The organism is uncultured Maricaulis sp. (genome assembly GCF_905480005.1).
In the GTDB taxonomy this organism is placed as follows: Bacteria; Pseudomonadota; Alphaproteobacteria; order Caulobacterales; family Maricaulaceae; genus Maricaulis.
In genome coordinates, this window is sequence record NZ_CAJQOO010000026.1 from 1 (window position 1) to 40,601 (window position 40,601).

General features: G+C 61.1%; 42 protein-coding genes and 1 pseudogene. 21 read left to right on the forward strand and 22 right to left on the reverse strand.

From position 1 onward, the window contains the following. Positions 1 to 128 precede the first annotated feature (128 nt). Positions 129 to 815 (reverse strand): response regulator transcription factor, encoded by a 687-nt coding sequence (locus QZ266_RS03640; protein ID WP_295691733.1) that lies wholly within the window; start codon positions 813 to 815, stop codon positions 129 to 131. Positions 816 to 1,066: 251 nt separating this feature from the next. Here QZ266_RS03640 and QZ266_RS03645 point away from each other — a divergent pair, with 251 nt between their 5' ends. After that, on the forward strand, positions 1,067 to 1,567 hold the full coding sequence (locus tag QZ266_RS03645) for a L,D-transpeptidase family protein (protein WP_295691735.1): 501 nt from the start codon (positions 1,067 to 1,069) through the stop codon (positions 1,565 to 1,567). 12 nt (positions 1,568 to 1,579) lie between these two features. Here QZ266_RS03645 and QZ266_RS03650 read toward each other — a convergent pair whose 3' ends face one another. Next, positions 1,580 to 2,257, reverse strand: a complete 678-nt coding sequence (locus tag QZ266_RS03650; RefSeq protein WP_295691736.1) for a YggS family pyridoxal phosphate-dependent enzyme — start codon at positions 2,255 to 2,257, stop codon at positions 1,580 to 1,582. Between QZ266_RS03650 and QZ266_RS03655 the strand changes: the two genes are divergently transcribed. Continuing rightward, positions 2,256 to 2,891, forward strand: a complete 636-nt coding sequence (locus QZ266_RS03655) for a thiamine phosphate synthase (RefSeq protein ID WP_295691737.1) — start codon at positions 2,256 to 2,258, stop codon at positions 2,889 to 2,891. The genes QZ266_RS03650 and QZ266_RS03655 overlap by 2 nt on opposite strands. Here QZ266_RS03655 and QZ266_RS03660 read toward each other — a convergent pair. Beyond that, a complete protein-coding gene (locus QZ266_RS03660) occupies positions 2,863 to 3,294 on the reverse strand; it encodes an NtrZ family periplasmic regulatory protein (protein WP_295691739.1) in 432 nt (143 codons plus the stop codon). The genes QZ266_RS03655 and QZ266_RS03660 overlap by 29 nt on opposite strands. A gap of 104 nt (positions 3,295 to 3,398) precedes the next feature. Continuing rightward, positions 3,399 to 4,679, reverse strand: coding sequence for a hypothetical protein (locus tag QZ266_RS03665; RefSeq protein WP_295691741.1), 1,281 nt, complete (start codon positions 4,677 to 4,679; stop codon positions 3,399 to 3,401). 264 nt (positions 4,680 to 4,943) lie between these two features. Here QZ266_RS03665 and QZ266_RS03670 point away from each other — a divergent pair, with 264 nt between their 5' ends. The 4 genes from QZ266_RS03670 to holA are packed head-to-tail and all read left to right on the forward strand — an operon-like array spanning position 4,944 to position 9,648. Further along, positions 4,944 to 5,438 (forward strand): DUF3576 domain-containing protein, encoded by a 495-nt coding sequence (locus tag QZ266_RS03670; protein WP_295691743.1) that lies wholly within the window; start codon positions 4,944 to 4,946, stop codon positions 5,436 to 5,438. A 55-nt stretch (positions 5,439 to 5,493) separates the two neighbouring features. Next, a complete protein-coding gene (leuS, locus tag QZ266_RS03675) occupies positions 5,494 to 8,091 on the forward strand; it encodes a leucine--tRNA ligase (RefSeq protein ID WP_295691745.1) in 2,598 nt (865 codons plus the stop codon). 4 nt (positions 8,092 to 8,095) lie between these two features. Continuing rightward, the gene (gene lptE / locus QZ266_RS03680) at positions 8,096 to 8,599 is read left to right on the forward strand and encodes an LPS assembly lipoprotein LptE (RefSeq protein WP_295691747.1); all 504 of its coding nucleotides are present in this window, start codon (positions 8,096 to 8,098) and stop codon (positions 8,597 to 8,599) included. Next, positions 8,596 to 9,648, forward strand: coding sequence for a DNA polymerase III subunit delta (gene holA / locus QZ266_RS03685; RefSeq protein WP_295691748.1), 1,053 nt, complete (start codon positions 8,596 to 8,598; stop codon positions 9,646 to 9,648). The genes lptE and holA overlap by 4 nt, the downstream gene beginning before the upstream one ends. Here the strand turns inward: holA and QZ266_RS03690 are convergent, their stop codons facing one another. The 6 genes from QZ266_RS03690 to QZ266_RS03715 all read right to left on the reverse strand — a co-directional run bounded on the left by QZ266_RS03690 (position 9,649) and on the right by QZ266_RS03715 (position 15,615). After that, positions 9,649 to 10,572 carry a ParB/RepB/Spo0J family partition protein gene (locus tag QZ266_RS03690; protein ID WP_295691750.1) on the reverse strand — a complete coding sequence of 308 codons (924 nt, stop codon included), beginning with the start codon at positions 10,570 to 10,572 and terminating at the stop codon, positions 9,649 to 9,651. Beyond that, positions 10,569 to 11,426, reverse strand: a complete 858-nt coding sequence (locus QZ266_RS03695; protein WP_295691751.1) for a ParA family protein — start codon at positions 11,424 to 11,426, stop codon at positions 10,569 to 10,571. The genes QZ266_RS03690 and QZ266_RS03695 overlap by 4 nt, the downstream gene beginning before the upstream one ends. After that, positions 11,404 to 12,027 (reverse strand): 16S rRNA (guanine(527)-N(7))-methyltransferase RsmG, encoded by a 624-nt coding sequence (gene rsmG, locus QZ266_RS03700; protein WP_295691753.1) that lies wholly within the window; start codon positions 12,025 to 12,027, stop codon positions 11,404 to 11,406. The genes QZ266_RS03695 and rsmG overlap by 23 nt, the downstream gene beginning before the upstream one ends. Then, a complete protein-coding gene (gene mnmG / locus QZ266_RS03705; protein ID WP_295691755.1) occupies positions 12,028 to 13,887 on the reverse strand; it encodes a tRNA uridine-5-carboxymethylaminomethyl(34) synthesis enzyme MnmG in 1,860 nt (619 codons plus the stop codon). 122 nt (positions 13,888 to 14,009) lie between these two features. Next, entirely contained in the window at positions 14,010 to 15,326 is a 1,317-nt protein-coding gene (mnmE, locus tag QZ266_RS03710; RefSeq protein WP_366523916.1) for a tRNA uridine-5-carboxymethylaminomethyl(34) synthesis GTPase MnmE, read from the reverse strand. Positions 15,327 to 15,330: 4 nt separating this feature from the next. Beyond that, a complete protein-coding gene (locus tag QZ266_RS03715; RefSeq protein ID WP_295691759.1) occupies positions 15,331 to 15,615 on the reverse strand; it encodes a DUF6489 family protein in 285 nt (94 codons plus the stop codon). Positions 15,616 to 15,627: 12 nt separating this feature from the next. On the opposite strand from QZ266_RS03715, the gene QZ266_RS03720 reads away from it, so the two are divergent. After that, positions 15,628 to 16,326 carry a dienelactone hydrolase family protein gene (locus QZ266_RS03720; protein WP_295691761.1) on the forward strand — a complete coding sequence of 233 codons (699 nt, stop codon included), beginning with the start codon at positions 15,628 to 15,630 and terminating at the stop codon, positions 16,324 to 16,326. A 113-nt stretch (positions 16,327 to 16,439) separates the two neighbouring features. Then, a complete protein-coding gene (locus QZ266_RS03725) occupies positions 16,440 to 17,264 on the forward strand; it encodes a LytTR family DNA-binding domain-containing protein (RefSeq protein WP_295691763.1) in 825 nt (274 codons plus the stop codon). 209 nt (positions 17,265 to 17,473) lie between these two features. Here the strand turns inward: QZ266_RS03725 and QZ266_RS03730 are convergent, their stop codons facing one another. Further along, the gene (locus QZ266_RS03730) at positions 17,474 to 18,160 is read right to left on the reverse strand and encodes a glutathione S-transferase family protein (RefSeq protein ID WP_295691765.1); all 687 of its coding nucleotides are present in this window, start codon (positions 18,158 to 18,160) and stop codon (positions 17,474 to 17,476) included. 93 nt (positions 18,161 to 18,253) lie between these two features. Between QZ266_RS03730 and QZ266_RS03735 the strand changes: the two genes are divergently transcribed. Beyond that, on the forward strand, positions 18,254 to 19,123 hold the full coding sequence (locus QZ266_RS03735) for a glycerophosphodiester phosphodiesterase family protein (RefSeq protein WP_295691767.1): 870 nt from the start codon (positions 18,254 to 18,256) through the stop codon (positions 19,121 to 19,123). Between the two features lie 59 nt (positions 19,124 to 19,182). Further along, complete coding sequence (locus QZ266_RS03740) at positions 19,183 to 20,157, forward strand: quinone oxidoreductase (protein ID WP_295691768.1); 975 nt, start codon at positions 19,183 to 19,185, stop codon at positions 20,155 to 20,157. 15 nt (positions 20,158 to 20,172) lie between these two features. Here QZ266_RS03740 and rho read toward each other — a convergent pair whose 3' ends face one another. The 4 genes from rho to hemE all read right to left on the reverse strand — a co-directional run bounded on the left by rho (position 20,173) and on the right by hemE (position 24,311). Then, positions 20,173 to 21,483 (reverse strand): transcription termination factor Rho, encoded by a 1,311-nt coding sequence (gene rho, locus QZ266_RS03745; RefSeq protein ID WP_366523915.1) that lies wholly within the window; start codon positions 21,481 to 21,483, stop codon positions 20,173 to 20,175. Positions 21,484 to 21,719: 236 nt separating this feature from the next. Then, positions 21,720 to 22,175, reverse strand: a complete 456-nt coding sequence (locus QZ266_RS03750; RefSeq protein ID WP_295691770.1) for a CopD family protein — start codon at positions 22,173 to 22,175, stop codon at positions 21,720 to 21,722. A 32-nt stretch (positions 22,176 to 22,207) separates the two neighbouring features. Further along, positions 22,208 to 23,248 carry a ferrochelatase gene (gene hemH, locus QZ266_RS03755; protein ID WP_295691772.1) on the reverse strand — a complete coding sequence of 347 codons (1,041 nt, stop codon included), beginning with the start codon at positions 23,246 to 23,248 and terminating at the stop codon, positions 22,208 to 22,210. A gap of 25 nt (positions 23,249 to 23,273) precedes the next feature. Further along, the gene (gene hemE / locus QZ266_RS03760; RefSeq protein WP_295691774.1) at positions 23,274 to 24,311 is read right to left on the reverse strand and encodes a uroporphyrinogen decarboxylase; all 1,038 of its coding nucleotides are present in this window, start codon (positions 24,309 to 24,311) and stop codon (positions 23,274 to 23,276) included. A gap of 445 nt (positions 24,312 to 24,756) precedes the next feature. Between hemE and QZ266_RS03765 the strand changes: the two genes are divergently transcribed. The 5 genes from QZ266_RS03765 to dnaQ are packed head-to-tail and all read left to right on the forward strand — an operon-like array spanning position 24,757 to position 28,352. After that, complete coding sequence (locus QZ266_RS03765; RefSeq protein WP_295691776.1) at positions 24,757 to 25,596, forward strand: pyruvate, water dikinase regulatory protein; 840 nt, start codon at positions 24,757 to 24,759, stop codon at positions 25,594 to 25,596. Next, on the forward strand, positions 25,593 to 26,183 hold the full coding sequence (locus QZ266_RS03770; protein WP_295691777.1) for a nucleoside triphosphate pyrophosphatase: 591 nt from the start codon (positions 25,593 to 25,595) through the stop codon (positions 26,181 to 26,183). The genes QZ266_RS03765 and QZ266_RS03770 overlap by 4 nt, the downstream gene beginning before the upstream one ends. After that, the gene (aroE, locus tag QZ266_RS03775; protein ID WP_295691778.1) at positions 26,180 to 27,022 is read left to right on the forward strand and encodes a shikimate dehydrogenase; all 843 of its coding nucleotides are present in this window, start codon (positions 26,180 to 26,182) and stop codon (positions 27,020 to 27,022) included. The genes QZ266_RS03770 and aroE overlap by 4 nt, the downstream gene beginning before the upstream one ends. Further along, positions 27,022 to 27,630, forward strand: a complete 609-nt coding sequence (coaE, locus tag QZ266_RS03780) for a dephospho-CoA kinase (RefSeq protein WP_295691780.1) — start codon at positions 27,022 to 27,024, stop codon at positions 27,628 to 27,630. The genes aroE and coaE overlap by 1 nt, the downstream gene beginning before the upstream one ends. A 29-nt stretch (positions 27,631 to 27,659) precedes the next feature. Next, positions 27,660 to 28,352, forward strand: coding sequence for a DNA polymerase III subunit epsilon (dnaQ, locus tag QZ266_RS03785; protein ID WP_295691781.1), 693 nt, complete (start codon positions 27,660 to 27,662; stop codon positions 28,350 to 28,352). Positions 28,353 to 28,391: 39 nt separating this feature from the next. Here dnaQ and secB read toward each other — a convergent pair whose 3' ends face one another. Next, complete coding sequence (gene secB / locus QZ266_RS03790; protein WP_295691782.1) at positions 28,392 to 28,916, reverse strand: protein-export chaperone SecB; 525 nt, start codon at positions 28,914 to 28,916, stop codon at positions 28,392 to 28,394. Positions 28,917 to 29,129: 213 nt separating this feature from the next. Between secB and QZ266_RS03795 the strand changes: the two genes are divergently transcribed. Genes QZ266_RS03795 through QZ266_RS03805 form a run of 3 tightly spaced genes read left to right on the forward strand, consistent with a single transcriptional unit; the run spans position 29,130 to position 31,569 of the window. Continuing rightward, complete coding sequence (locus QZ266_RS03795; RefSeq protein WP_295691783.1) at positions 29,130 to 29,750, forward strand: Tim44/TimA family putative adaptor protein; 621 nt, start codon at positions 29,130 to 29,132, stop codon at positions 29,748 to 29,750. Then, positions 29,734 to 30,975: a murein transglycosylase A gene (locus QZ266_RS03800; protein WP_295691785.1), complete on the forward strand. Its 1,242-nt coding sequence runs from the start codon at positions 29,734 to 29,736 to the stop codon at positions 30,973 to 30,975. Before QZ266_RS03795 ends, QZ266_RS03800 begins: the two co-directional genes overlap by 17 nt. Before the next feature lie 3 nt (positions 30,976 to 30,978). Then, a complete protein-coding gene (locus QZ266_RS03805; RefSeq protein WP_295691788.1) occupies positions 30,979 to 31,569 on the forward strand; it encodes a Smr/MutS family protein in 591 nt (196 codons plus the stop codon). Between the two features lie 10 nt (positions 31,570 to 31,579). Here the strand turns inward: QZ266_RS03805 and hslU are convergent, their stop codons facing one another. Further along, positions 31,580 to 32,887 (reverse strand): ATP-dependent protease ATPase subunit HslU, encoded by a 1,308-nt coding sequence (gene hslU, locus QZ266_RS03810; protein ID WP_295691789.1) that lies wholly within the window; start codon positions 32,885 to 32,887, stop codon positions 31,580 to 31,582. An 80-nt stretch (positions 32,888 to 32,967) separates the two neighbouring features. Here hslU and QZ266_RS03815 point away from each other — a divergent pair, with 80 nt between their 5' ends. Both QZ266_RS03815 and QZ266_RS03820 read left to right on the forward strand, forming a co-directional pair. Beyond that, positions 32,968 to 33,387 carry a VOC family protein gene (locus tag QZ266_RS03815; protein WP_295691790.1) on the forward strand — a complete coding sequence of 140 codons (420 nt, stop codon included), beginning with the start codon at positions 32,968 to 32,970 and terminating at the stop codon, positions 33,385 to 33,387. Between the two features lie 354 nt (positions 33,388 to 33,741). Next, entirely contained in the window at positions 33,742 to 34,170 is a 429-nt protein-coding gene (locus tag QZ266_RS03820) for a hypothetical protein (RefSeq protein ID WP_295691792.1), read from the forward strand. Positions 34,171 to 34,242: 72 nt separating this feature from the next. Here the strand turns inward: QZ266_RS03820 and QZ266_RS03825 are convergent, their stop codons facing one another. The 5 genes from QZ266_RS03825 to QZ266_RS03845 all read right to left on the reverse strand — a co-directional run bounded on the left by QZ266_RS03825 (position 34,243) and on the right by QZ266_RS03845 (position 40,252). Beyond that, a complete protein-coding gene (locus tag QZ266_RS03825; protein ID WP_295691793.1) occupies positions 34,243 to 35,097 on the reverse strand; it encodes an alpha/beta hydrolase in 855 nt (284 codons plus the stop codon). Between the two features lie 59 nt (positions 35,098 to 35,156). Continuing rightward, a complete protein-coding gene (locus QZ266_RS03830) occupies positions 35,157 to 36,239 on the reverse strand; it encodes an AraC family transcriptional regulator (protein WP_295691794.1) in 1,083 nt (360 codons plus the stop codon). Positions 36,240 to 36,319: 80 nt separating this feature from the next. Next, complete coding sequence (hslV, locus tag QZ266_RS03835; RefSeq protein ID WP_295691795.1) at positions 36,320 to 36,886, reverse strand: ATP-dependent protease subunit HslV; 567 nt, start codon at positions 36,884 to 36,886, stop codon at positions 36,320 to 36,322. A 97-nt stretch (positions 36,887 to 36,983) separates the two neighbouring features. Next, positions 36,984 to 39,077, reverse strand: a complete 2,094-nt coding sequence (locus QZ266_RS03840; protein ID WP_295691796.1) for an EAL domain-containing protein — start codon at positions 39,075 to 39,077, stop codon at positions 36,984 to 36,986. A gap of 167 nt (positions 39,078 to 39,244) precedes the next feature. Further along, positions 39,245 to 40,252 (reverse strand): adenosine kinase, encoded by a 1,008-nt coding sequence (locus QZ266_RS03845; protein WP_295691798.1) that lies wholly within the window; start codon positions 40,250 to 40,252, stop codon positions 39,245 to 39,247. Between the two features lie 101 nt (positions 40,253 to 40,353). Here QZ266_RS03845 and QZ266_RS03850 point away from each other — a divergent pair. After that, a pseudogene (locus QZ266_RS03850) lies at positions 40,354 to 40,601 on the forward strand (hypothetical protein); the annotation flags it as partial.

Genomic DNA, 40,601 nt, shown 5'->3' on the forward strand with positions numbered 1-40,601 from the left:
CGCGACCGGGCCCTGTCTGGCGGCCGAGAGGCTTTCCGTATCTGGGAAGACGAGCGGAGTCGGGAAAAGCCGTCTGATCATGCACCGGTGGTCCTGACCTTCGGCGACTGATCCCGGGCAGGTCGACTTCAGTTCTGTAGCCGGTAGCCGCCGCTTTCCGTAACCAGAAGCCTTGCGTGCGCGGGATCGGGTTCGATTTTCTGGCGCAGGCGATAGATATGGGTTTCCAGCGTGTGCGTGGTCACCGCGGGATTATAGCCCCAGACCTCGTGCAGAAGCTCGTCCCGCGGCACCGGTTTGCCGCCAGACCGATAGAGATATTTGAGAATATTCGTTTCTTTCTCGGTCAGGCGGATTTTCTTCTCATCCGACGTCAGCAAGAGCTTCATGGCCGGCCGGAATTCATAGGGTCCGACCTGGAAAACGGCATCCTCGCTCTGCTCATGACTGCGCAAATGAGCCCGCACGCGCGCGAGCAGAACCGAAAATTTGAACGGCTTGGTGACATAGTCATTGGCACCGGATTCAAGGCCAAGGATCTGATCGGCGTCCGTATCCTGACCTGTCAGCATGACGATCGGCGCGGTAATCCCGTTCTTGCGCATGAGGCGGCAGGCCTCGCGCCCGTCCATGTCCGGCAATTCGACATCCAGCAGAATGAGGTCAGCGCGCTCATTGCGGGCGACGCCCATACCGCCACCAGCCGTGTCTGCCGACAGGGTCCGGAATTCCTCATGCAGGGCGAATTGCTCGACGAGCGCTTCGCGAAGGTCTTCATCGTCATCGACGATCAGAATGGTTTTTTGCGCGTTCATGCGTTGATCATGCCCATTTCGTTTCACAAGGCAATTCCTGCCGGGCGGCAGAATGTGCCCGGCAGTTTTTGCTGGTACGGCCAAAATTGCCCAGTTTTGTGTGTGCCTGGTCTGGCCTTGAACTTGCTTGGTTAATGACAGGTCCGGTTGCCCGGACAAACCTCCGTGGTGGGGGAGGCGAAGTGGACAGCCGCACTTTCCAGTGCCGTTCGTCCCTCGCCGACCACCGCGTTACCCGCTACGATTCCCGAATGGATTGGCAAGTCAGCCGAAATGGCCACCTCACGCTGGAAAACCGCAAGGTACGCGCAGCCCTTGGTCGCGCGGGAGTCACGAAGGCGTCAGACAAGTGTGAAGGCGATGGTGCAACCCCGCTCGGTACCTATGCGGTGCGACGCGTCCTCTATCGTGCGGATCGCCTAAGTCGGCCGCAAACAGTGCTTCCATGCCGCCCCCTGCAAGCCAATGATGGCTGGTGTGATGCCCCGGAGGACCCGGCCTATAACCGGCCCGTCCGTCGGCCCTATCCGGCCTCCCACGAGGCCATGTGGCGAGAGGACGGGCTTTACGACATCATCCTGGTGCTCGGCCATAATGATGATCCGCCCATAGCGGGTTCCGGTTCGGCGATTTTCCTGCACTGCAAGCGGGACGACTACAAACCGACCGAGGGCTGTATTGCGCTCGACCCGGACGATGTCCGGGCCTTGCTCAAGGCGCTCCAGCCGGGCGACACGCTGACAATCGCCTAGCCGTCCCGGCGGCTAGCTGTCCCTGGGACCGAAAAACCCTGTTCCGACCCGCACCGAAGTCGCGCCCAGGCGTATGGCGGTCGGATAGTCCGAACTCATGCCCATCGACAATTCCGGCACGCCCAGATCGGCCGCGAGCTTGGCGAGCAGCGCAAAATGCAGACCGGGCGGCTCCTCGACCGGAGGGATGCACATCAGCCCATCGATCGTGAAACCGTATTGCGTGCGCATTCGGCCCACGAAATCGGGCAGTTCGGCGGGTGGGACCCCGGCCTTTTGCGGCTCCTCACCGGTATTTACCTGAACGAGGAGGCGCGGCGCACGCTTCTGGGCATCCATTTCCTTGCGCAGGGCCCTGGCCAGTTTTTCCCGATCGAGCGTCTCGATGACATCGAACAGGGCAACAGCGTCCGCCGCCTTGTTGGACTGCAGGGGCCCGATCAGGCGCAATTCGAGATCAGGCCAGCCGGCGCGCCGTCCGGCCCAATGCGCCTGAGCTTCCTGGACCCGATTCTCGCCGAAGACACGCTGGCCGGCTGCCAGGGCTGCCTCCAACCGCGCTTCGGGCTGGCGTTTGGAGACCGCGACCAGTTTGATGGTATTCGGTTGACGGTTCGCATCCTGTGCGGTCGCGAAAATATCGTTGAGGAGGGCCTGACGGCGTGCCTGTATATCCGGAGCATCAGTCATGACGTCGCCCTACGATGCAGCGCGACAGATGGCAAGCGCGGCCGCGCGTGTCCGCGGCGAAAATCGTGCCATGACGCCAGCCCTGCTTGCCCTCACCGACCCGCAACGCCAACCTGACCCCCTCGCCCTCGCTCGAAACCTGCCGGCGGGCAGCGCCCTGATCTTTCGGCATTTTGGCGCGCCCGATCGCGTCGCCCTGGCGCGTGAAACCGTGCGCCTGGCGCGGGCCCGTGGCGTGCGGGTCCTGGTTTCCGGCGACGCTGTGCTCGCCCGGGATTGCGATGCCGACGGGGTTCACTGGCCGGAACGCATGCTGGCCCGCGCCCATCATGAACGCGCTTGCGGGAATACCGGGCTATTTACAGGGTCGGCGCACTCACCGCTGGCGCTTTCGCGCGCGCAGGCGAGCGGGCTGGACGCGGTATTGATCTCCACCGTCTTTTCCAGTGCAAGCTCAAGCGCCGGACATCCGATGGGCCCTTTGTCGCTGGCAGCGTGGGCGAAGCGCTCGCGCATACCGGTCTATGCACTTGGCGGCGTCAATTTGCGCACTGTCAGACGCTTGGCAGGCTTTGGAATTTCAGGAGTTGCTGTGGTCGGCGCGATCAGAAGCGCAGGGCCGACTCAAACTTGATTTCCGGCTGACGCTCTTCCTCGTCGTTATTGCGAACGAAGAAGCTGTCATCGGGAGAGGCGAAGCGAACCTGGCCACCCAGACGAATGCGATCACCAAAGGTCACGAAGGCGCCGGCCGTCAGATCATCATCAAAGCGCGGGTCCGACCGTTCCAGTGTGCCCAGCGTCACGCCCCAGCGCTCGCCGAACTCAAGATCATAGGTCGTCACTTCATCCATTTCCGGGGTCGGGGCCTCGGCCATGGACAGCGTGAAAGCTTCATACCACGGGGCAACCGCATCGGTTTCCGCCGTACTGTCCTGTGCCAAAGCACCTGGCGCGCACAGGATAACCGCCGCAGCCGCACCGGCTACGGTCGATTTTTTACCAATGATTTCAAACGGATTGATCCGCCAGATCATTGCACTTCTCCCTCACGCCCGATCTTTGTAGCGCAGCGAACTTGACCAACCCAAACAGAATCTGCCGCAAGGGTAAAAGAAGTCAGAGTCCTGTGGCGGATTTGTCAGTATCGCCAACCCAGTTCGACAAAGGCCGTCACATCGTCGGTCTCGACCTGGCGGCGCCCCGCACTGGTCAGCACCGGGCTGGCCGCCTCTGCAGACTGCAGACCAAAAGCGACCAGACCATGGTCACCAACCAGACGCGACGTGGCCGCCTGCCAGATCCCGGTGTCCTGGTGGATGAAATCGTCGCTCATGGCCGCGTATTCGAGCGTGGAGAGCCAATCGCCCTGTTCCCACCCGGCCGACACCGACCAGGCCTCCAGCGCACCGGTCCCGGCCACGCCATTATTGCTGCGCCGCCAACGCCCGCCAGCACGCCAGGCCTGCCAGCGCCAGGCCAGGCCCGCATCGACACTATTGACGGGGTCGAAGCCAGCCGGACCCTGCACGCCGCCAGCCTGGCTGGTGGCGAGGCTCGCCGCCCATTCATGATCGCCGCGCCGGATCTGATATGTCAGGGCGAGCTCCGAGACTGCCTCGCTGATTGACCCGGTCTGACCTCCCGGACCGGTTCGCCGCGGGCAGGTATCAACGCCGCACTGGCTGACTTCAGGCGTGAAGGAGACAGAGGCGCGAAGCGTCCCGACGCTGCTTTCCTGGCCCAGGGCAATGGAGCGGAAAACCAGCTTGGGGTCATGGCCGGACGCATGGCTCTCCGTGCGGATCGCCCCGGGAGCCGCCGCTACCAGATGGCCACCATCCGCCCGCACAAGGCGCGCAGTCGCCGGGCCGCCGACTGGATCAAGCCTGGCTGCGCCCGGTCCATAGCCGAGACGCAACTCGCCCCACCCGGTATCAGTGAAAAGGTAAGCTTCGGAAATCATGCCGCGAACGCGACTTCCGCCTTCAGCTCCATCGCTGAAAAATTCACTGTCTCCGGCAATCGGGGTCGAGGTTGTTGAGGCCAGCGTCGCGCAATCGCCGCGACCCGCCGGGCATGCGCCGGTACGCCCACCATGGGAAGAAATGTGTTGATCACGCTCGGCATGACCGGCGAGGACCCAACCCCAGCGGCGGCCACCTTGGGTGAAGCCCTCGAATTCGACGCCCAGCTCGATATCGCCGAGCCAGGCAGGGCGCGCAGTCGGGGTATCCCCGGCCAGCAGAACCAGGCCGAGATCGGCTCGCCAGTCGAGACTGTACTCGGCGCCCAGATCAAATGGATCCGACGCTGACGAGACTGAATTGTCTGGAATAACTGGGCTTTGAGGGAATGCCGGCGGGCCCGCAAGTGTTCCGGACAGAGCGGCGAAGAAAATCGCGCTGGTTGTCCTTCTCATCGCTCGCGGTCCCGCCGATCGGCCCCGTCCCCCCGGACGTCGCGCCTTACAGGAGGTGAGCGCGCGCCTCCGGTCAAGCGCCGGGAAAGAGTTGAACGCGTGTTCACCAGAATATGTTGCAGGTTTGCCACGCCCGGCCGGGTGCCTTTCGCCGCTGGCGCGCGCGAATTCGCGTGTTATACAAGTCGTTCAAAACCTGAGGCGCATTCGCGTCCTGCAGTTTCTCGCGCGTTTTCGCCGTTTGTTTCGAAGGAGTCACGGCACATGTCGGACCGTCGGATTCTTGGATTGATCCTTTCTGCCGCCATTCTCACACTTCCGGCTTGCGCCTCGCGCAATGCCGACACGGCGGAATCGTCGTCGGAGTCATCCGGATTGCGTCTGCCATCACTGCCAAACCCGCTGGCTGGCAATCGCGTCGCCGAGCCGGAAGGCATCGGGGTGAACGGCTTTCTCTGGCGTGCCAGCCTGGACACGATCAGCTTTATGCCACTGGCTGAAGTCGATCCGTTCGGCGGCGTCATCGTGACCGATTGGTATGCCAATCCGCAGATGGCGAGCGAGCGCTTCAAGCTCACAGTCTACATTCTCGATACGCGCCTTCGTGCTGATGCACTGGCCGTCAGTGTCTTCCGTCAGGTTCGCAGCGAGAGCGGCGAGTGGATTGACGCCGAAACCGGTGGCCAGACGGCTTATGATATCGAGAACGCTATTCTGACCCGCGCGCGTCAGCTGCGAATCTCGCAACTGGAAAACTAGTCAGGCTAATCAGCCTGATCGATTACCGGGGGCGCGGCGCGGCCGCGGGCCAGACATGACACGATACAATCCTCGCGAGGCCGAGCCCAAATGGCAGGCGGCCTGGGATGCCTGTGATGCGTTCAAGGCCCTCGGCCCCCACGCTTCCGGCGGCAAGCCGAAATACTATGTGCTCGAGATGTTTCCCTACCCGTCCGGGCGGATTCATGTCGGCCATTCCAGAAACTACGCCATGGGCGATGTTGTCGCGCGCTACAAGCGGGCGCGGGGCTTCGACGTCTTGCATCCCATGGGCTGGGACGCCTTCGGTCTTCCCGCCGAGAATGCGGCGCGAGACCGCAATGTGCACCCCGGCGCCTGGACCTATGACAATATCGACGCCATGCGCGGTCAGTTGCAGCGGCTCGGCCTGGCGATCGACTGGAGCCGTGAGTTCGCGACCTGTGACCCGGCCTATTACCGCCACCAGCAGGCGATCTTTACGCGCCTGATGGACCGCGGTCTGGTCTATCGCAAGACCGCCAAGGTGAACTGGGATCCGGTCGACCAGACCGTGCTGGCGAATGAACAGGTCATCGATGGACGGGGATGGCGCTCGGGCGCCCTTGTTGTCCAGCGCGAGCTGGACCAGTGGTTCTTCAAGATCACCGAATATGCCGACGAGCTGACCGACGCGCTCGATGAGCTGGATCGCTGGCCGGACAAAGTCCGCACCATGCAATCAAACTGGATTGGTCGCTCGCGTGGTGCAGTAGTGCGTTTCCCGCTGAGCCAGGCGGATCTGGCGTCTCAGTTCGGCGACACGATCGACGTCTTCACAACGCGGCCCGACACGCTGTTTGGAGCCAGCTTCCTGGCCCTCGCGCCGGATCATCCCATCGTCAAGGCGCTGGCCGCGGACGATCCGGAGATTGATCGCTTCATGCATGAATGCGCCCGCATGGGTACGACGGCAGAAGAGATCGAAAAGGCCCCCAAACGGGGTGTAGACCTTGGCATCACTGTTAAGCATCCCTTTGATGATAGTTGGGAATTGCCGGTATGGTCGGCCAATTTCGTACTCTCGGGCTATGGGACTGGCGCCATCTTTGGCTCGCCTGCCGGTGATCAGCGCGACCTCGATTTCGCCCGTAAATACAAGCTCGCCGTCAATCCGGTCGTGCTGCCGCCGAATGCCTCTGCCGAGGAGCATGTAATCGAGGATGAGGCCTATACGGGGCCGGGCACGATCTATAATTCCCGCTTCCTCGACGGCCTTTCAACGGATGAGGCAATCGAACGAGCCATTGCCGAGCTCGAGACATTGAAGCTAGGCGAGGGCGCGACCAGCTATCGTCTGCGCGACTGGCTGGTCTCCCGTCAGCGCTATTGGGGCTGCCCGATTCCGGTCGTCCATTGCGATGATTGTGGTGTTGTTGCTGTTCCTGATGATCAATTGCCGGTCAAACTGCCGGAAGACGTCACTTTTGATCATCCCAGCAATCCTCTGGAACGTCATCCGACCTGGAAAGACACCGAATGCCCGACCTGCGGCAAGCCGGCCCGGCGGGAAACCGACACGCTGGACACATTTGTCTGCTCGTCCTGGTATTTCCTCCGCTTCACCTCGCCCTGGGATGAGGACACGCCCTTCCTGGCAAGCGATGCCGAACATTGGATGCCGGTTGACCAGTATGTCGGCGGGGTCGAACACGCGATCCTTCACCTGCTCTATGCTCGCTTCTTCACCCGGGCGCTGAACGATGCCGGCCTGATGAACATGACGTCGGGCGAGCCCTTTGCGGGCCTTTTCACCCAAGGCATGGTGACCCACGAGACCTACAAGTCAGCCGATGGCAAGTGGCTTTTGCCCGATGATGTCGACCAGGGTCCGGAGGGTCCGGTCGAGATCGCCACGGGCAAGCCGGTGACGGTTGGCGCCATCGAAAAAATGTCGAAGTCGAAGAAGAATGTTGTCGACCTCGATGCCTTTATCGAGAATTACGGAGCCGATGCGGCGCGCTGGTTCGTCCTCTCCGACTCCCCGCCCGAGCGGGACGTCGAGTATACGGATAGCGGTGTCGAGGGTGTCTGGCGCTTTATCCAACGCCTCTGGACGACCGTGAATTCGCTGCCCGATGGCGCGCCTGGGCCACTTACGGTAGCCGGTGACGCCAGCGGCGAGGCGCTCGATGTACGCCGCGCTGCCCACAAGGCGCTGCAGACAGTCACTGATGCCATTGAGGGCTTCCGGTTCAACTCGGCCGTTGCCCAGGTCCATGACCTCGTCAATGTCCTGCGCAAGTATGAGCCGGTCGATACGTCCGGTATCGCTGCCAAGGCTGAAGCGCTTGGCATACTCGTGCGCATGATCGCGCCCTTCATCCCGCACCTTGCGGAAGAATGCTGGGAAAATCTTGGCGGCGAAGGTCTCGTCATCAATGCGGCCTGGCCAGAAGCGGAGTCCGCCCTGCTCGTGGACGACAGCGTCGTCATGCCGATCCAGGTGAATGGCAAGCGTCGAACCGAGATCGAAGTACCCAAAGGGTCTACACAGGACGCTGTCCAGTCTCAGGCCATGGCGGATGAAACCGTCCAGCGGGCTCTTGAAGGGCTTACCGTTCGCAAGGTTATCGTGGTACCTGATCGTATCGTGAATATCGTCGCAGGATAAGAATATGCGTTCCAGCCGCCGCGCTCTCCTCGCCAGCCTTGCCCTGTCGGCCGGGTTGTTCGTCTCAGGCTGCGGCTTTTCGCCAATGTATGGCAGCCAGGGCGTCAGTCAGGGCCTGTCAGACATTCTTGTCGAAACCGGTCGCGAGCAAGTGGATTTCCATCTTCAGGAAGCCCTGCTCGACCGGATGGGCGCACGTCATGCCAGCGGTCCTTACACATTGCGTACCGAAAGTGATGTGACCCGCTCAGCCCTCGGCGTCGGCGCCGATGCGGCTGTTTCGCGCTATGCGATCAGCCTGGAGGTCCAGTACGGCCTGTTCCGTGATGGCGATACAGATCCGGTCATGACCGGTACCGTGCGCTCGGAAGCGTCCTATAATGTGCCGCGTTCGGTCTACGCTTCCGTCGCCGCCGAACGGGATGCAACAGAGCGTGCCGCTCAGCTGGCTGCAGAGCGCATTGCCAATCAGCTCGTCCGGGCGCTGCAGGACGCCAACTCTCAGTGAAGGCGACGGCCCGCGATGCCGACGCCCGGGTTCGCAAGCCCGACCAGTCGATCAGGGCCTATCTGATCTATGGTCCGGATCGTGGTCTCACGCATGAGCGCGCCCAAACCCTGGTCAAGGCCGTGCTCGAAGATCCCGACGACCCGTTCGCGCTCACCCAGCTGACCGAGGAGGACCTCAAATCAGACCCAGCCGGCCTTGCCGATGCGATGGCGGCCATGTCCCTGACCGGCGGCAAGCGCCTGGTTCGCGTCCGCCTCAATGGCGAGACCGGGAGTGGGCCGATCATCGAGTTGATCAAGGCGCTGGAAGACGGCTCTCTCGCGGCGGAAGCCGTGCTGTTGGTCGAGTCAGGCGATTTAACGCCGCGAGGGAAGCTCCGAAAAACCTTTGAACCCGCTAAAAACGCAATAACGATAGCATGTTACGCAGATACCACCCATTCACTCGAATCGCTATGCGAAGACATGCTCAAGGTTGAGAATTTGAATCTTGCTCGCGATGCGCGTGACGCGTGGTTGCCGAGACTGGAAGGAGACCGGGCTCTTGCTCGCGGCGAGATCGAAAAGCTGATCCTCTACAAAGGGCTCGCCGGTCAGCGGGGAGAAGGAGAGGACACCGTCACGCGCGCCGATATTGAAGCGGTCGCGGCTGATCAGGGAGAGGCCCAGCTCGACTCGGTCCTTGCCCCCGCCCTGCTCGGTCAGCTGACGAAAGCAGACAGTGCCTATCACCGCTCGATTACCGCGGGCGGATCTGCTGTCGGCATTCTTCGGGCCCTGCAGCGGCGGCTCGACCAGCTCAGTGCCGTCCACGCAGCCGGCGGGAATGACGGGGCTCTGGCGCGCAGCGGTGCGCCGCGCTTCGGGCCCCAGGCCGACATGTTCAAGCGGCAGCTATCACTTTGGCGTGGCCGGCGACTGGACCATGCGCGCCAACTCGCCTTCGATGCTGAGCGCTCTGTGAAGCGGTCAGGCGCCCCGACCGAAGCGCTGGTTGGTGATCTCTTGCTTCGACTGGCTCGGGGTGCGGCCCAGATTGGTCGCTGATTATCCGCGCGTGGCGTCAGCGCTCAGACGCCGGCAAACATCGTCCAATTGCTCGAGCGTCTTGTACTGAACCCGCAATTCGCCGCCTTTTGCGCCGTGCCGGATATCGACGGTCAAACCCAGTCGGGCCGTGATATCGGCTTCCAATGCCCGTGTGTCAGCATCCTTGTCAGCACCCGATTTCGTGGCAGACTTGGTCTCCGGTGCGCTGGGATTCTGGGCCGTTCTAGCAAGCTTCTCCGCTTCACGAACCGACAGGCCACCATCGATGATTTGCTCTGCCAGGACAGTCGGATCGGGCGCGCTGGCAATCGCTCGCGCATGACCTGCGGACAGCTTTCCTTCGGCCAGATAGGTCAGCACGGAGTCAGGGAGTGACAGGAGGCGCATCATGTTCGCGACATGGCTGCGGCTCTTCGAAACAGCCTGCGCGACGTCTTCCTGTGTATGACCAAAGCGGTCGATCAGCTGGCGATACGCCTGCGCCTCTTCAACCGGGTTCAGATCCGCACGCTGGACGTTCTCGACTATTCCGATCTCGAGCGTTTCGCGATCGGTGAGATCGCGAACCAGGGCAGGAACTTCATGCAGGCGTGCCCGCTGCGCCGCCCGCCAGCGGCGTTCGCCGGCGACGATCTGGAACTTCCCGCCACCATCGATCGGGCGAACGAGGATGGGTTGAACAATGCCCTTGTCGGCAATGGAGTCGGCCAATGCATTGAGCTCTGGCTCGGTGATCGTCTTGCGCGGCTGATCCGGATTGGGGGCGATCAGCTCGATCGGAATCATGCGAACGCCATCACGGGACGGCCGGCGGGATTCCGTGGTCTCCGCTTCCGGTGCGCTATAGCCCTCTGTATCGGTTTCGCCGAGCAGGGCCGACAATCCGCGCCCGAGACGCTTGTTCTTTTCGCTGGCGCTCATGCCACTTCACCTTGTTCTTCGCGTCGCCGCTTGCGTTCCTGCTGAACGATTTCCTTGGCCAGACTGATATAGGCTTGGGATCCGGAGCATTGCAGATCGTAGAGCAGAACCGGCTTTCCCACAGACGGCGCCTCGGAGACACGCACATTGCGCGGGATCACCGTCTTGTAGACCTTGTCCCCGAAATGCTCCCGGACATCGGCAGCCACTTCTGCGGAGAGGTTGTTGCGGCTGTCATACATTGTCAGGACGACACCCTGGATATCCAGACGGGAATTGAGATGCCCCCGAACCCGATCAATCGTCTTGAGGAGTTGGGACAGGCCTTCAAGAGCGAAAAACTCACACTGAAGGGGCACCAGAATCGCGTCGGCGGCGGTCAGGGAATTGACCGTGAGCACGTTCAGAGAAGGCGGGCAGTCGATCAGTATATAGTCGAGACCGGCCGCATCCGTGCCCAAGGCCTGCATACTCTGGTCGATTGCGCGTTTGAGCCGGTAGGATCGCCGCTGATCATCTGCCAGTTCGAGTTCGGCTCCTGACAAAAGCTCATCTGACGGGACGATGGAAAGCCCCGGCACGACCGTCGGCACCATGGCAGACTTGAGGGAATCCCCGCCCACGAGCACGTCATAGGATGTCAGGGTCCGCTTGGCAGGCGGGACGCCCAACCCCGTCGAGGCATTGCCCTGCGGGTCAAGGTCGATAATCGCGACCTTTTGCTTGATCGCCGCCAGAGCGGTTCCGAGATTGATGGCGGTCGTGGTCTTGCCCACGCCCCCCTTCTGATTGGCAACAGCAATGACTCGGGGCGCCTTGGCGCGCTGGACGTCAGTTAGCACGTTCCACCTCATGAATACGCAGGATCACACCGTCACTGGTCTGACTGGGTATGACTTCATGATCGAATGTCCAGTTTTTACGGGCCTCGGTCAATTCATCCCGATAGTTTTGCCCTTTGAAGAAAAGGCCTTGAGCCTTGTTTTTCAACAAAGGCGCGACATAGCCCAATAATTTATTCAAAGGGGCGAAGGCCCGCGCTGTCACCAGGTCGAAGTTTTCCGCCGGATCGAGTGTTTCCACGCGCACCGAACGCGCCTCCGCATTGAGCTCCAGCGCCGCGATCGTCTTGCGCAGAAAGGCCACTTTCTTGCCAACGGAATCCACCATGACTACCGAGGCTGATTGTCCGCGATCACGGAAACCGAGGGCCAGGGCTATTCCGGGAAAGCCTGCTCCGGCGCCCAGGTCCGCCACCCTGCTCACATCCGTCGATATATGCTCAAGAAGCTGGAAACTATCGAGCGCATGACGATGCCAGAACTGGTCGAGCGTCGACCGGCCGACCAGATTGGTATGGGCATTGGTCTCCATCAGGAGCGTCCGCCACTGATCAAAAGCGGCCAGTGTTTCACGTGAAACACCGGTCTGACGGCCGAAGGCCTCGCGATCCATCTAGCTCGCCTCCCGATCACGGCGTTTCACGTGGGCCAGAACCGCCGTCAAAGCGCCAGGCGTGACACCTTCAATCCGCGCAGCCTGCCCCAGCGTCTCGGGTCTGGCGGTCTCCAACTTCTCTCGGGCCTCATTGGAGAGACCACCAATGCCGCGATAGTCCAGATCCCGCGGGAGACGAACCGCCTCGTCCTTCCGAAAGGCCAGAATGTCCGCCTGCTGTCGATCGATATAACCTGCATAGAGCGCATCGATCTCGATCTGCTCGGCGACAGCCGGCGAGGCGCCTGCCAATTCCGGCCATATCTCACAAATCCTGGCCCAGTCCACATCCGGATAGGCCAGCAGGTCAGACACGCTCCGGCGCTTTCCATCCGCATTTACAGCCACACCGTGAGCGGCGGCTTCATTGGGCGTAAGCGACAATCCAGAGACGAGTGAGCGCAGTCCTTCGAGCTCTGCCAATTTGGCAGCGAAGGCCGCATTCCGTGTCGCTCCGCTGAGCCCCAATGTCTCTGCCATTCCCGTCAAGCGTTGATCGGCATTATCCGCCCGCAGCGTCAGGCGATACTCGGCGCGAGATGTGAACATGCGATAGGGCTCGCTGACCCCACGCGTCACCAGGTCATCGATCATCACGCCGATATAGGCTTCCGACCGGCTCAACACGAAGGGTGCCCGCCCCGTGGCCGCCAGAGCCGCATTGGCGCCCGCCATCAAGCCCTGTGCAGCGGCCTCTTCATAACCCGTCGTTCCATTGATCTGACCCGCCAACCAAAGCCCGGCCCGTTTGCGCAATTGCAGGGTCGCATCCAGTTCGCGCGGGTCGACATAATCATACTCGATCGCATAGCCATACCGCTTCACTTCAACCTGTTCGAGGCCGGGAATGGTTTCCAGAAAGGCCTGCTGAACATCATCCGGAAGCGATGTGGAAATCCCGTTCGGATAGACCGTGTCATCTGCAAGACCTTCCGGCTCCAGGAAGACCTGGTGCTGGGACCGGTCCGCGAACCGAACGACCTTGTCCTCGATCGAGGGACAATAGCGCGGGCCGCGCCCCGCAATCGCTCCGGAATACACGGCAGACTGACCCAGATTATCCGCGATGATCTGGTGCGTCGCTTCCGTCGTCCGGGTAATCGCACAGGTGATCTGGGGGACAGCTATCGCCTCGGTCAGAAAGGAGAACGGCACAGGTGCCTCGTCGGCAGATTGCTGTTCCAGAGACTCCCAGTCGATGGACGATTTCCGCAAACGCGCCGGCGTACCGGTCTTCAGCCGACCCATCCGCAAATCGAGGCCGTAAAGCGTGTCCGACAAGCCGATCGATGGCGCTTCGCCGGCCCGGCCCGCCGGAATACGTTCCCGACCTTTGTGGATGAGACCGCGCAGGAAGGTGCCGGTCGTCAGAACCACCGCCCTGGCGTTATAGACCACGCCCTCCGCATCAACCGCGCCAGTACAGACATCCCCATCAAAGACGAGATCCTCAACGGCGGCTGCGACAATCTCGAGATTATCCGTCGCCGACAACTCGCCCTGCATGGCTGACTTGTAGAGCGCGCGGTCAGACTGGGTCCGGGGGCCTCGGACGGCCGGCCCCTTGGACCGGTTGAGCAAACGAAACTGAATCCCGGAGACATCGGCAACCCGACCCATCACGCCGTCCAGGGCGTCAATCTCCCGCACGAGATGTCCCTTGCCCAGACCGCCAATGGCCGGATTGCAGGACATCTCTCCAATGGTCTCCAGCTTGTGGGTCATCAACAGGGTATCGGCGCCCAGTCGGGCCGACGCCGCCGCGGCATCACAGCCAGCATGGCCACCGCCAATGACAATAACATCCCAGGTTTTCATGGGAGCGCTTCCGATCCGAGACAGGGTAGATTGAGGCCGGTCTACATAGGGCTTTCGCCGAATAGAGTCGAGATCACGCAGGCGATGTTTCACGTGAAACAGGCGCCAGGATTAACTCCGCCCTATTTCCCGATACAGAATTGCGAGAACACACGATCCAGAATGTCCTCGACATCCACCCGACCGGTCAGACTCTCCAGGGCCCGCACCGCCAAGCGCGCATCCTCACCCGCAAGCTCCGGAGCAAGTGCCAGATTGTCCCGGCAGCGTACCAGCGCTTCAAGCGCCGACTCGACGGCACGCCGGTGACGCACCCGACTGAGTGCGGGCATCTCACGTGTGGAGAGACGATCCCGGACGATACCCTCAATCCGCTCCTCAAGCGCTTCAACGCCCTGACCCGACTTGGCGCTCAGCGGATAGGCTCCGTCCCGATCCGCATTCGGCGAAAGGTCGACCTTGTTCAGAACAAGAAGATCACCGTCGGTGAGGCGCCCACGCAGGTCGGATAACTCTTCCTCCTCCCGCACATCAGCGACACCAATCCGCAAATCAGCATGTTCGGCCCGATCCAGCGCCCGACGGACACCTTCAGCCTCGATCGCATCAACAGCTTCACGCAGCCCCGCCGTATCCGAAATCACAACCGGGAATCCCGCCAGGGTCAGCTGGACCTCCACAATGTCGCGCGTGGTCCCCGGGATATCGGTGACAATCGCGGCCTCACGCCGTGCGAGACAATTCAGGAGACTCGATTTTCCGGCATTGGGCGCTCCGATCAGGGCAATCGAGAACCCCGTCCGAACCCGCTCGCCGCGCCGACCATCATCGAGATGGGCAAACATGGACGAGACCAGCTCACTCAGCGGAGCATGCGCGGAGTGGGATAGCGCATCCGGCACGTCTTCCTCGTCCGGAAAATCAATCTCGCCTTCAATCGACGCCATCGCGGAGATCAAACGATCCCGCCATCCATCATAAAGTTCACGCAGCGATCCTGACATCTGGGCCAGGGCCTGCTTCCGCTGACCTTCGGTCTCCGCCTCGATCAGATCGGCCAGGCCTTCGGCCTCGGTCAGATCGATTTTCTCATTCTCGAAAGCGCGCCGCGTGAACTCGCCCGCCTCAGCCGGATGGGCGCCAGCCTCGTCAAGCGCGTGAAGAACGGCCTCAATAACCGCCGGCCCGCCATGCACGTGAAACTCGACACTGTCCTCGCCGGTAAAGCTCGCTGGGCCCGGGAACCAGATCACCAGACCCCGATCCATCACCGCGCCATCGACCGACCGCAAGGCTCTCAGCGACGCTTTCCGCGGTGACGGGCGCGGGAGACCGGCGAGCGCATCAAGAATTGGCCCGGAACTGCCTCCTGACAGCCGAATAACCGCAACACCCGAACGCCCAGGCGGCGTCGCCAACGCATAAACAGTTGTATTCAATGGACTAACTGCCCTTGCCGGACCCGGGAACACCCCCCGCCTGGCGCATCATGTCCATGAATTGATTGGTCATTTGACCCCCAACGGCGGACCATTGACGCATCAAGACCTCAGGCTCCATGGATTCCAGATTGGCTTCGGTGCGGCGCACAACCTCGTCCACCATGGCTTCATTGATCCGGGTCACATCCGGAAGGCCCAGAAAGCTCCGGGCTTCTTCCGGACTGCACTCGATGTCGATCTTGACCTTCATACCGGCCTCGCTTGAACTGGCTGCAAGAGCACTCAACAGGAGCCTCCCATGGCAGGTCAATATATCCCCATCAAGGGACGTGATGGGGATTTTTCCGCTTACCGCGCCGTGCCCGCATCAGGGACAGGGCCGGGCGTGTTGGTCTTGCAGGAGATATTCGGCGTCAACGCCAATATGCGCCTGATTTGCGACGGTCTTGCCGAAGCCGGTTTTGTCGCCTTGTGCCCGGATCTCTTCTGGCGCATCGAGCCCGGGATCGAACTCGACGATCATATCGATCCGGACCTGAAGCGCGCCTTCGCCCTGTTTACCCGGTTCGATGTCGAGACCGGCATGCGCGACATCGCCGACTCGCTGTCTGCCCTCCGCGCGGATACGGCCTGCACCGGCAAAGCCGGCGCCATGGGATACTGCCTTGGCGGCCTGCTGGCGTATCTGACCGCCTGCAGAACCGATAGTGATGCGAGCGTCGGCTATTATGGCGTCGGCATAGACGCCCGCCTCGACGAGGCCCGTGACCTTGATCGCCCCCTGCTGCTCCACATCGCGGGGAAGGATCAATTCGTGCCGCCTGACGCGCAGGCCAGAATTCACGACGCTCTGGACGCCCATCCTGCAATCAGGCTCGAAGACTACCCGGATGATGACCACGCCTTCGCACGCCCGGGCGGGCTTCATTACAACGAAACCAGTGCCGGTCAGGCCAACGGCCTCACCATTCGCTTCCTTCATGACGCCCTGAACTGAGCCGGCATTGGCGAGCGCCAGGACGGCTCGCGCAATTGTTAGCGTAAAGTCACTTGCCCATTCGAGGCCCGATACGGCACTAAGGTTGTCAACATCCAACCCGGACAAGACCCTTGGCCCTCGTCGACGATCTCCGCGAAGTCCGCATCACCGGCTTCCCGCTTCGCTCACCATTTCTGGTCATCACCACACTCTTCTGGGTGAGTACGGTGTGGTTGTTCGCCACCGCAAGCTGGTTCGATGCCATGCGCGTCCAGTCGGCTGCGCCCTACCACGCCTATCTCCTGGGATGGACGCGGGGCATGCTGCCCTGGCTTTTCCTGTTTCCGATTGTGTTCAAGATTGGTGCCCGCCACAGCAATTCAGATTTCGTCGAGACCGCCAAGTCGGCGGCGATCGCCTGCTTCCTCGGCATGGGCGGCGTCGTGGTCTATGCCGCATTCGCATTTTCAATCGGCACCGAGCTGACGCCACTGCAGACATTGAGCAGTCTGGGTGTGCGGGCCTTCCTCTGGGATATGGTCTTCTTCATCCTGGCCTTCCTTTTCGGTCGGCAGATGCGCCCGGCGATCGATCCACGCCAATTCCATGCGCCCGACCTTGGCACACTGGCCGTCAAATCAAGTGGCAGCGTCGAATATGTGCCGGTCCGCGAGATCCTCGGCGCGACAGCGCAGGGCAATTATATCGCCTTGCATCTGGTCGACCGCGACGTCCTGCACCGGACGACCATGGCCAATCTCGAAGACGCCCTGTCCACGGCCGGCTTTGTCCGAATTCACAGATCGCATCTGGTCAATCCGGCCCGGATAAGCGTCGCGCGCTCCCGCGGCGAGAGCTTCCGGATTGTCGAATTGACGAATGGAATTCAACTGCCCGTATCGGATCGATATCGCTCCGAGGTTCGAGAGCAACTGGACCAGCGGGCGCTCGCCTGACGGCATTCGTCACCGCAACCAGCTCATTCATCACATGCCGCCCGGGACGAGCTTCCGGGATCAATCCGACCCGCCTAAGCAGGACGAACGGTTTCCGTTGGGCGCCGTTCCGACCGGTGCGAAGTCCGGACGGAATTTGGGCGGTTCATGGACAGGCCCCCTTTCAACCAATCCATGAACCGCTCTTTTTTCATACGTCAGGCAAATCTTCAGTCGGTCGCACTTGCGATCGCCCAGCTCGGCCTGGCCGTGATCCGAGCGAAATAATCCTTCACCGCTTCCGGCGCGTCATCGAATTGTTTGATGATCTTCAGCAGGAAGAGCATGTAGCCGACCGAGATGTCAGCAGCGGTAAAACGGTCACCGGCGAGGTAATCCCGATCCTTCAATCCATGCTCAGCCAGCATGATCAGGGCTTTTGTCGTGTCCGCCCGCGCGGATGCCGCAATACCTGGATTCCGCACTTTTTCCGGCAGAAGCATAGTATGGGCCAGCAAGAGCGAGACCGGCATGATCATCCCGCTCTCGCCGAAATGCAGCCATTGCAGGTAGAGGTCATAATCCGTCTCATCCGGCCGGACATCCAGTTCGGTCGGCCCGTAGCGGCCCATAAGGTACTGAAGGATGGCGACGGATTCGAACATGACCCGACCGTTATCCTCGAGCGCCGGGACCTTCCTCAGCGGGTGGATTTCGCCATAGCGCTCATCCCCCGCAGGCCGCTTTGTAAAGGCGACCGTTTCGAGTGAATACGGCAGCCCCATTTCCTCGAGCAACCAGCGGACCCGCACTGAACGGGTCCGAGGCGCGTGATAGAGACGAAGTGGTGATGTATCGACCATGAAATTCTCTCCCCGATGATCGACAAGCCGATCATTCTTCTGATTGATAGCCATTGAAGCCTGACAATTGGCCGCCGACCATCAGGAATTGTCGAATGTCATCCATACAGGTTCAACTGACAGTGACCTCGCAACCCGGATCTTGAAATGCTCAGAACCCTGCCCGCCCTCCTCCTCATTCTTGGCGCCTGCAACCCGCCCGGCCCGACACCGGATACCGAGCTGTCGGCCCAGGCCACAGCCCTGACCTGTTACCGGGAGAGCGGCTTTGCCATGCTGGCGGCGCATCGGGGCGGACCCGCACCTGGCTATCCCGAAAACGCCCTGTCCAGCTTGCAGCGTCTCGCGGACAATGGCGTGCTTTATGCCGAGATCGATGTCCGCCGCACGGCGGACGACGTCTATTTCCTGCTCCATGACGACACGCTCGAGCGCACCACAACGGGTAGCGGCGATCTGGAGGGGCGGGTCTGGTCCGACCTTTCAAGCGAGCGCTTGCTCGACAGCAATGGCGAGCTGACCAACCAGACCATTCCCCGCCTGGAAGCTGTCTTCGCGCTGGCCCGGGAAACAGGCCTGGTTCTCAATCTCGACCTCAAATCCGTCACACCAGCCGAGATCGTCGCGCTGGTCGACGCGAACAATGCCCGCGATCACGTCGCCATTATCGCCTATACTGTCGAGGATGCTGCCGCGATCCATGCATTGGACCCTGGCCTTGTCCTGTCGGTCCCCGACGAGCTGGACGCTTTGAGCGCCTCCGGTGTCAATCTCGATGCCAGCTATATCTGGCTCGGTACCGGCGCCCTGAATCCCGCCCGTGACACCGAGCTGGCGAGCCGCGGGCTGGAAACATCCGTCGGCCTGTTTCGCCGTGAAGACGGAAGCGCAACGCCCTATCTCGAAGCGGCGGAAGCCGGCGTCGAGCTCTTGTCCATCGACAATGTCGACGCCGCAGTCTCGGCATTGGGTGGATCAGATGTATTACAGGCCCGGATCGAGCAATGCCGGATCTAGCCGGTCGCGACGATCCGCACCCATGATAGACACGTAATCAAGGAGACAAGGCGAAACCGATGAGCCAGGCCATCCGCATCCACCAGACTGGTGGTCCCTCCGTCATGCAGCTCGACTCCGTCCGGCCTGAAGAACCCGGCGCCGGTCAGGTTCGGATCCGCCATGAAGCGATCGGGGTGAATTACATCGACACCTATCACCGGTCCGGCCTTTATCCCGTCCCCCTGCCAAGCGGGATCGGGTTGGAAGCCGCCGGCCATGTCGATGCGATTGGCGACGGGGTAACCCAGTTCGCGATTGGCGACCGGGTCGCCTATGGGAACGGCCCGATTGGCGCGTATGCCGAATTCAACACAGTCGCGGCGGGCCGTCTGGCGCGTATTCCTGATGCCGTGTCGCTGGAGCAAGCAGCCGCCATCATGCTGAAAGGCATGACGGCTCGCTATCTCCTCAAGGAAACCTATCCGGTCAAAGCTGGAGACACGGTCCTCTATCATGCTGCTGCAGGCGGGGTGGGTTTGTTGATGTGCCAATGGGCGCGCGATCTGGGAGTCACCCTGATCGGGACCGCCAGCACGTCGGAAAAATGCGCGCTGGCCCTCTCCATGGGCGCAGCCCACATGATCAATTCATCGCAGGAAAACATCGCGATGCGAGTCCGCGAAATAACAGACGGTCAAGGCGTTCCCGTCGTCTATGACGGCGTCGGACGAGACACGTTCGAGATATCGCTCGATTGCCTGCAGCCGCGCGGATTGCTGGCCAGTTTCGGCAATGCGTCCGGCGCCGTGACCGGTGTCGATCTCGGTATTCTGACACAAAAAGGATCGGTCTATGTCACGCGGCCCTCGCTCGCTCACTATGTAGCAAGCGACCGAGCCCTGGCGGCGAATACGGCCGATGTCTTCGACGCCGTGGCACGCGGGGCGGTATCGATACAGATCAATCAGCGCTATGCGCTGAAAGACGCCGTTCAGGCCCATATCGATCTTGAGGGCAGAAAGACGACGGGAGCCAGCATTCTGGCTCCCTGATCGCAATCGTCGCTGTTACGTGTTCATCGAGTCGAAGAACTCGTCATTGGTCTTGGTCTGGCGCAATTTGTCGAGCAGGAACTCGATCGCATCCTGGGCGCCCATCGGGTTGAGGATACGGCGCAGGACGTACATTTTCTGCAACTGACCCTTGTCGACCAGGAGTTCTTCTTTTCGGGTGCCGGACTTGAGAATGTCGATCGCCGGGAAGACGCGCTTGTCAGCCACTTTCCGGTCAAGGACGACTTCCGAGTTACCCGTACCCTTGAACTCTTCGAAAATGACTTCATCCATCCGCGAACCGGTATCGATCAAAGCGGTCGCGATAATGGTCAATGAGCCGCCATGCTCGATATTCCGCGCAGCGCCAAAGAAGCGTTTCGGGCGCTGGAGTGCATTGGCATCGACACCACCGGTCAAAACCTTGCCCGAGGATGGAACCACTGTGTTGTAGGCACGGCCGAGACGGGTGATCGAATCCAGCAGAATGACGACGTCACGGCCATGCTCGACCAGACGCTTGGCCTTTTCGATCACCATTTCAGCCACCTGGACATGGCGCGTTGCCGGCTCGTCAAAGGTGGAGGAGATGACCTCACCCTTCACGGTCCGCTGCATGTCAGTGACTTCTTCCGGCCGTTCATCGATCAACAGCACCATCAAGTAACAATCCGGATGATTGCTCTCGATCGCGTGGGCGATGTTCTGCAGGAGTACGGTCTTGCCGGTCCGCGGCGGTGCCACGATCAGGCCCCGCTGGCCCTTGCCAAGCGGTGAGACAATATCGATCACCCGACCGGAGCGATCCTTCACGGTCGGATCGGCCAGCTCCATGTTGAAGCGGCTTTCGGGATAGAGCGGCGTGAGATTGTCGAAGTGAACCTTGTGGCGCGCGGATTCAGGATCCTGGAAATTGATCGCGGACACTTTCAGCAGGGCGAAATAACGCTCACCGTCCCGCGGACTGCGAATTTCGCCTTCGACCGTGTCACCCGTGCGCAGACCGAATTTCCGGATCTGGGTCGGCGACACGTAGATGTCATCCGGACCCGCGAGGTAATTGGATTCCGGCGAGCGGAGGAAACCGAAACCGTCCTGCAGGACTTCCAGGACGCCGCCGCCATGAATTTCAACATCCCGCTCGGCCAGGGCCTTGAGAATGGCGAACATCATGCCTTGCTTGCGCAGGGAAGACGCATTCTCGATCTCGAGCGCCTCGGCGAACTCCAACAGCTCGGTCGGCTTCTTTTCCTTGAGGCCCTGGAGCGTCATGCGCTCCACACCTTCAAGCAGGGCAGGCACAGGTACGATGGTTTCGTCGGTCATGGTTTTACTATCAGCTCAAACAGAAGCGCTGGGTTCGAAGCGAACCTTGCGCGATCAGGCAGACCGGGTGCCGCCAGAACGGAGGTAACCCGAGAATTGTGGAGCAGACGGGCGCGCTGTGGTTCACGCGTCTCACGTCACGAAGGAGGGATCCTGAAAAAGGAGTCGAGAAACCCTTGCCATGCAGGGTCAGGATCGTCAAGCGCGGCCTGATCCGGACTTTAGCAAACAACGCCTCAGGCCAAAGCGACAACAGCAATCAAAACAATCGCGATCGCGAACACGAACGGGATTTCATTCAGCATGCGATAGCGTGTGTGGGGCCAATCATTGGTGCCCGCCTCGAACCGCTTGAACCGAGCGGAAAACACGTGGTGAAGCCCGGTCATCGCGAAGACCAGGAGAAATTTCGCCACCCAGCCCCACTGCAGGAAAATCGACCATCCACACGCTCGTTCCATATTGGCCCAGACCAGGGCCAGGCCAAACAGCCAGGCGACAATCATGGCCGGGTTCATGATGACCTTCAAAAGACGCCGTTCCTGGAGTTTGAGCGTCTTGTCCAGTTCGCCCCCCGGTATGGCCTCGCAATGATAGACATAAAGCCGTGGCAGATAGAGCAGACCGGCCATCCAGGCGATTACCGCGAGGATATGGAAGGCGCGCAACCAGTCATAAGCGGCAATCAGCATGGCGAACGAGGTCCTGGCCCGAAGTGATCAGATCAGGCTGCAGACTTGCACGGACAAGCTGAACAGTCAGCCGGACAAATCCGCTCTCCGACCTCGGATCGCAGCCCGGCCGGGCCATTCAAGGCCTGCCCGACCATGCTGGCCAGGCCTTCAATAAAGACCGGGTCATTCCCCAGGGCGGGAACGCGAACATAGGTTTCGATCCCCAGTTCTTCCGCGATTTCCGCATATTCTTCATCCAGCTCCACCAGCGTTTCGATGTGCTCGGATACGAAGGCGATCGGCGTCAGAAGAATGGATTTACCGTCCTTGGCAGCTTTCTCGATCGCATCCTCGGTAGACGGACCAATCCACTCCAGCGGACCTACCCGGCTCTGATAACAAATCTGGTGGTCCGGAAAGTCCGGCAATTGCTTCATGACCGCAGCCACGGTCTGCTCGACCTGCCACTGATAGGGATCGCCGGCATCAATGATTTTCTTGGGCAGGCCATGGGCCGAAAAGAGCAGGCGCGCATCCTTGGGTCGACCTGATTTCTCCCAGGTTTTGCGGATCAGCGCCGCGTGCGCATCCACAAAGGCGGCCTCGGTCGGATAACAGCACAAGGCTCGGGTTTCCGGCCCACCCGCCTTGCGCCAGGCCCCCAGTGACGAGCCCGTCGTTGTGGTCGAGAAATGTGGATAGAGCGGCAGGAGCACCGTCTCATCCGGCTGCCAGGCTTTCACTTCATCAGCCACATCCTCGGTGAACGGATGCCAGTAGCGCATCGCCGGCCAGACACGCACATCAAAGTCGGGCCATTGCGGTGCCAGGCTATCGGCAAGGGCATTGGCTTGACGGATGGTTGCCGGCAATAGCGGAGAGCCGCCGCCCATCTTGGCATAATTCGCCTGGGCTTCCTTGGTCCGTACCGTCGAAATGAACAGGGCCAGCGCTTCGCGGATCAGGCCGGGAGCCTGGATAATCGCTGGATCCCGAAACAGATTACGCAAGAAGGGGCGCACCGATTCCGGTCCGTCCGGTCCGCCGAGATTGAAAAGGACAACAGCCAGTTTCTTGCGCGCTTCACTCACCCTTGGCTCCTTCAGCTCAGGCAGATCAGGCGCGGTTGCGGATCCGCGCCAGTAATTGTTCGACATGGGCAACCGGCACATCCGGTGTGATTCCATGGCCGAGATTGAAGATATGGGGCCGACCTTCCCAACTATCCAGCAAGCGATCGACCTCGCTGTTCAAAGCGGCACCGCCGGCGCGCAATGCGGCCGGATCAAGATGACCCTGGACCGGCATCCCCTGGGGAAGAACGGACTGGATCCAGGCCGGGTCAACACCTGTATCGACCGCTATCGCCGTCACTCCGGTTTCCCGGGCATAGCGGGGATAGAGCGTCCCGGCGCCGCGCGGAAAGCCGATGATTGGAACGTCTACTCCCGCGGCGCGGACAGCATCGATGATACGCCGCGTCGGTCGAATGATAACGCGCTCGAAAAGAGGTTCAGGCAGACCTTCTGCCCAGCTGTCGAAAAGTTTGAGGACTTCGGCCCCGCAACGCGCCTGCATGATCAGGTATTCCGCAGTCACGTCGGCAATCCGGTCCATCATGCCATCAAAGGCCTCGGGATGCTCCCAGGCAGCGACGCGTGTCTTGAAACGGTCCTTCGATCCGCCCCCCTCGACCATATAGGTCGCAACGGTCCAGGGGGATCCCGCAAAGCCGATCATCGTCGTCTGGTCAGGGAGCTGTGGCACAACCTGTTTGAGCGTCTCACCGATGGGTGAGAGCACGGCCTCGGTCTGATTGAGTGTGAGTTGTTCGAAATCGAGCACGTTGAAGGGTTCAAGCTTCGGGCCTTCACCGGTCACGAACCAGACTTTCCGACCCAGCGCGATCGGTACCAGCAGGATGTCGGCAAACAGGATCGCTGCGTCGAAACCGAACCGGCGGATAGGCTGCAGAGTCACTTCTGCTGCCAGATCCGGAGAGAAACAGAAATCGATGAAGTTCTTCGCCCGGGAGCGAACTTCCCGATATTCAGCGAGATACCGGCCAGCCTGGCGCATGAGCCAGACAGGTGGTGGGCTGACGGTTTCACCAGCGAGAACGCGAAGGAGTGGTTTTTCAATCATGTCATTCATCCGCCCTGCTTAGGCATCTCTTCTCACCGGATCAATCTGTCGCCTTCATCTCTCTAAAAAGAATATATTGATTGTAGAAGATTGTTGGGGCGTGGAAGACGTGGATGAATGCGGTTCTACCCGCTTTTTCGGGTATCCGGCACGTGATTTATCCATTCACAAGCTTGCAGGAAGCTGGATTGGTATAATTGAAATCAGTGATACCTTCCAACAAGATGAGAGTTGTGGCGGATGTGGAATGACAGTGGAAAAACGATCCTGACCCGTCGATCTCATCTCGGATCATCCACAGCCATTTCCACGGTCGCGGAGACTGTGGACAGGGCTGTGGGTTGTTCATGGTAAGACCGGGTACTACTCACAGCTTGTCGGTGCCGATTGCGGCGCTGGGGAAAACAGCCCAACTTATTAACAATTGGTAAACGCGAACCCGGTGACCGGCCTCATGCCCCCCCTGAACTCTCCTTTCGACACCTGTTTCCATATTCACATGGTTTCCGACTCCACAGGCGAAACGCTGATGGAGGTCATGCGGGCCTCGGTTGCCCAGTTCGAAGGAACGAGCCCGCTTGAACATCTTTACGCCTTGGTTCGTTCGTCCAGGCAGCTCGATCGGGTTCTCGACGAGGTCGCGGCTTATCCCGGGGTCGTCATGTACACGATCGTCAATGCTGATCTGCGACGTGAACTGGAAACCCGTTGTGTCGAGCTCGGTGTACCGGCGATCGCGATTCTGGACCCCATGCTGGCGACATTGAGCTCTTATCTGGGACGCCCAGTCGCCAGCCGTGCCGGTGCCCAGCGCTCCCTGGATGCTGACTATTATCGCCGGATTGATGCGCTGAATTACGCGATGGCTCATGATGATGGCCAGGGTGATGATTTTGAGGGAGCCGATATCGTGCTTCTGGGTGTCAGCCGCACGTCAAAGACGCCGACCAGCGTCTATCTCGCCCATCGCGGTTATCGCGCAGCCAACATACCTCTGGTCAAGGGAGTGCCCCTGCCGACTGAAATCTTCAATCTGCGCAATCCGCTGGTTGTTGGTCTGTCCGCCTCGCCAGAGCGGATCGTCCAGATCCGTCGCAATCGCCTGCTCAGCCTGAATGAGGACCGTGACACCAATTACATTGATGACTTCGCTGTTCGGGAAGAGATCCTCTACGCCAAGCGTCTGTATGCAAAACACAAATTGCCGACGATTGATGTCACGCGCCGATCGATCGAGGAAACGGCTGCGAAGATCATCAACCTCCTTATGGAAAAGCGGAACATGACGGCATGACCCGCTTTATTCTCGCCTCCGGCAGCCAGATCCGCGCCGATATACTCTCCCAGGCCCATATCCCCTTTTCCGTTATCAAGTCGGATGTGGATGAGAGTGTGATCAAGGCCGACCGATCCGACCTGTCACCGCGCGATATGGCGCTTTGCCTGGCGGAGGCGAAGGCCGGGCCGGTTTCGCAAGCCCACCCCGATGGTCTGGTGCTGGGCGCCGACCAGACCATGGAGCTCGATGGTGAGCTCCTGGACAAGCTTCCTGATGCAGCTCTGGCGCCGGATCGTTTGCGTCGCATGCGGGGTCGACCTCATTGTCTCCACTCGGGCCTTGCATTGCTGCGCGATGGCAAGCCTGTCTGGACGCACCAGCAGACATCAACCATCCATGTTCGTGATTTTTCAGATGAATTCCTGACGCATTATTTGGCCGAAGCAGGCGATGCCCTGACCAAGAGCGTGGGCGCCTATGCTTATGAAGGCCTCGGTGCGCAATTGTTTGAACGCGTCGAGGGTGATTATTACGCCATTCTTGGTTTGCCGCTTCTGCCACTGGCACAGGTGCTGCGTGATGAAGGGGTGTTGGCGCGATGACCACTACCGGCGCTGCCAGGCTTGCTGGTGTAACCGGTGATCCGGTCAGCCATTCCCTTTCCCCCATCCTGATGGGGCTCTGGATCGACGCTGCCGGCCTGGATGCGCAATACGTCCCCTTTCCAATCGCGCCGGAGAATTTCGACCGCGCCGTATCGGGTCTCGCAAGCGCCGGCTGTGTTGGGCTGAATGTGACCTTGCCGCACAAGGAAGCGGCTCTGGATCTGGCTGATAGTGCAGCTGCGGCAGCGCGCGCGGTCGGCGCCGCGAACCTCCTGACAATGACGGACGGAAAAATCCATGCGGACAACACGGATATCGCCGGTTTTCTTTACGCCTTGGAACCCGCAAATATCAATTATAACAAAGCCAGGGTTCTGGTTATAGGCGCTGGTGGAGCCGCCCGTGCTCTCGTCTATGCACTCCTGACAGTTGGGGTCTCCGACCTGGCCCTGTGCAATCGCAATCTACCGCGGGCCGAAGGATTGGCGCGCGACCTGGCGCCTGGCGCCAGTCTCGTCCCCTGGGAGGCGCGTGATGATGTGCTCTCTGATCGCACCTTGATCATCAACGCGACATCGCTTGGCCTCAGGGGGCGCAATGACTTGTCTCTCGACTGGGACCGGGTCAGCCCGGGTAGCGTTGTCTTTGACAGTGTCTATACGCCCTTGAACACAGGCTTTTTGACCGGCGCGGCGGCGCGCGGTCTGACCGCGATTGACGGATTGGACATGCTGATTGGCCAGGCGCGGCCGAGTTTTCAGGCCTTCTATGGCCAGCCGGTGCCGGAATTGCCGGATCTGCGCGGACAACTCGTCCGGCATCTGGAGCAGTCGTAATGCTGCGTGTCGGGCTCACCGGTTCCATTGGCATGGGCAAATCCGCCACTGCGCAATTGCTGCGAGAGGCTGGTATTCCGGTCTTTGATTCCGATGCTGCTGTTCATGCGCTGTATGCGCCCGGCGGCGCAGCTGTCGAACCGGTCGGGCGGGCCTTTCCGGGGGTTGTCATCGATGGCGCCATTGATCGCGGGCGGCTGTCCGAGGCCCTGAAAATGGATCCGGACGGGTTCGAGCTTCTCGAGGAGATCGTGCACCCGCTTGTCAGCGCGGCGCGGGAGGCCTTTATCGCCGATGAAACGGCCTCGGGGCATGACATATTGGTGTTTGACGTGCCCCTCCTGTTTGAAACCGGCGGCGAGAAGCGGGTCGATGCGGTGATTGTGGTACATGCACCTGACGAGGTGAGGCGCGCCCGCGTGATGCAGCGACCGGGCATGACCGAGGCCAAGCTGGACGCCATAATCGCGCGGCAGCTGGACGATTCGATCAAGCTGGAACGGGCGGATCATCGCGTTGAGACGTCGGGCGGAATTCCCGATGCGAAGCGACAAGTAGATGAAATCGTTAAGGCACTGAAAGCCCGAGCGGCAGAAACCAATTCTTGATGGCAGCAAACTCAGGCGGGGCGGCCGGAATGCGCGAAATTGTCTTCGATACCGAAACCACAGGGCTTGATCCCAATACGGGTGATCGCATTACCGAATTGGGCGCGGTCGAGGTTATCGACTACATCCCTACCGGGAAGACCTTCCACGCCTATGTGAACCCGCAGCGGTCCGTACCCAAGGAAGTGGTCGACATTACCGGACTGACCACGGAATTCCTGTCCGACAAGCCGTTGTTTGATGAGGTCGGGCCGGATTTTGTGGCCTTCGTCGGTGACGCAACCCTGGTTGCCCACAATGCGCCGTTTGACCGCGGATTCATCAATATGGAATTGGCGCGCCTGGGGATGGATATCTACGCCGATGACCGGTTCAAGGACACGGCCCGGATCGCCCGGGCGAAATTCCCCGGTTCCTACGTCTCGCTGGACGCGCTCTGCAAGCGTTTCGATATCTCGCTCGACACGCGTGACAAGCACGGAGCGCTGATCGACTCCCTGCTTCTGGCGGAAGTCTATCTCGAGCTCATGGGGGGGCGAACGCGGGCGCTGGATCTCAGCGGCAAGGGCTCGGCAACCAGCAATGCGGTCGAATTTCCCGCCCGGTCGCCGCGTCCGGTTGCGTTGAACCGGGGCCAGACAGAGTCAGAGCGCGCCGCCCATGACGCCTTTGTAGACGAGATGGGCGATAACGCGCTCTGGAAGAAACTCTCGTTTCAATAGGACTGTGCGGATAAATAGGACTGTGCGGATCGGCCAGTCCTAGTTTGCGGCGGCCGGATCGCCATTGCCATTGCTATTGCCTTCCGAACCCGGAACTGCGGCAGCCCGCTTGGCCAGCTGGGCGCGGTACAGGCCAGCAAAATCAACCGGATCCAGCATGAGCGGCGGGAAATTGCCGTCACGCGTGGTGTCGCCGAGCACGCGGCGCGCAAACGGGAAGATCAGGCGCGGGCATTCGATCAGCAGGAAGGGCTCGCGCTCGGCATCCTGGACATTGGCAAGCTGGAAGAGGCCGGCATAGGCGAGCTCGGCGATGAAGACCACGGTCTCCTCGCGGCTTGCCTTGGCATTCACGGTCAGAACAACCTCATAGGTGTCTTCGCCAACCGCGCGAGCCTGGACATCAATTCCCAGATCAATCGCCGGGGTTGCCTGGCCAGGACGCAGGGTGTCGGGAGCGCCCGGATTTTCGAAGGAGAGATCCTTCACGTATTGCGCAAGGACGCGCAGTTGCGGCTGTTGGGCGGCCGCGTCGTCGGCGGGCATGTTGGGTGCGTCGGTCATGGAACTCCCCGGATGGGTCTGTAAACGGCTGGCCGTGGGCGGCCGGGTCAATGAGAGCGCGCCCGTTAGCATGGCCACAGTCCAGCGGCAAGCTGGCAAGACCACAGCGAAGAGGCTGACGACCGGGCAAATAGGGCCTATATCAGGGGAAGGAACGAGGCTTTGGCGCGTGGCGCCCGGGCTTGTCAGCGCAGCAAAGGTGTAGCGGGCCGTATGGATATCTGGACACTTCTCAGCGGTGTGGTCGCGATCTTCTTCGCTTACCGCCTTTATACGGTCCTGGGGCGCCGGGAAGGTCACATGGAGGCTCCGACGCCTCCGGAGGAAGTGGCAAAGACCGGCGATGCAGGCCGCACGCCGGGACTACGTCCGGCCTTTGAAGGGCCGGCCGCCGCAGGCCTGGAAGCAATCGCAGCGGCTGACACGCGCTTTGACCCGAACGCCTTCGTTGAGGGCGCTCGCAGCGCTTATACAATGATCGTCGAGGCCTTTTCCGCGGGTGATCGCAAGACCCTCGAACCGCTCCTGGCCGCCAAGGTTCTCGACCGATACACCACTGCGATCGACCAGCGGGCGGATCGTGGCGAGACGGTACGGACCGAAATCGAGCGCATTCGTTCTGCCGAAATCACCGAGGCCGGTCTCGATAATGAGACTGCGCGCATCAAGGTGCGCTTCGTGGCCGAGATTGCCACGGAAACCCGGGATGCCGATGCGGTCGTCATTGCGGGTGATCTGGGCCATCTCTCGACCGTCACCGAAGACTGGATGTTCGAACGCCGTACCGATACCGGCAATCCCAATTGGGTACTGACCCGTGTTGCGGCGGTTTGATCGGCTCGCCCTGATCGGTGTCGTCTTGCTGGCAGCCTGCCAGCCCACGACACCGGAACCCGAGCCCGAACACGACGTACCGGTCGTTGAGCGCCCGGAAACCCTTGATTTTCAACCTGTCCTCTGGACCGATTTGAGCGGTTGGGACGATGAGGATCTGGCGCCTGCCCTGCAGGCCTTCCGACGCAGTTGTCAGCGGCTCGACCGCCGCGCCGACGCGGACGCGCTCAACCCGCGGGTGGAATGGGCCGGACGGGTCGAGGATTGGCGCGGAGCCTGTGCTGCCGCCGCCATGACTCGTGAGGGGTCGGACGCTGCCCGAGCCAGCCTGGAAGCTGTCTTTACGCCGGTGCGCCTGCTCGCCCGCGAGGCGGAGACCGGCGAAACCCGCGAGACCGGCCTTATGACCGGCTATTACGAGCCCTTTGTCGAAGTGCGCCGCGCACGCCAACCCGGCTTTACCCAGCCGCTTCGTCGTCGCCCGGATGATCTGGTGACCGTGGACCTGGGCCGGTTCGATGACAGCCTGTCCGGTCGCCGGATTGTCGGTGAAGTCCGCAATGGCCAGCTTGTTGAGTACAAGGACCGCACCACGATCGAGACAAGCAATGCCGGCGAGGTCTTCGCCTGGGGGCGGCCGATTGATGTTTTCTTTCTGCAGATCCAGGGCTCGGGCCGCCTCGTCTTCGCCGACGGACATGAAGAACGCGCGGCGTTCGCGGCCCATAACGGGCTCCCCTACCGTTCCATCGGACGCGAGCTGATCAATCGAGGCGAGCTGGAAGCCCATGCCGCGTCCAAGCAGGGCATTGAAGCCTGGCTGAACGAGAATGGTCCTGACGCCACGGCCGAATTGTTCGGCGTCAATCCGCGCTATGTTTTCTTTCAGAGCGAGAATCTGGATGACCCGACGCTGGGGCCACGCGGCTCGGCTGGTGTGCCGTTGACGCCGATGGCGTCAATCGCGGTGGATACCGGCGTCATGGCGCATGGTGTTCCAGTCTGGCTTTCGGCCGACTTGCCCGAACTGGAAGGGTGGCACGGTCTCGTCGTGTCGCAGGATTCCGGCGGTGCCATCAACGGGCCGCTGCGCGGAGACTTCTTCTGGGGCTGGGGAGAAACGGCTGAGCGTCGGGCAGGCACAACCCGGGCCCAGGCCGGCTGGGTCGTGCTCCTGCCGCATACGGTCGTCGCGCGCCTTTTCGCCGACACCGAGCCGGCCTGATCCATGTCGCGCAAACGCACTATGCGCCCGGAAGAGCGCGCCTTGTGGACGCGCGTCGCCAAGTCTGTGAAACCCCTGTCAGACGACCGCATGACAGCGCTGGAAGCGCCAGAACCCAAGCCGCCCGCAGCGCCCGAGAAAAACAAGATGGACACGGCGGCCCGTGCCTATGAAACCGGCTTGCGCCTGCCGCCCACGCCGCGCGCACCGGCGGCCTATGACCCACCCGTGCCGCATGACCGCTCGGGCGAGAAGCGGGTACGCCGCGGCCGGGTAGATATTGATGGACGGATCGACCTGCACGGCCTGACCCAGGACCAGGCTCTGCGCTCCTTGCGTCACTTCCTTCAAATGGCTTTCGCCAGCGGCTATCGCACGGTTCTGATCATCACCGGCAAGGGTTTCAAGTCGCGCGAGCGCGATGTTGCGCCGTGGGAACAGGTCGAGGAGCCCGGCGTGTTGCGTCGCAAGTTACCGGAATGGCTTGGACTTTCCGAATTTAGTCAGTATGTGTCAGGGTTCGCGAAATCCCATGCCCGTCATGGCGGGAGCGGCGCCTTTTATGTCACGCTCAGGACGCGCAACCGCGACTGACCCCGGCTCGTCAAAGTATGAATTTCGACAGGTCGGCATTCTTTGCGAGTGTGCCGACATGCTCGGCGACATAGTCGGCATCGATCGTGATGGCCTCACCGGAGCGATCAGACGCGGAAAAGGATATGTCCTCGACCAGTTTTTCCATGACGGTCTGAAGTCGCCGGGCGCCTATATTCTCCACGCTGGCATTGACCTCGGCTGCCAGGCCGGCAAGCGCGTCGATCGCGTCATCGGTGAACTCCAAAGTCACGCCTTCCGTGCCCATCAGGGCCACATATTGTTTGATCAGGCTGGCTTCCGGCTCAATCAGAATGCGCTTGAGATCGGCTTCGGTCAGCGCGGAAAGCTCAACCCGGATCGGCAGACGCCCCTGCAATTCCGGCAGCATGTCCGACGGCTTGGCGACGTGAAAGGCGCCGGACGCAATGAAGAGGATATGATCCGTCTTGATCGCGCCATGCTTGGTCGTGACCGTTGTCCCCTCGATCAGCGGCAGCAGGTCGCGCTGCACGCCTTCCCGGGACACATCGCCGCCGCGGGCATCGGCGCGCGCCGCGATCTTGTCGACCTCATCGAGAAAGACGATGCCATCATTCTCTGCCAGCTTGATGGCATCGGCAGTGATCTGGCCATCATCGAGCAGTTTGTCGGCCTCCTGATTGATGAGGGGCTCATAGGCATCCTTGACCTTCAAGCGCACGGCCTTGGTTTTCTGGCCGAAGCCCTTGCCCAGGATATCCCCCAGATTGATCACGCCGGCACCGCCCGACGGCATGCCTGGAATATCCATCATCTGCATGGGAGAGGCATTGTCGGCCAACTGGATCTCGACTTCCTTGTCGTCCAGATCGCCGGCCAGCAGGCGTTTACGGAAGCTTTCGCGGGTGGCTTCGCTGGCGCCGGGCCCGACCAGCGCATCGACAACCCGGTTTTCGGCTGCGGCATGCGCTTTCGCTTTCACGTCTTCACGCTTCTTCTCGCGCACGATGGAGATGGCGATTTCCACAAGGTCGCGGGCGATCTGGTCGACATCGCGACCGACATAACCGACTTCGGTGAATTTGGTGGCCTCAACCTTGATGAAGGGGGCGCCGGCCAGCTTGGCCAAGCGGCGTGAAATCTCGGTCTTGCCGACACCGGTCGGCCCGATCATCAGGATGTTTTTCGGCGTGACTTCCTCCGCCAGCGTCTCGTCCAGCTGTCGCCGGCGCCAGCGATTGCGCAGGGCGATGGCAACCGCCTTCTTGGCATCGCCCTGTCCGACGATGAAGCGGTCGAGTTCGGAGACTATTTCGCGAGGAGAAAAATCGGTCATTATTGTCTTTGCGTTGCTTGCGCGGTCCCCTGATGTAATCAGGGGCGATAGGCAAAACCAGTCCTGAAAGGCATAAACCGATGACCCGACCGCGATTTCACCTGGCCTTCCCCGTCAATGACCTGGCCGCGGCCCGGCATTTCTACGGGGAGCTTCTGGGCTGTCGTGAAGGTCGGTCGAGTGCGAGTTGGGTCGATTTCGATCTGCATGAACACCAGATAGTGGCTCATTTGGCCCCGGAAGACTGCAAGGCGGCGGCAGTTGGTGCAGTCGATGGCAAACAGGTCCCTGTTCGTCATTTCGGGCTTTTGCTCGATTGGGCCGACTGGGAAGTCCTCGCCGCCCGCCTCAAGGCTGCCGGTCAGGATTTCATCATTGACCCCTATGTCCGGTTCGAAGGCGAGCCTGGCGAGCAGGGCACTTTCTTTGTTCGTGACCCTTCCGGCAACGCGCTGGAATTCAAGACATTTCGGGACGAAGCCCAGGTTTTTGCGAGTTAGCTGGCGACGGGCGAGCCGCAGCTCTCCCGCGTGTGAGCTATGGCATGTGCGGTCGATCCGCTTCGGCGTAGCCGGAGCCGGCCCCGTTCAGGTCTAAGGCGATGTCATCATTATGGTTGTTGTCGGGAAAAGCCTTGCTCGTTCCACTCGGCACCAAGCGGACCAGAGCCATTTTCGCAGATCCAGGCCGGATCATGGGTTTCGGGGCGTTTCGGGATGCAATTCGGGCGATGGCGCGCTAGGCTGAACCTGTTCCGGAGACCGATTGTCGGCCTCGACAGGAGATGGGCCCGCATGACGCCGAGCGTTCAAAGCCAAACGCCCTATGTCCGATGGCTGGCGCGCATATAAATTTTGTTATTGCTCGCCCAATCGGCGTATGTGACCGGCTGGGCCTTTGTGGACATCATGGTGCGCCTCGGGGTCTGGCCTCGCAGCACCGAAGGCTGGGACGCCTACGGTTTCTTCGCGTCGCTCTCTTTCTGGCAGGAAGCCGCCTTCTTCAGCTCGACCCTATTGGCGCTGGTCAGTGTCTGGCTGCACTGGCGCCGCAGTTTCTGGGTCCTGCCCGTCTATTTCCTGTCCTACCTCTTATACCGGCTCGACAGCTTCCTGCTCACGCTCAACAGCCTGTTCAATGGCATTGCCGGTGTCGAAACATTCGCTCCCATGCTGATCCTGCAACTGGCACTCCTGCTGGCGCTTATCCTGCTTTGGGGCGAAGGCTATTTCGATCAGGACCGGTTCCGCTTCTGGCGCAAAGGCCCGCCTGCTGATCGCTGATCTCTGCGACCCTCGGATTACCCGTGGAGACGCTGGCCCGGTCGCTGACGACACCGTCATTGCGTCCAATGCTTACCGGCCCGCTGACGCCGTGAAACGGGCCATGTCCGGCACCCAATCAAGCATCACCTGACCGGTTTCCACATTCAGGAAATTGTGGTCCGCCTGCTCAACGAGAATGTACTGATAGGGCTGTCCTGCCGAAGCGAGGGTTTCAATTATCTCGATATCAAGCCTCGACGGGTTGCTGTCATCGCGCTCGCCCAGAACCCAGAGCATCGGAATTGACGCCTGTGCCAGGTCGCAAGCCGGATCATATCCGACCGCCCCGGCCTGGTTCGGTGTCATTTCAAGCGCGGCATCGATCGACAGGCCCGTATCGGTCAAGGCGTCGAACGTATCGGAGATCGAAACCGAGCTCGCACCGCCAACCAGGCTGACGGCAAAGTCAATCGAGTCCGAGCGCGCCGCTGCCGCGGCATTGATCCATCCACCCATGCTCGAACCGACAATTCCGATCCGGTCATAGCCCAATTCATCGAGATGGTCGGTGATCGCGACCAGGTCTGCGCCGAGGGCGGGAATCAGCCAAGCGCTATTGGACGTATTGGGGACAGTCGAACGCCCGGATGAGCCGCCAAAGCCTCGGCGATCATAAATGGCGACAGCGGTTGTTTCATTCAGGAAGAGACCGATCGCCGCAGAGGTGTCGGTGCGCACGCCAACCCCGGATCCGCCGGAGATGACGAGGACGGTTTCCGGGTCAGAACCTGGCAATTGGTGCACTTCGCCGGCTATCCGGCCCTCCGGTGAGGGCGCTTCAAACGGGATGACCGGATTTTCGACCGGCGGCTCGGCTCGCAGGGTCGCAGGCAAGGCGAGACTGGCAAATGTTGCAAGGAAGAGAGGGCGCAGCAGATTAGGCATCGGGGACTCCATGACCGGTTGTGTCCCGCACTCTTGCCGCAAAGCGTGCGCCGAGCGCCTCACTTTGCAAAGTGAGACGCGCGAAACTCGGTTGGAGATTGTCCCGTCACGGATTTGAAGGATCGGTTGAAGGCAGCCTTGCTATTGAATCCGCATGACAGCGCGATGGCCAGAATGGTTTCATCCTGATCGCTGACCAGGCGTCGTTTGGCATCCTCGACCCGCAAAGTATTGAGCCAGGCCTTCACATTGAGTCCGGTTTGCGCGTTGATCACATAGGACAGGTAGTGCGGCTGGAAACCGGTAAGCTCGGCAAGGCGGGACACCGTCAATTGCGGCTCCAGGTGCAGGCGCGAATCCGCCACCGCGTCCCGGATGTCGGCAAAGAGCCGCTCGGTTGTTCCCGTATCCAGCAAGGCCTCGCTGTCCCGGGAGGGCGTCGTTTGATCACGACTGTCGGGGATGAAGGCGAAGGCGCGCCAATTGGTCAGAGCAACCAGCGAGAGACTGTACAGGAAGACGGCGAGCCCGATCGTGGCAAGCAGGTCGGAGGACACGGGTAGTCGGTCGACCAGGTGCTCGGTGGCAAAACTGGCAGCAACCAGAAGGACGAAGGCGAGGAAGCCCAGGATCGACCAGAAAGCGCAGCGGCCAAGTGTGGAGCGGGGCAATTGCCAGAGCACCCAGAGCGTCGCGATCAGATAGCCCAGCAGTCCAACCGCTTTGGACAGGCCAAGCAGGCTTGTTTCGATCGGTATGGAATGGGTGGCGTTCACGAAGGCGATCTTGTCCGCTCCGGAGAGCGCATAGAAAGGCAGGAAGTAGACCAGAGCCAGCGCGGCCGGAAGGGCATGCAAGGCGGACCAGCGCAGTTCGAAGGGCTGGACAAGGGAGCGGGCAAATAACCAGATGCCCGGCCCGATCAGGTATGGCATCCAGGTCGTCGCGCGCAGGATATGGGGAAATTGCCGCCAGCCGCCGCTCTCGACAATCCATTCTTCGATGACAATCGCCATCGCAGCGATCAACGCTGTCAGAAGGGCGGCGAATCCCACCGGATTGCGATTGCGGGCCCGTAACAGCGCCGCCGCGAGGACCAGACCCTGGATCAGTCCAAGCGCTGCGAGAATGTGAAGAATCACAGCGCTCTACCTCGCATTCATGGCTCGATCCGGAGAGCCGGACAACGCATGGCCGGGTTTGCGGGGCCCGGTTTCATGACCTAGCTGATCTCTTCGATCGTCAGATTTTCGTTCGTGTAGACGCAGATCCGGGCGGCAATCGCCATCGCCTTCCGGGCGATGATTTCCGGATCGGCCTCATACTCATAGATGGCACGGGCGGCAGAGAGCGCGAAATTGCCGCCGGATCCGACCGCGACGACACCGTCTTCGGGTTCCAGCACATCCCCGGCCCCGGTCAGCAGATAGGTCGCATCCTTGTCGCCGACGATGAGCATGGCTTCGAGGCGGCGCAGATAGCGATCGGTGCGCCAGTCCTTCGCCAGTTCGACACAGGCGCGGGCGAGTTGTTTGGGATATTGCTCCAGCTTGCCTTCCAGACGCTCGAACAGGGCGAAGGCATCGGCCGTGGCCCCGGCAAAACCGGCAATCACATCGCCCCCGGCAAGACGGCGGACCTTTTTGGCATTGCCCTTCATCACTGTCGGTCCGATCGAGACCTGACCGTCACCCGCGACGACCAGGCGGCCATCCTTGCGCACGGCGATGATCGTGGTGCCGCGCCACAGGCTGGCATCGGCATAGTCGGGGGAAGAAGCGTGCGTCATGGACCGGTCTCCGGATGATGTCGTCACAAGGATGTGGCCGACACGGCGGAGCGGATCAAGGGGTCTTGCTGCCGGATGTCCGACAACACGGTCCGCCTTATTCGTTGACGGCGCGATCGGAATAGCTGTCCGAGGCAAAGGCGACAAAGTCGGTTGCCGGCATCGGGCGGGCGAACAGGAAGCCCTGGGCCAGGGTCGCGCCCTGACTGCGCAGCATCTCGTACTGCTCTGCCGTTTCCACGCCTTCGGCGACGGTTTCCAGTTTCAGGGACTTGGCCATGGCCAGAATGGTCTCGACAACGATGCGGGCATGATGATCGGTGGTCATGTCGCGCACAAAGCTCTGGTCAATCTTGAACACGTCGAACGGCATGCGCGTCAGATAGGCGAGCGAGGAGTGACCGGTTCCGAAATCATCGATGGCGAAATTGACGCCGCGGTCGCGCAATGGCTGAACCTGTTCGATCACGCGCTCGGGGTTTTCCATGGCAATGGATTCGGTCAGTTCCAGTTCGAGCAGGTGCGGCGGAAGATTGGCCGCGGCCAGCGCATCGAGCACAGAGTCCGAGAAACCGTCGCGATCAAACTGCATCGCCGAGACATTCACCGCGACCGGAATTTCAAGACCACGCTCGCGCCAGGCGGCAGCTTCGCGGCAGGCGGCGCGCAGGACCCAGTCACCGATCTCACCAATCAGGCCACATTCCTCGGCGGCTTCGATGAAGGCGCCTGGGGAGAGAAGTCCTGCGGTCGGGTGCTGCCAGCGCACAAGCGCCTCGGCCCCCGCGCAGGCCCCGTCCTTCATGAGGACCTTGGGCTGGTAAAAGACGACCAGCTGGTCCTGGGCGACGGCATCGCGCAGTTCATTTTCCAGCACCAGGCGCTCGAAAGCGGACTGGTTCATGCTCGGTTCGAAGAATTGTGCGGACGATCCACCGGCGCGCTTGGCATGAGCCATGGCGAGGTCGGCATGGCGCATCAGTGTCTCCGGATCGGCCCCGTCCTGCGGGAAGACTGCGACCCCGATCGACACACCGAGAAAGACCTGGTGGCCGGAGATCTCGAAGGGCAGACGGATGGCATCGACCAGCTTGTTGGCGACCCGGGCAGCGTCGGCGCTGTCCTGGATATTGGGCAGCAGCGCGGTGAACTCGTCTCCACCGAGGCGGGCCACCATGGACGGGTCCTCGACACTGCCGGCAGCGAGGTCACAGCCACGTGTGACTTCGGAGAGCCGACGTCCGACCATTTCCAGCAGGCGATCGCCTTCGCCGATACCCAGCGAGTCATTGACCCGCTTGAAGCGGTCGAGGTCCAGGAAGAGCACGGCACCCGAGGAGCCGACTTCCAGCGACTTGCGGGCCACGCGCTCGGTTTCCTTGCGGAAGCGTTCGCGGTTCGGCAGCTCGGTGACAAGGTCCACATAGGCGAGGCGATGGATGCGTTTCAGATTGCCGTCGAGGCGGGCGAACATGCGATTGAACGCATTCGCCAGAACTTCCAGCTCGTCGCCGGTCTTCACCTTGATGCGCATGTCGAGATTCTTCGACGAGGCGAGGCGGGCGGCATCGGTCAGGGTCTGAACAGGGCGCAGGGCACGACCGACGATCAGCGCCGCCAGCGGCAGGAAAATACCCAGCGCGAACAGGGCAATCAGGGTCTGGCGCTGGATTGCGGCATTGCGTGAAGCCGCGAGCTCGACCAGCGGCTGCTGCATGTAGACGACGCCGACCAGGCGGCGCGACTGGGTATAGACCGGAGCCGAAACCTCAAGAAGACCGTCATGGAGATCATAGCGAAGATCGCCGGCGCCGAGTGACATGACGGCGATGTCGGCCGCGCGAAGCTGACCCTGCTCGCGCTCATCACCATAGGCTTCACCGAGGACTTCACGGCGATTGTTCAGCACGTAGAGCTGGGACGCGCCGATCGAGGTGATCAGTTCTTCGATATAGAGGTCGACATGGGTCGCGTCATTTGTGGAAACAGGAATGGCGAGCCGGCTGGCCGAGGCCTGCAATGTGGCTACCGAACGCTCGATGAGGAGGTTTCGCGTCTCGCGTTGGGCGGACACGCTTTCCAGCGTCATCAGCATGAGTGTTGTCGCAAAGATCAACGCGCCGGTCAGAAGCGTGAACTTCATCACCAGCGAGCGCATGACTCGAGCAACCGCTTTGCGGATGGGTGCCATATTAACCCCTGAACGCGCCCCCGTGAGGTCGCGTAATCGCCACCAAACTCCGGATGAATATCGCTACTCACCCGTTCTCAGTGACAAGCATCTCAGCAACCACTTGAATTGTGGTTAAAGTGCCGGAGTTAAATCGTTAAGTTTTTAGGCAAATGCCCTGAATACCTTTATTCAAAGGTGACCCCGCCGGACTCCGCGAGTGATTTCAACCCCGTTTCGGGTCTTGCGCCATAGTGCGAGATGATTTCCGCGGCACAGATCGCCCCCATTCGACCCGCTTCGGTGAGGGGCCGGTCCTGGGCCAGACCGAGCAGGAAGCCAGCAGCAAAGAGATCGCCGGCGCCGGTGGTGTCGACCAGTTTGGAGACCGGTACTGCCGCGACCGTGACCATCTCTGCGCCGCGGGCAATGACGGCGCCCTTCTCCGAGCGTGTGACGGCCACCACGGCCACGTCCTCGCGGGCCTGGGCCATGGCCGTGTCGAAATCCTCGGTCTCGTAGAGCGCCTTGATCTCTGCCTCATTGGCCAGAAGGATGTCGATATGATTGGCGACCAAGTGGCGGAATGCTGCCCGGTGACGTTCCACGCAGAACAGGTCGGACAGGGTCAGAGCGGTGCGGCGCTTGTGGGCAGCGGCCATCTCGGCGGCGGCAACATAGCCGCGCTTGGCTTCCTCGCGATCGAAGAGGTAGCCTTCCAGATAGATGATTTCAGAGGCTTGAAGGGCTGCGGCACCGGCCGCGACGTCTTCCTCGGTCACCAGGGCAGCCGCGCCCAGGAAGGTCGACATGGAGCGTGCCGCATCCGCTGTGACATTGATCAGGCAGCGCGCGGTTGCCGGGCCGTTCTTCAGCGGAGGCGTGTCAAAAAATACGCCAACCGTGCGGATATCATGGGTGAAAATCTCGCCCAGCTGATCGTCCGCGACCTTGCCGATATAGGCCGCCTTGCCGCCCAGTGAGGCGATCCCGGCGACGGTATTTGCCGCCGAGCCGCCCGAGGCCTCCTTGCCGGGCTGCATGCGTTCATACAGCGTGCGGGCCCGATCCTCATCGATCAGTGTCATGGCGTCCTTGGCGATGCCCTCGGCGGCCAGGAAGGCGTCGGTGGCGGGCGAGAGAACGTCGACAATGGCATTGCCCACGGCAAGCACGTCAAAACGGGTATCGGACATCGGTAAAATCCATTTCGGCTGGCAAGAACGGCAGGGTTAAACGCAGCGCCCGTCGAGAACAAGGCTTGCCGTCACGAAGCGCTCCGGCTAGCCAGCCTCTCATGACCCGGATCGCCTTTCTCACAGCGAGCTGCATGCTTCGCGACCATCCCGATGCCCGCAAGGACTATTGGGAATATGAGCTTGAAATTGCCGCGCTTCAGCCGGCCTGTGCCCAGCGCGGCATCGATCTCGAGCCGGTGATCTGGGATGCGCCCGATTTTGATCCCGCGCACTTCGACGCGGTCATGATCGGCACGTGCTGGGACTATATGGAAAAACCGGACGCCTTCATGGCAACGCTGGAGCG

Excerpts from the sequence above, each read along its gene's own strand:
- QZ266_RS03765 (WP_295691776.1), top strand. The coding sequence starts at position 24,757 with ATGCCCCCCCTGAACTCTCCTTTCGACACCTGTTTCCATATTCACATG.
- QZ266_RS03805 (WP_295691788.1), top strand. The coding sequence starts at position 30,979 with ATGTCGCGCAAACGCACTATGCGCCCGGAAGAGCGCGCCTTGTGGACG.
- QZ266_RS03815 (WP_295691790.1), top strand. The coding sequence starts at position 32,968 with ATGACCCGACCGCGATTTCACCTGGCCTTCCCCGTCAATGACCTGGCC.
- QZ266_RS03845 (WP_295691798.1), bottom strand. The coding sequence starts at position 40,252 with ATGTCCGATACCCGTTTTGACGTGCTTGCCGTGGGCAATGCCATTGTC.
- hslU (WP_295691789.1), bottom strand. The coding sequence starts at position 32,887 with ATGACCGATTTTTCTCCTCGCGAAATAGTCTCCGAACTCGACCGCTTC.
- QZ266_RS03640 (WP_295691733.1), bottom strand. The coding sequence starts at position 815 with ATGAACGCGCAAAAAACCATTCTGATCGTCGATGACGATGAAGACCTT.
- QZ266_RS03730 (WP_295691765.1), bottom strand. The coding sequence starts at position 18,160 with ATGGCTATCAATCAGAAGAATGATCGGCTTGTCGATCATCGGGGAGAG.
- secB (WP_295691782.1), bottom strand. The coding sequence starts at position 28,916 with ATGACCGACGCACCCAACATGCCCGCCGACGACGCGGCCGCCCAACAG.
- QZ266_RS03655 (WP_295691737.1), top strand. The coding sequence starts at position 2,256 with ATGACGTCGCCCTACGATGCAGCGCGACAGATGGCAAGCGCGGCCGCG.
- QZ266_RS03645 (WP_295691735.1), top strand. The coding sequence starts at position 1,067 with ATGGATTGGCAAGTCAGCCGAAATGGCCACCTCACGCTGGAAAACCGC.
- dnaQ (WP_295691781.1), top strand. The coding sequence starts at position 27,660 with ATGCGCGAAATTGTCTTCGATACCGAAACCACAGGGCTTGATCCCAAT.
- leuS (WP_295691745.1), top strand. The coding sequence starts at position 5,494 with ATGACACGATACAATCCTCGCGAGGCCGAGCCCAAATGGCAGGCGGCC.
- QZ266_RS03740 (WP_295691768.1), top strand. The coding sequence starts at position 19,183 with ATGAGCCAGGCCATCCGCATCCACCAGACTGGTGGTCCCTCCGTCATG.
- hslV (WP_295691795.1), bottom strand. The coding sequence starts at position 36,886 with ATGACGCACGCTTCTTCCCCCGACTATGCCGATGCCAGCCTGTGGCGC.
- QZ266_RS03750 (WP_295691770.1), bottom strand. The coding sequence starts at position 22,175 with ATGCTGATTGCCGCTTATGACTGGTTGCGCGCCTTCCATATCCTCGCG.
- QZ266_RS03660 (WP_295691739.1), bottom strand. The coding sequence starts at position 3,294 with ATGATCTGGCGGATCAATCCGTTTGAAATCATTGGTAAAAAATCGACC.
- QZ266_RS03695 (WP_295691751.1), bottom strand. The coding sequence starts at position 11,426 with ATGAGGTGGAACGTGCTAACTGACGTCCAGCGCGCCAAGGCGCCCCGA.
- QZ266_RS03795 (WP_295691783.1), top strand. The coding sequence starts at position 29,130 with ATGGATATCTGGACACTTCTCAGCGGTGTGGTCGCGATCTTCTTCGCT.
- QZ266_RS03665 (WP_295691741.1), bottom strand. The coding sequence starts at position 4,679 with ATGAGAAGGACAACCAGCGCGATTTTCTTCGCCGCTCTGTCCGGAACA.
- coaE (WP_295691780.1), top strand. The coding sequence starts at position 27,022 with ATGCTGCGTGTCGGGCTCACCGGTTCCATTGGCATGGGCAAATCCGCC.
- QZ266_RS03650 (WP_295691736.1), bottom strand. The coding sequence starts at position 2,257 with ATGACTGATGCTCCGGATATACAGGCACGCCGTCAGGCCCTCCTCAAC.
- rsmG (WP_295691753.1), bottom strand. The coding sequence starts at position 12,027 with ATGGATCGCGAGGCCTTCGGCCGTCAGACCGGTGTTTCACGTGAAACA.
- QZ266_RS03840 (WP_295691796.1), bottom strand. The coding sequence starts at position 39,077 with ATGGCACCCATCCGCAAAGCGGTTGCTCGAGTCATGCGCTCGCTGGTG.
- mnmG (WP_295691755.1), bottom strand. The coding sequence starts at position 13,887 with ATGAAAACCTGGGATGTTATTGTCATTGGCGGTGGCCATGCTGGCTGT.
- lptE (WP_295691747.1), top strand. The coding sequence starts at position 8,096 with ATGCGTTCCAGCCGCCGCGCTCTCCTCGCCAGCCTTGCCCTGTCGGCC.
- aroE (WP_295691778.1), top strand. The coding sequence starts at position 26,180 with ATGACCACTACCGGCGCTGCCAGGCTTGCTGGTGTAACCGGTGATCCG.
- QZ266_RS03735 (WP_295691767.1), top strand. The coding sequence starts at position 18,254 with ATGCTCAGAACCCTGCCCGCCCTCCTCCTCATTCTTGGCGCCTGCAAC.
- QZ266_RS03720 (WP_295691761.1), top strand. The coding sequence starts at position 15,628 with ATGGCAGGTCAATATATCCCCATCAAGGGACGTGATGGGGATTTTTCC.
- QZ266_RS03825 (WP_295691793.1), bottom strand. The coding sequence starts at position 35,097 with ATGCCTAATCTGCTGCGCCCTCTCTTCCTTGCAACATTTGCCAGTCTC.
- QZ266_RS03690 (WP_295691750.1), bottom strand. The coding sequence starts at position 10,572 with ATGAGCGCCAGCGAAAAGAACAAGCGTCTCGGGCGCGGATTGTCGGCC.
- QZ266_RS03770 (WP_295691777.1), top strand. The coding sequence starts at position 25,593 with ATGACCCGCTTTATTCTCGCCTCCGGCAGCCAGATCCGCGCCGATATA.
- rho (WP_366523915.1), bottom strand. The coding sequence starts at position 21,483 with ATGACCGACGAAACCATCGTACCTGTGCCTGCCCTGCTTGAAGGTGTG.
- QZ266_RS03670 (WP_295691743.1), top strand. The coding sequence starts at position 4,944 with ATGTCGGACCGTCGGATTCTTGGATTGATCCTTTCTGCCGCCATTCTC.
- hemE (WP_295691774.1), bottom strand. The coding sequence starts at position 24,311 with ATGAATGACATGATTGAAAAACCACTCCTTCGCGTTCTCGCTGGTGAA.